The sequence below is a fragment of the Rhizobium sp. IBUN genome, from assembly GCF_000510625.1.
Taxonomy (GTDB): domain Bacteria; phylum Pseudomonadota; class Alphaproteobacteria; order Rhizobiales; family Rhizobiaceae; genus Rhizobium; species Rhizobium altiplani.
In genome coordinates this window covers 168,893-212,371 of the sequence record NZ_AZNV01000005.1, presented here as the reverse complement: position 1 = coordinate 212,371, position 43,479 = coordinate 168,893, and the positions used below count along the sequence as shown (strand labels likewise).

Here is a 43,479-nt window from a genome sequence, read left to right as displayed (position 1 = left end):
GGCTCAGGCAGCCATGGCCGCCTGAGCCGGAAACAGACAACCGGACAGGTTTCGGGCGGGCACTGCCATCAGCCCCCCGGAGCAAGGTCCCTTCGCCGGGACGATGGATGGGTTAGGCCGCTGAAAGCCAAGCAGCACTCAGGTGACTGCGCGTTCCTAGATTGGCCAGCCGGTCCTCAGCAGACCCCATAAAGCAGCGGCCAAGCCCCGACTGCGAACAGAAGCAAGCACTCGGCGAGGGACTAAGCTCACAAGGGATTGACTCAAGGCCCGTTACAGAAGGCTTTCACTGGCTACCGCGATGTAAAAAGCGGATCACAACGTCGTGACGTTGCCCGGACGAGCAGCCAAAGGCTGTGCCTGTCCAGTAGGCCGCACCTGGACTCGCCAAGGACACCGGGGCGTCAGCAGCCTGTTGTCTACGGCGTGTGTACATTTAGGATTTACCGGCGTCCGGAATGACAATGGTTGTATTCCTCATTCAGGAAGCTCAGGCCGTGCTCAAAGGTGGCGCATCAACGGATGACCTATGTTAGAAGGTGAGATAGGACATCCGGGAACAGTTCTCACGTTTCGTCCGGAGGACCAATGGACGCTGCTATACTCATGACCGTAGATCATTGTTATCAATCGATCGCCGGGCGCCTGCCGGTTTAATCCACACCCTCAGGCCATGTGCAGCGCCCTACATAAAGTTCGTCCACTCCGGGCGGATTTCTGGATATATTTGAGATAGCGATTTCGATTTGGTGCGAGCGACGGGGATCGAACCCGTATACCTTGCGGTGAGGGATTTTAAGTCCCTTGCGTCTACCAGTTTCGCCACGCTCGCGCAGGCATTCTCCTTCAACGACTGAGGCGATTCAGTCAAGAGCGAGACGGCTCCTCATGTTTGCGCTGGACGCGCTGCAATACGGACCGGATTCAAAAGGCAACCGGCAACCACGCCGACGGATGCGCCGACAATCTTGACCGCGGCGTCGTGGAAGCGCGCATGGCGCGTCGGCGACAGGCATTGCAGATACTCAACTGCCAAGGCGCCGGCGGCCAGGAGAAGCGCGACCGCGATCCAATGCCGCGGATAGGCGAGCGCGAACATGAAGCCGGCCAACGAATAAGCCAGAGCGCGGTCGAGATTGACTGACGTGACCGTATGCGGGCGCAACCCGATCGGCGACAGGGTGACGAAAATAATGGCCGCGAAAAGCAGCCAGGCAATCGGTCTTGCAAATTTGCTTGAGATCATCCGGGCGATGTAGCCGCATTGCGAGCGAATTGATAGCGCACAATCGCGTTATTGCGCGAACGGCGGCAGCCGATACAAAAGATGACTTCGCAAGTGGACAATATTGGCGGATATGGGCTTTTTCCCGTTGCGCGCTTATGCCATAGCGGTGGTCGGTAACAGCAATGGACGAACGATTGTGACCAGGCAGGATGTCGAGAGCGCCGAAGCGGCCATGCGCAGCCTATTTCCAGCAACGCCACTGCAGCTGAACGAGCACCTGTCGGCGCGCTATGGCGCCGACATCTGGCTGAAGCGCGAAGACCTTTCACCCGTGCGTTCCTACAAGATTCGCGGCGCCTTCAATTTCTTCCGCAAGGCGATCGCCGAGGGTGCTGGCGGCAAGACCTTCGTCTGCGCCTCGGCCGGCAATCATGCCCAGGGCTTTGCCTTCGTCTGCCGCTATTTCGGCGTGCATGGCGTTGTCTTCATGCCGGTGACAACGCCGCAGCAGAAGATCGACAAGACGCGCATCTTTGGCGCGGAGTTCATCACCATCAAGCTGACGGGCGACTTCTTCGATCAATGCTACAAGGCCGCCCGCGATCACGTCGAGGCGATCGACGGCGTCATGGTGCCGCCGTTCGACCATCCGGATATCATCGAAGGCCAGGCGACGGTTGCCGCGGAAATCCTGCAGCAACTGCCCGAAGGGACCACACCTGATATGGTCGTCATGCCGGTCGGTGGCGGCGGACTGGCGGCTGGCATCACTAGTTATCTCGATGATTTTGTGCCAAAATCCGGCTTCATCTTCACGGAGCCGGCCGGCGCGCCGAGCCTGAAGCGAAGCATCGAAGCAAGGCAGGTGGTGACGCTCGCCAAGGTTGACAATTTCGTCGACGGTGCGGCCGTTGCGCGGATCGGGGATCTGAACTTCGCCGCCCTGGAAGGCTTTCCCACCGAGCAGGTCATGCTGATGCCGGAAAACGCCATTTGCGTGACCATCGGCGAGATGCTGAACGTCGAGGGAGTCGTCCTCGAACCGGCGGGAGCACTATCGCTGACCGCAATTGCCGCGATGGATCCGGAAGTGCTGAGAGGCAAGACCGTCATCGCCGTTGTCTCCGGGGGCAACTTCGATTTCGAACGCCTTCCCGATGTCAAGGAGCGCGCAATGCGCTATGCCGGATTGAAGAAGTACTTCATCCTGCGGATGCCTCAGCGACCCGGCGCCTTGCGCGACTTTCTGAACCTGCTTGGCCCCGACGACGACATCGCCCGTTTCGAGTATCTCAAGAAGACGGCTCGCAATTTCGGCTCGGTGTTGATCGGTATTGAGACCAAGGCGCCCGAGAATTTCGCGCAGCTCATCGCGAACTTCGAGAATGCGGCCATCGGCTTCGAGGACATCACCGAAAACGAGATCCTCGCAAACCTCATCATTTAACTTTTCCGGCACGCGCTGCCATGATAAGGCGAAATATGGCTTCGATCTTCTCCAGTATTTTCTCAATGTTTTCAGGCGGCGGCAAATCGCCTGAAGCGCCGGCTGGCGTCTCTTCCGAGCCGCAGCTCTATGGGGACTGCTCGATCTATGCCGAGCCGCAAAAGGAAGGCGGCCAGTACCGCCTTGCCGGCCGGATCGAGAAAACTGTCGGGGGCGAGGTCCTCGTACGCAATTTCATTCGCGCCGACATGTTCGGATCTTGGGATGATGCGATCGAGTGCACGGTGCGCAAGGCGCAGCAGATCATCGACCAGAACGGGCCGTCATTGTTCAACGACGGCGCGAAAGTTCGCCAGGTCTGATCCGCTTTCCTCGGAATCGGTAGGACGATACTGATACTCACGCAATCTTAAAGCATTACGAGGAATCTTGGTGTCCGCAGCCTTGCAGGACAGCCACGTGCCTTACGACAAACACAGACCATCGCTCATGTTCGCCGCCATTAAGGTGTGGTGGACTGCCTCTGGATGCGCGCTGGCTGGTGAGAGGGGCAGCTGATGGAAGCCTTTAACCTGCTGCTGTTTGCCATTGCCGCCGTTGGCTATTTCACGCTCATGGTGACGTTACTGCACTTCCGCCAGCGCCTCGGCCTGGGCATGTTTCTCACTGCCCTCGGTGTCATGCACTTCATGGAAACCTACCTGGCGGCAGTCTTTTATGTCGCGCTACCGTTCGGCATTGCGTCGCCTGGTTCGTCGGTATTCTTCACTGGCAAGCTGATGATGATTCTCATGCTTTATCGGCAAGAGGACGCTGCTACCGTTCGCCAACCGATCTACGGCCTGTTTGTCGGCAATATCCTGACGGTCGCCGTAGCATGGCTGCTGCAACTGCATACGCCGATCGAGCTCCCTCGGGGCGATGGCGCGAACTTCGATTTCCTCAAGGAAATGGGATGGCTCATGGTTTGGGGGACGACGCTCCTCTATCTCGATTCCATCGGCATTATCCTGCTGTACGAGCGCCTCGGCCGCTTCCTGAAGCACTGGATCATTGTGCGCTTTATGATCTGCGGCTTCGTCATCCTCACATTCGATCAGATCGGGTTCTTCGGTGCGCTCCACTACTTCCTCGAGATTCCTGCCTCTGCCTTCTGGGACGGATGGAAGGCCAAGATGTTTGCCGTCTGCATCTATGCGTTGCTCTTCGCCGTCTACGAAGTTTGGATACGGCGCGAAGGCATTCCCGCGAGCGTGCGGCCGATCAGTGATGTCTTCAGTGACCTGACCTTCCGGGAGCGTTACAACGATCTGCTTGATCGTACCGGCAGGGACGTGCTGACGGGGGTCTACGATCGCGCGCGAATGGAGATGGAAGCGCCGGTCATGGTTCGCGAAGCACTGCGGCAGGGACACTCCGCCACGGTCATCATTCTGGACGCGGACCATTTCAAGGAGGTCAACGACCGCTTCGGGCATCTGCAGGGAGATGAGGTGTTGAAGGCGATCACGCTTCGCCTCGGCAGCATTTTGCGATCGGCCGACCGTGTCTTCCGTTTTGGCGGCGAGGAATTCGTCGCGGTCTGCCCGGCAACCGACCATGCCGAGGGAATGGGGCTGGCCGAACGCTTGCGCTGGACGATCGCGAATAGCGTCAAGACGCCGGATGGCGAGCCCGTGACCATCAGTATCGGCGTGGCGACAGCCGATACCGACGGCGTGAGCTTCACAACGGTTCTTTCGGCCGCCGACCAGAGGCTCTACCAGGCGAAGAAAAGCGGTCGCAATTGCGTGGTCGGCAAGCCCGGACTCGAGAAGATCGATTAGCCGATCACGATGCGCGGAATATTTTGGCGCCGGACGGGGCGCTCGTCGCGCCGCCATCGACCACAATTTCAATCCCTGTGACGTTGGTCGAATCGCTTGACGCGAAATAGAGCGCGGCCTTGGCAATTTCCTCCGCTTCGCTCATTCGGCCGAGCGGGCTCATTGCGCCCAGCCGGGCTTCAAGCGCCGACATTGCATCCGCCGTCGACGCCACCGGTTGCCAGATCGGTGTCTTGGTGCCGCCTGGCGTGACCTGGTTGACGCGGATGCCGCGCGGCGCAAGCTCGGAAGCCATATTGCGGGTCATGGCACGTACCGCACCCTTCGTCGCTGCATAGGCTGAATAGCCGGGCGCACCAAGCACCGCATGAACCGAGCCGTTTAGGATGACCGAGCTGCCGTCGTTCAGATGCGGCAATGCCGACTGGACCGTAAAGAAGACGGAGGTCAGGTTCGTGCTGATGATCGTGTTAAATTGCTCCAGCGACGTTCCACCAAGGGGAGTCGCACCGCCAATCCCGGCATTTGCAAAGAGCACGTCAAATTTGCCGAACTTGGCGGCGGCTTCCGCAAAGGCCCGCTCCGTGGCCGCGACGTCCGTTACATCAAGTCTCAGCGCAAGCACGTTGCTGCCGAACGCCTTCTCGGCGGCGGCGAGGGTCTCGGTATTCCGGCCGGTGATGATCACCTTCGCCCCTTCGTCGAGGAAGACCTTGGCAGTTGCAAGACCGATGCCGCTATTTCCGCCCGTGATGAGGGCGACCTTGTTCTGCAGACGCATTGCATGACTCCTCTTGGAAAATTGCGCCATCTGGATTACGATATACATCCAGAAGGATTATGATCGTAATCTAAATCTGTCAACCGGTGTGGGGAGAGATTTTTATGGGCCACTCACAGCAGGACAAGCGCAAGACACACGAGCGGATCGTCGAAATTGCATCGAAGCGTCTGCGTGAGAAGGGGCTGGATGGCGTCGGCGTCGCGGATCTGATGAAGGAGGCGGGGCTGACCGTCGGTGGCTTCTACAAGCATTTTGCGTCCCGAGACGAACTGGTGGCAGAGGCAATGCAATCGGCCTTCGGCGCCTGGTCGGCGAAGGTTCGGTCGGAGGGGCGGACTCCAGAGGACATTCCGTTGCAGGAGTATGCGGCGATCTACCTGAGCGGAAAACACCGGGACGATACAGCCGGCGGGTGTCCGTTTGCGGCCCTGACGGCCGATCTGGCCCGCAGTGGCGAGAGGTGCCGATCGCTTGCGACTGATCAGCTGAAGACGAGCGTAAACAGCATGCAGGCGCGCATTGACGCCACCGATGAGGCAGAGGCTCGCCGCAAGGCGATCATCATGTCCTGTCTCATGAGTGGAGCGCTTGGCCTTGCACGGATATCCAACGATGAAGCCTTTGGCGGCGAGATCCTCGACACTGTGAAGGCCTTCGTGAACGAGTTCGGCACAAAATGAAAACGGCCGGTGAGAACCGGCCGTTTCAACATCGATTTCGACACCGATTAGGCGGCGAGGGCGATTTCCTCAGCGCGGGCCTTGGCAGCGCCAATTGCCTTCTCGGCAGCTTCCGGGCCAAAGGCGAGGCCTTCGACGTAGATCGTTTCGACGTCGGTGATACCGAGGAAGCCGAGGACCGACTTCAGGTACGGTACAGCGTGGTTCATGCCTGCTGCCGGGCCCTGCGAATAGACGCCACCGGAAGCAAGAACGACGTAGACCTTCTTGCCGGTGGCAAGGCCAACCGGGCCGCTTTCGGTGTACTTGAAGGTAAGGCCGGCGCGGGCGACGTTGTCGATCCAAGTCTTCAGCGACGAGTAGATGTTGAAGTTGATGAGACCCGTACCGATGACAACCGTATCGGCTGCGAGCAGTTCGGCGACGAGTTCGTCCGACGTCTTCACGGCGGCGGCTTCCTCAACGGTGCGATCATCGGCAGGCTTGCGGATGGCTGCGGTGAAGAGATCATCGATGTGCGGCAGCGGATTTACACCTAGGTCGCGACGAACGACGGCGCTGCCCGGCTGCTGAGCCTTGATCTTTTCGGCAAGGTCAGCGGCGATCGTGGTCGAAAGAGAGTCTACACGCGGGCTGGAAGTCAAAAGCAGAATGGAAGACATGATTGAATTTCCTCTCGAATTTGCGTTCGCGGCCGTTCTTGGGAGCTTCGAGCCGCTGTTTCGAAGCAGAAAATAGGACTGGCCGACTATCGAAAAAACTGTGATAATGTCGATCAAAATCATCGATAGATTGGATGGAAGATGCTTCCGAACCCCACACTCGACCAGTTGCAAGTGTTCCTTACCGTTGCGGAAATGGGCAGCTTTTCGGCTGCTTCGCGCACGCTAAATCGCGCTCAATCGGTCATAAGCTACACGATCGCCAACCTCGAGGCGCAGCTGGAGGTGCCCCTTTTCGAGCGTTCGGGTGCGAGGCAACCGAAGCTGACGGAGGCGGGCAGGGCACTCCTCGAAGACGCACGGCGACTCGTCTCGGATCTCGAGGTGATGCGCGCCCGCGTAAAGGGGCTGAAGGAAGGGTTGGAGGCCGAGGTCTCCGTCGCGATCAGTGTCATGGTGCCGTCAAAGGCGATGGTTGAGGTCCTGCGCGAGTTTCGCAACGAGTTCCCGTCCGTCGGGCTCAATCTGGCGGTCGGTGAACTCGGCGTGGTGATGGATCTCGTCTCAAACGGCAAGGCGACGATCGGGATCGGCGGTGCCATCCTGCAGCAGCATGATTCGCTTGTGACCGAGCGCATCGGCCATTCCTTCATGGTGCCGGTTGCGTCGAGCGCTCATCCTTTGGCGCGGTTGGGCCGGCCGTTGACGCTGGCCGATGTCCGCGACGAGACGCAGCTTGTTGTCACCGACCCTTCCGGATTGACCAAAGGTCGCGACTTCAATGTGCTTTCCTACAAGACGTGGCGCGTTAGCGATATCGCGACGAAGCACTCTCTTATTCGCGGGGGTCTCGGCTGGGGTGGTCTTCCGGCGTCGCTTATTCGAGACGAGTTGAGAAGCGGAGCGCTTGTACACCTGGATCTCCAGGCCTACGAGCAAGGCGAGTATCCAATTTATGCGATGCGACGAATCTCAACCCCGCCCGGACCGGCTGCCACCTGGATGGTTGACGCCTTTCGATCCAGGCTTTCGCAATGCCCAAGCCATGCCGACTTCACCGCCGAGGTGGCGGAGTATGCAGCGCGCGACCTTTCCCTAGCGGCGGAATAGGCGAGGCGCAAGGGCCTCCCCGGGAGCTGAACGCCTAGAGAACCAGACGGAATTTGGCGAATCCATCGGTGCCTTCACCTGCGTCCTCGATCTTCACGCTTTTCACGTCCGCGAGGAACTGCTTGGCCTTCGGACCGCTCTGGAAGACGGCCGTCGTTCCCGGCAACGGTTTGAAGGTCCAGTTGCCGTCGGCCGACGGATTGATCGTGCGCTCTTCGTGGACGAAGCGGACGATAACGTCACGATTGGTGTCCGGCGCCTGGAAGACGACCTTGTCGGCGGCGATTTCCGGGAACTTGCCGCCGCCGCCGGCGCGGTAGTTGTTGGTGACGACGACAAATTTCTGCTTGAGATCAATAGGCTTGCCGTCGAACTGCAGATTCTGGATGCGGTTCGCATCGGCATTGATCAACTTGCCGTCATCATCGAACCTGCGCGGTTGCGACAGGTCTATCTGGTAGGTGACGCCATCGATCACATCGAAGTTGTAGGATGGGAAGGCACTGTTCAGCAGGTCCGTGTCCTTCGATCCCGGTTTCACCTCGTTGAACATGGCGGCTGACATTTCCAGCCAGTTCTTCACCTGTTCGCCAGTGATGGCGACCGCCTGAACCGTGTTGGGGTACAGGTAGAGATCAGCGACGTTCTTGATCGCGATATCGCCGGCGGGCACGTCGGTATAGTAGTCCGCGCCGCCGCGACCGCCGGCCTTGAACGGCGCTGCGGCCGACAGCACGGGCAGGTCCTTGTATTCGGTGTCGGCAAGCATCTGCTTGATGTACCAGGTCTGTGCCTGGCTAACGATCTGGACGGATGGGTCGTCGGCAACGAGCGCGAAATAGGAATAGAGCGGGGCCGATGTCCTGCCGACCGGAGTGCGCACGTAGGCAAGGGTGGCCTCATGCTCAGCCTTCGCAGCTTCGATGACGTCCTTTTTGTCGGCGACGTCGGCGATGACTTTCTTCTTATCGTCGCGGTGGTAGATCGGCCGCGCTTCCGAGGTGAAGTCGACAATTCTCCAACCTTTGCCGTCCTTTTCCAGCAGGAGGTCAATGAGGCCGAGATGGGAGCCCCAGAAGCCCGCCATCACAGCAGGCTTGCCATGCAACGTGCCTTTCACCGGATCGGCATTCTGGATGCCATCCCAGGTCTTGGGACCGGGGAAGACGAGGTGCTGATGCCCGGTAAAGATCGCGTCGATTCCATCGACCGCGGCAAGATGCAGCGATGCGTTCTCCATCTTCTCGGAGGGGGCCGCGCCGTCGATGCCGGAATGAGAGAGCGCGATCACGATATCCGCGCCTTCCTGCTTCATGACCGGCACCCAGGCCTTGGCCGCCTCGACGATGTCGCGCGTCTGCGCCTTGCCTTCGAGGTTCTTGATATCCCACAGCATGATTTGCGGCGGCACAAAACCGATGAAGCCGATCTTGATAGGGGTCTCGCTGCCGGCGCCGTCCTTGATTGTCTTCTCGACGATGAGATAGGGCTTGAAAAACAGCTCGTCCTTGGTCGGATCGGACACGAGCTGGCCTTTGGTCAGGTTTGCGCAGACGAACGGGAAATTTGCCCCGTTCAGCACCTTGAACATGAAATCGAGGCCGTAGTTGAATTCATGGTTCCCGAGCGTGCCGACCGTGTAGCCGAGCGTGTTCATCGCCTTGATGACGGGATGTAGGTCACCGTCCTTCATCCCGCGTTGGTAGGCCATGTAGTCGCCCATCGGGTTGCCCTGCAGCACGTCGCCATTGTCGATCAGCAGCGAGTTGGCAGCTTCGGCCCGGATGTTATCGATGATCGTCGCGGTGCGCGCCAGGCCCATCGTGTCGTTCGGCTTGTCGGAATAGTAGTCGTAGGGAAAGACGTTGACGTGAATGTCGGTCGTTTCCATCAGGCGAAGATGCGCCTGATTGGCGGCTGCGTGCGCGCTGAAGGGATGAAGAAGGATGAGCGCTGACGTGGCGGCCAGGCCGCCAAGCAACGAGCGGCGGGTCACTGGTGGCAGATCCAGAATGGAAGACATGAAAACTCCTTCGAAAATCACGCGTCGCCCGGCCCATGGCGAGACTAGGGTGATTTGCGAAGGAGTAAACCCTGAAAATGACAGGGAATTATCGCGAGAGGACTGGCTTTACTTCCTTGTGGAAGAACCGGAAGTATGAGGCCACCTGCGCACGGGCATTGGAGTTCGGGTCGAACTGAATTCCGAGGCGGCCATTATGGCTCCAGCGGATGATGCCGTGAAGCGTGCCGAGGTCTTCGGCGATGATTTGCACGCGGCTGCCGGCCGCGGCGTGGATCGGCGACCGGATCTCGACGGCAACGCCGGTAACCGACATATCGAGGATGCGAGCATCAACTTCTTTGGTGAGATAGCGGACCTTGCCGAATACACGGCAGGACCGCCGCTCGGCCTTTCGGGCAATGATATTCAGATTACGCTGCATGTTACGCTCCACCAGAACATGTAGGTGAAATCTACTGGAGGAACATTAAGAATGCTCTAATTGATCGATCTAGAATTGCGGAGAGCCCCGCTGCAAACGTGTTCTGCGCGCAACGACGTGTTCGCGCCACACGGTGAAAATGCCTGCCGCCACGACGATGGCGGAGCCAACGATCATCGTGAGGCTCAGCTTCTCGCTGTAGATCACCACGCCGATGATCGATGCATAGACGAGTTGCAGATATGTCAGCGGCTGCACGGCGGCAGCATCCAGCATATCGTAGGCCCGGATGAGAAAATAATGACTCGAGATGCTGGTCAGACAGACAAGCGTCATCCAGCCCCAGTCCCACCCCGACATCCAGGTCCAATAGAAAGGTCCGACAAGCGTCATGGCGATGCCGCCGACGACACCCGTGTAGAAGAAGCTCGTCATCGCCGAGTCGTCCCGACTGACAAGCCGCGTAGCGATGACGTAAAATGCAAACAGGAAGCATGAGAAGACAGCAAGCAGCAGCTTGACGTCGAAAAACTCGCCTTCCGGCTTCAGGATCAACAGCACCCCGACCAGACCCGCACCAATTGCCGTCCAGCGGCGCCAGCCCACCCGTTCGCCAAGGATCGGCATCGAGAGCAGCGCAATCAGAATCGGGGTTGCGGAAAAGATTGCCTGCGAGTGGGCTAGGCCGATCAGGGCGAAGCAATTGATGACAAGGACAACCTGAGAGGCCAGCAAAACGCCCCTGAAGACCTGCAGGAGCGGCCTCTTTGTCTTAGCCGTCTGCTTGAGGCCACCCCTCATCTTGCAAGCAAGCGCAATGGTGAATGCGGCAAAGGCCCAGTAGCGGATCATGGTGATGAAGACGGGCGGATAGGCGGAGGCCAGGTGCTTCGAGATGCCGTCCTGCAGCGAGAAGATGGTGATCGCCAGCAGGACGAAAATATATCCTTGGGTTTTGGATTTCATGCGTACGGGGTCTTATTGTGGGGGGATCAGGCAGAGGACGACGAAGCCGCTGCTCCGATTCTGCGACATTCTGCCGATTTCAGCTCTCTGTCAAAGCCCGACATTTGGCCTGTCGATGACTTCACGCAGGGCGAAGCTGGAGTTGATCTTTACGACATGCGGGAGTGCTGAGAGCCAGTCGCGATGGATGCGCTCGTAGTCCTCGAGGTCGCGCGCGGCGACACGGAGAATGTAATCGTATTCGCCCGACATCAGATAACAAACCAAGACGTTCGGACAGCGTTTCACCGCGGCTTCGAATTCGGAGAGCGTCTTCGCAAATTGGCCCGACAGGGAGATGTGCACGATCGCGATCATCTTGTAGTCGAGCGCCTTGTGAGAGACGTGGGCGTGGTAGCCGCGGATGACGCCTCGCTTCTCCAGTATATCAAGCCGCCGAGAGCAAGCCGATGGCGACAGTCCAACCTTGGCTGCAAGGTCGGCATTGGTAATGCGGGCGTCGGACTGAAGCGTCTTCAGAATCGCAAGATCGATGGCGTCGGGTTCTGACATTCGAAGAACTTTCGATTGTTTGCTCTAATTCGCAATATTCTTCGAAAATCACCCGCTGCGCAAACCTTCTTTGCAAGGACATTTCGCGGGTGTGGTGATTGGATTTCCCGGTCAAAAACACTCCGCGAAGCGGACATAATGAGAGAGGAACGCTCAATGCGTGTCGGTTGCCCGAAGGAAATCAAGAATCATGAATATCGTGTCGGACTGACACCTGCATCCGTTCGTGAATATGTCGCCCATGGCCACGAGGTCTGGGTTGAGACCAAGGCGGGCGCCGGCATCGGTGCTGATGACGCGGCCTATGCGGCCGCTGGCGCAAAGATTGCCGCCTCGGCCAAGGAAATCTTCGAGAAGTGCGATATGATCGTCAAGGTCAAGGAGCCGCAACCCTCCGAGTGGGCGCAGCTTCGCGATGGCCAGATTCTCTACACCTATCTTCACCTCGCGCCCGACCCGGAACAGACCAAGGGTCTCCTTGCGTCCGGCGTCACCGCTGTTGCCTATGAGACGGTAACGGACGATCGGGGCGGTCTGCCCCTCCTTGCGCCGATGTCCGAGGTGGCCGGACGCCTGTCTATACAGGCTGGTGCGACCGCCCTGCAGAAGGCCAATGGCGGGCTGGGTATCTTGCTCGGCGGCGTTCCCGGCGTGCTGCCGGCGAAGGTCGCTATTATTGGTGGCGGCGTCGTCGGCCTGCATGCCGCCAGGATGGCCGCGGGCCTCGGCGCCGATGTCAGCATCCTCGACAAGTCACTGCCCCGTCTCCGCCAGCTTGACGATATCTTCGGCGGTCGCGTCCATACGCGCTATTCCAGCATTCAGGCTCTGGAAGAAGAAGTTTTCGCGGCGGACCTCGTCATTGGGGCCGTGCTCATTCCGGGCGCCGCCGCGCCGAAGCTTGTGACCCGCGAAATGCTGTCGGGGATGAAGCGAGGCTCTGTCATCGTCGACGTTGCCATCGACCAGGGCGGCTGCTTCGAGACGTCGCATGCAACGACCCATTCCGAACCGACCTACGTTGTCGATGACGTGGTGCACTACTGCGTCGCCAACATGCCAGGCGCCGTGCCGGTCACCTCGGCACATGCCTTGAACAATGCAACGCTGGTTTACGGTCTGGCGCTGGCCGATCGCGGCCTGCGTGCGATTGCGGAAGATCGTCACCTCAGGAACGGTCTCAATATCCACAAGGGACGCGTCACCAATAAGCCGGTGGCCGAAGCGCTGGGCTACGAAGCCTATGCTCCGGAAAGCGTACTAAACGTAGCGTAATTCCCATCACGTTACGTGAGGCAGGCTGGTCGCATTCTCCTGCGACCAGCCTTTTTCCATCATCTGTCTATACGGCATTGATAGCAGTTGTTGCGTGCCGACCGCACATGCACGTAGGCAATCTCCGGCCGCTCGAGGAGCTGGGTGGCATAGGAGCGGATATCGGGTGTCAGAGTTACCGCGCCTGTGCCGTACACGATCCGGTTATCGGCATTGTAACCGCGCACGATGAAATCCGGGCTGGTCAGAACCGGCGGCAGGACCTCTTCTGCGGCATAGCGCTCGCAGGGCTCCTTGTGAAGAAAGACCGGACCGGTCTCCGCATAGGGCTGAAGCTCCGGAAACGGCCGGTAGGCGAAGACCAGCAATTCCTCGCCGGCATCGATATTCTTCAGGCAATGACGGCAGGGATGGCCAGGCCCGTCGGAAACCATCGTCTCGGGCAAGAAACCGTAGGCGTCTGTACCGCCGTTCCAGAGATTCTCGGCGTCGGCGGTGGGCATGGCGGAAAAGCGGATGTCGGTCATGGCGGATCTCCTTGCTGATTGCCAAGAGATGCGCCTTTATCGGGGTCGAAACCACCCGATTCCTGCCAGAGCCCTCGAGGGCTCCAGCTCCTGGCCGACTCACCAGTCCTTCTTGCTCAACTCCAGAAGTTCCTTGTCGCTGAGCGGCCGGACGATGCCCGAACCGGTGGAGACCGGTGAAAAGCCGAACATCTGGTAGAGCTGCAAAGCGCGCGGGTGATCAAGATCGTTGGTCGTCGTCGTCACCCGCTTCGGATTGAGCGTCCAGATTGCGTAGAGCGCCTGCAGCAGGAACCACTTTCCGATCCCCAGGCCAAGCGCATGCTCGAACAGCCCGAAGTGGCTGAGCTCGATCGTGTCCTCATCCTCGACGAAGTACTCGTAGAAGCCAGCAGGCGCGCCGTTGACGTAGAGCACGCTGATATTGTTGCGTTTGTCGTGCAGCGACCTGGCCAAATCCTCGTCAAGCATCCGCAGCCGGTCCACCCACTGCCACCTAGCACCGACCTGACGGTAGAGATAGCGATAGAATGGCAGCGGAATGTCGGGAGCTCGCATGATCGCCGTCTGGATGTTGATCGGCACCGGAAGGCTTGCCTTCGGCGGTGCCGTCATTTCCAGGCGCGTAATATGGGCTTTTAGGGAAGAGGGGGGCTTCACCATCGTGTCAGGCTTTGACCGGTTCCGGCGGACCGGTGACAACAGGCGTGTCGTCCCGGCCACCCCATTCGCTCCAGGAACCGTCGTAGAGCTTGTTGTCGGTATGGCCGAGGGATTCCAGCGCCAGCGTGATGATGGCCGCGGTGATGCCCGAACCGCAGGACGTGACCACGGGCTTCGACAGGTCTACGCCCGCCTCCTCGATCGTCTGCTTGAGTTCCGGCAGGGATTTGAAGCGGCCCTGGGTGGCGAAGACACCCGATGGCAGGTTTCGCGCGCCCGGCATGTGACCGGAGCGCATGCCAGCGCGCGGCTCAGGCTCGACCGCTGCAAAGCGGCCCGCGCTCCTGGCATCCGCTATCTGCAGCGCGCCGCTTGCAACGATATCCCGCATGGCGTCGAGATTGACGACCCGCGAGGCGTCATAGGTGGGCTTGAAAACCTTTGGCTCGTGGCGCGGAACGGTGGCCTCAAGCGGCCGACCCTCCGCTTTCCATCCGTCCAGTCCACCATCGAGTACGTACACATTCCGTGCGCCCATCACGCGAAACAGCCACCACACACGCGGCGATGCGAACATCCCGATGCCATCATAGACGACAATATGATCGTTTTCCCCGATGCCGAGCTTGCCGACTTCGGTTGCGAAAAACTCTGGCGAGGGGATCGTGTGCGGCAGCAGTACGGAATGATCCGCGATCTTGTCCTGATCGAAGCGGATGGCGCCCGGGATATGGCCGGCGGCGTATTCGGCGTCGGCATCGCGCTTCTGCGCCGGCAGATAGAAGGACGCATCCAGGACGCGTAAATCCGGCTTGCCCAATTCCGCCTGCAGCAAATCGGCCGAAACGACGAAACGGCTCTTTTCTTCGCTCATTCTACTCTCCCTGGGGCTTCAGGCTTCGTCGCCGGGAGCGCCGAAGCGAATACGGAAGCGACGGTTTTCCTTGCCCTTCTTTTCGATCTTGGCAATATGAATCTGACCGACTTCCTGAGTTTCGGACACATGTGTGCCGCCGCAGGGCTGGCTGTCAATCGCAGAGTTTTCGCCGATGCAGACAAGGCTGACCCGACCGAGCCCGATCGGCGGACGGACGTTCTTAGATTTGACGATACCAGGGTTGGCAGCAAGCTCCTCGTCGGTGATCCACTGCAGGTAGACCGGATAGTTCTGCCGCACCAGTTCCATGAGTTTTTCGGTGACGTCGTCCTTGTCGATCGTCTCGGTCATATCGAAGTCGACACGGCTCTCATCCTCGCCGACAGCTGCACCCGTGATCGGATAGGAGCAGACGACGGAGAGCAGGTGACAGGCGGTGTGCATCCGCATAAGCTTGTAGCGGCGCGGCCAGTCGACATGCAGTACCAGCTTCTCGCCGACGGCCGGCTGTTCCTGGCCCTCGAGCGGCACATGCACGACGATGTCCTTGGTCGCTCCATGCTTCGTCTGCCCAAGCGTGATCTTGCTGCCATCGGCGCGCTCGAGGAATCCCGTATCGCCCGGCTGGCCTCCCGATGTCGCATAGAAGCAGGTTTGATCCAGCTCAATGCCCCTGTCGTCGTGAACGGCGGTTACCACCGCCTCGCATGTCGAAAGATAGAAATCGTCACGATAGAGGGCATTGACGGGCATGGGGTCTCACGCTGCTGGTTCGTATGGGATCTGTATGTCTTGCGTCTTGGCGAGCCACGCCGGAACCGGCAGGCCCTTCGACGTCAGGAAATCGGGGTTGAAAAGCTTGGACTGGTAGCGGTTGCCGTAGTCGGCGAGGATTGTCACGATGGTATGGCCGGGACCGAGCTCCTTGGCAAGGCGTACTGCGCCGGCGATGTTGATTGCCGTCGATCCGCCCAGGCACAAGCCTTCATGCTCGACGAGATCGAAGACGTAGGGTAGGGCTTCCGCATCCGAAATGCTACAGGCGAAATCGGGCGTGAAGCCTTCCAGGTTCGCTGTGATCCGTCCCTGACCGATCCCTTCAGTGATCGAGGAACCCGACGCTTTCAATTCGCGGTTCTTGTAGAATTCGTAGAGCGCGGCTCCGTCGGGGTCGGCCAGGCCGATCTTGATGTCCTTGTTGAATGCCTTGAGGCCGGCGGCCACACCCGCAAGCGTCCCGCCAGAGCCGACGGAGCAGATAAAGCCGTCGACTTTGCCGTTGGTATCGTTCCAGATCTCGCTGGCCGTCGTTTCGATGTGCGCCTGCCGGTTGGCGACGTTGTCGAACTGGTTCGCCCAGATCGCGCCGTTGGGATCCGTCTTCGCCAGCTGTTCGGCAAGCCTTCCTGAGACCTTCACATAATTGTTCGGGTTCTTGTAGGGAACGGCGGGCACCTCGACGAGTTCGGCGCCGAGCAACTTCAGCGCATCCTTCTTTTCCTGGCTCTGCGTCTCCGGGATGACGATTACGGTCCGGTAGCCGAGCGCCTTTGCAACGACCGTCAGGCCGATGCCGGTATTGCCGGCGGTCCCCTCGACAATGACGCCGCCCGGCCGCAGCAGGCCCTTCTTCTCTGCGTCGCGAATGATGTAGAGCGCCGCGCGATCCTTGACCGACTGGCCGGGATTGAGGAATTCCGCCTTGCCGAGAATAGTGCAGCCGGTCGCTTCCGACGCACCCTTGAGCTTGATCAACGGGGTGTTGCCGATTGCCTCTAGAACGGAGGGATGGACGGTCATGGACTCTGCCTCTTTTGAACGCTTAGTTTAGGAACGGTCTTTTCCCTTCACAAGGCTAGGTTGGCAAGAAATGCTATTCCATCCCTTTGAGCGCAGCGACAAAATTAGACTTCGCCGCCGTCCAGGCACTCGAGCCAGAGCGGTTCGCCGGCCTTGTGATCCGGAGATTGACTTTCAGCGTAGGGATGACGACAAAGCAGTCTCCAGAAGCAAAAACAACCGAAACCGTCATGGTTCATGAGCATATCGACACGGTCGATGCGTTGATGGCGCATTACGTCGCCGGATCCCTTCCTGAGCCGGCACGCGTGCTGGTCGAATCGCATCTTGAAATGAAGCCCGATCATCGCTTGCTGGTGAGAGATCTGGAATCCCTTGCTGGGGAGGCCCTCGAGGAGACACCCGAAGCTGCAATGGGCGATCGCGACGTGCGCCTCGCCGCGGTCTTCGCCTCTGCGCTGCCAGCTGAAAGGCCAGCCGATCTGCCGACAAAACAGGGGTTCTTCCCGAAGGCGATTCGCAACCTGGTCGGCTATGATGTGGATACGGTCCCCTGGAAGACGAAGCTTCCCGGCTTCAAGGAGTACTCGACCGATATCGATGGATGCGAAGTCAGCCTGATGTGGATCAAGGCTGGCCGGGCTTTGCCTGCACACACCCACAAGGGCATGGAGCTCACCTTGATCCTGGACGGCGCGTTCAACGACCGTCGCGGCCATTTCGGGCCTGGCGACATCTCAGTAGCGGACGAGAGCGTCGACCACCGACCTGTTGCCGAAAAAGATCGTCCCTGCATCGCGTTTTCGGTTTTTGACGCGCCGATCAAGCTCACCGGCTCCTTCCCCCAGTTCATCCGAGACCTGATCGGCTGAAAGCAGCCACAATGGCGTGATATTCCCTTGAAACCGGGAGATGGCGAGGAACTCCCGGACCTGTTTTGACGTTTGGAAAACAGCCCGGAGGAGATGTGCCATGCCAGATTTCGTCGCCCGTCCCGAACATGGAATAGCCTGGATATCGGGCGCGAGTTCCGGAATCGGGCGAGCGTTGGCATTGAAGCTCGCCGGAGACGGATACAAGGTCGCCGTCACCGCTCGCGACCACGAGAAGCTTGCGGAATTGCAGGCCGAAGCTTCGGACCTACCCGGCAGCATCATCGTGCTCGACGGCGATGTCACCAACGCCGAAGACATGGAGCACGTGCTTGCGTCAATCGAATATGAACATGGCGCACTTGCGCTGGCGGTTTTCAATGCGGGGGTCTATTTCCCGGTCCACGCGGAAGAACTGAATCTCAGCGATTTCGAGCAGAGCTTCGCGGTCAATCTGCAGGGTGTCGTGAATTGCCTCATCCCGGCCGTGCGGCACATGAAGGCCAAAGGGCAGGGGCAGATCGCCGTCGTTTCATCGGTATCAGGCTATGGCGGCCTGCCGACAAGCGCGGCCTACGGTGCGACCAAAGCCGCCTTGATCAACATGGCCGAGAGCTTGAAATTCGATCTCGACAAGATGGGCATCCGCATTCAGCTCATCAATCCGGGCTTCGTCGATACGCCTGCGATTAAGAAGAACAAATTCTCGATGCCCTCGCTGGTCTCGGTCGAGGAGGCCGCCGAACAGATTTCGGCAGGACTCAAGTCTCAACGCTTCGAGATTACCTTCCCGAAGCGCTTCACCTACATGATGAAGCTCGTCAATCTTCTTCCCTACGGGCTCTATTTCTGGCTGGTCAATCGCTCGACGGGATGGCGGGAGCGACCGCTTGAAAAGCACGCCCGTCCGGCGATGCCGCATCCTGCGGAGTGATGTTCAGTTTCCAGGCAAGGACGAGGCGGATGACGGCCAGACAGGAGGTCATCTGCCTAAAAGGGCCGCCATCCGCTCTCGTCAGCTCCGCGAATAGACGTCCTGGCGAACGTCTATGTTCTAGTGCGGAAGTCTGCTCACAATCGAAATAACTCGAACTCCCAACGGCCGTTTGAAGCGCTCATCAAAACCAAATAGGCGAATGCGCTCCAATGTCGACCAAAAACGCTCGCGCCTTTCCGCAGGAGGCGCAGTCTAACCAGAAACAAAAGTCTCTGACCAGTGACAATTCAGCTTCTGGGAGCGGTATTGCCACCGTGGCTTCCTCCGCCGAGCGGGTCGGCTACGGCGCAGGCATTGGTTGCAACGCTCGTGAGAGCCCATGGCGAGGGACGCCTGGAAGAGCGGCTCGCGTTTCTTGCCAAGCCCAAGCTGCTTATCATCGACGAGCTTGGCTATCTTCCGTTCGACCCCAACGCCGCCCATCTGTTCTTCCAGCTCGTGTCCAGGCGCTACGAGCGGGGTGCAATGCTCATCACGTCCAACCGCAGTGTCGGAGAATGGGGAACAGTGTTCGGCGATCCCGTGGTGGCAACCGCTATCCTCGATCGATTGCTGCACCATAGCCACGTGATAACAATCCGTGGTGACAGCTATAGACTGCGAGAGAAACGTCGTAGTGGACTCCTACAGAAGCCCGCAACGACACTCGGCATGGAGAGCAACTAGCAATCCTTGGCGGACCAGATTTGTGTGTCGCCAGAGGACCAGTTCACGATGACGCTTGATACGTGGGGCATCGCAGCTTTTACAGTTCTGCTCGAGACGGTCTCCCTGAACCCGGTCGGCAGCGAAAGTTTCATTAGAAAGTTTCCGGCTCCTTCATCCGACTCCAGGGGGCCATCATGCTCCACGCCCCACGATCCCACCCAAATATTTGGGCGGTCCGTTGGGATCGATGCAAATGTATTCCCGACATAAGCGAATCCGATTGAATACGGGCGACCGGTTTCCGACCAATCGTCAATATCCATCGTTGGGATGTGGAAATCCTGCAATATGTTCATTGCACGGTGGTCATCGCCTGCGGAAACACGAAATCAAAACTCCCCTCCACCAACGCTGGATGGGTCGCCATCATTGAGAATGCGCATCTGGGAGAATTGCACCGTCACCCTCCGCCCGAGCGTCGCGAAATTGCTTCGTCAGCACGTCCCAGTTTCCGCCGGGATCGACGACCATGATCGTGAAATGAAAGGCGTTTCCGGGCACCAATGACTCCAATGTGACGTGATGCGTTCTGCCAGAACTGGGAGTGATTTTTATCCTACCGACCGGGTCTGGGAGGACTGGGATTCCGCTGTCAAAACTTGGCGGCTCCATGGTTGCTCCAAACGGTTGTCTCGATGTGTGTACATGGAAGGTGCCCCCTGATCCGTTCTCACCGTCGGTTATGAGATCGGTTGTTTTCGGCGCGCCTGGCACCGCTGACCTCCCAGGGGAATGCATCTGTCCGCTTCGCTACTACGACGCCAGTTCCGAAGTCTATTGCTGATTCCATGCTGCAGATCCCCCAGTTTCAATACACCGATCTCGCAACGCCGTTTGAGGGCGCGCATTGGATTCAAGAATGCGGAAATTGAAGAGGGCCGGGCCTGGCGGTCACGATAATCGAGACAAGCGCAAATGCTATTATAGCGCGCATTTGGGTGGGAGAATTGTGAAAGATCGGACCGGACACACAAGCACTAGCCCGGCGGTTAGGGAGCCGGCGCCGGGCCTAACGCGGACCTGGATGTTGGGCGATGCATAGTCCCACAGCGTGTTGGAAGCGCTGCGTGAGGGAAACCGCTAGGCGAGGAAAAATTCCCGGCCTATGGTCGAACGCTGAGCAGCGGACGCAAATTTTCTGATTCCACCACAGCGTGGCGTGGACGTCGTAGAAGATTATCCACAGGAACCAATCGGCCAAACGCGATTTCAAAAGTGGGGAGGGAAAGTGGGAAAAAAACGCCTGCTTTTGGAATATCAACAAAAGCAGGCGTTTATCTCTGAAACTGGCTCCCCGGGCCGGATTCGAACCGGCGACCTGTCGATTAACAGTCGAATGCTCTACCGCTGAGCTACCAGGGATCACCGCTCGCCGCGGTGTGAGTGGCCTAATACAAATGCTTGCCCGATTTGCCAAGCGGTTTTTTCAAAAAAATGACATCCGCTTGTATTCGTTCTGTATAACCCCATCTCCTGTGGATGACTGAAGCACATGATACCACTGGAAAACCGGCCGCCAAGCGATTTGGCATCGACCACACCACGGGCCGTCTCATTCTGGGGTCCGTAAGTTTCCCATTTCCGCGGTCGCGCCTTGCCCGGATGTCGATCGGCGTTGTGCTGATCCTGGGCGGCTTTTTGGGATTCCTGCCCGTGCTCGGCTTCTGGATGCTTCCGCTGGGGTTCCTTATTCTATCGCACGACCTGCCTCTCGTCCGGCGGATGCGGCGGCGATTGTCCGTCTGGTGGAAGAAGGGGAGGAAACCCGCCCCTTGATCAGCTGAACAGGCCTGCAGCCCAGTAGAAGAATGCGGAAATGAGTGCCGCTGCCGGAAGCGTAATGACCCAGGCGACGACGATGTTGCCCGCCAGGCCCCAGCGGACGGCTGAAAGGCGCCGTGCCGCGCCAACGCCGATGATGGCGCCGGTGATCGTGTGCGTCGTGGAAACAGGGATGCCGAGCCACGTGGCCGCAAAGAGCGTCAGCGCGCCGCCGGTCTCCGCGCAGAATCCCTGCATCGGGTTAAGGCGGGTTATCTTCGATCCCATCGTGTGAACGATTCGCCAGCCGCCGAAGAGCGTTCCCATAGCCATGGCTGTCTGACAGGACAGGACCACCCAGAGCGGTACGTGGAAGGTTCCGCCGAGATAACCCTGCGAATAGAGGAGCACCGCTATGATGCCCATTGTCTTCTGCGCATCATTGCCGCCATGGCCCAGCGAGTAGAGAGAGGCGGAAACGAACTGCATGAGGCGGAACGTCCGATCGACGGCGAACGGCGTTTGCCGAACGAAGATCCAGGAAACGGCAAGAACGAGGAAGAGCGCCAGGATGAAGCCGATCAGCGGCGACATGACGATCGCGCCGGCTGTTTTTAGCAATCCGCCCCATACGATCGAGCTGAAGCCGACCTTTGCGAGGCCAGCGCCTACCAGCCCGCCGACCAGCGCATGGGAGGAACTGGAAGGGATACCGAAGATCCAGGTGACGATATTCCAGATGATTGCGCCCATCAGCGCCGAGAAGATCACCAGCGGCGTCACGATGTTGGGATCGATGATGCCCGTCCCCAAGGTCTCAGCCACGTGCAGGCCGAAGAACAGGAACGCGATGAAATTGAAGAAAGCGGCCCAGACGACCGCGTGGTGCGGCCTGAGCACACGCGTCGAAACGATCGTCGCGATCGAGTTCGCGGTATCGTGCAGGCCGTTCAGAAAGTCGAAGAAGAGAGCGACCGCGATGAGAGCCGCCAGCAATGGAAAGGCGAGGGTGGCGTCCATCTAGACGTTCTCGATCACGATGCCGCTGATTTCATTGGCAACGTCCTCGAAGCGATCGACGACCTTCTCGAGTTCGCCGTAGATTTCGCTGCCAATGATATAGGCCATCGCATTCGACGCGCCATGCCGTACGAAGAGTCCCTTCAAACCATTGTCGTGCAGTTCGTCGGAGCGTCCCTCGACGCGGGTGACTTCCTCGGTGATCGCCATCAGGCGCGGGGCATTGGCGTTGATGCGGCTGAGCAGGGGGACCGCCTCGGCTATGAGGTGTGCTGCCTGGACGATCGCCGCTCCCATTTCCTGCATGCGCGGATCGAATTCGGTTTGCTCGAAGAGACGGATCGTCTTGACTGTCTTATGCATCATGTCGATCGCATCATCCATCGACTGGATCAGATCCTTGATATCAACACGGTCGAAAGGCGTGATGAAGCTCCGGCGGACCGCAAGCAGCACCTCGCGCGTGATGTTGTCGGCATCGTTTTCGAGCGCGACGATCCGGTCGCAATGGTGTTCGATATCCTTGCCTGCAAGCAATTCGTTGAGCGCTTCCGCCGCGCCGACGATTGTTCGGGAGTGCTGTGCAAAGAGATCAAAGAACTGATCCTCGCGAGGAAGAAGTTTACGAAACCAGCTGAGCATTCCATCCATCCATAGCTATTTTTGAAGGTCGTCATAAAATAGCGGGACTTGCAATAAAAGTGTCACAATTGCACCAGCCGCGATTCTTTTCGCCCGGAGATGGAAGGCGTAAGGCGGAACTTGGAAGCTTTTTGGACGTTATTATCCTGAGCGTTCTTCACGCGAAGTGCGTACGAAATTAGAAGGTGCCGGAATGAAAAAACTTGCGGTATTGATGTTGGCAATTGCGACGAGCCTCGCTGGCGTCGGTCCGTCTTTTGCCGAAAACTCAGGCGATGAGCATTCGGCTCAGAGTCGCGGTGGGTTTGGAGATTCCGGCGTCAGAAACAGCCGCGGCTTCGACCGCTGCAACATCTATCGTTGTGGCGGCTACCGCCATGGCCATTACGGGAATCGCGACTACGGAAATCGGTACTACGGAAATCGCTATTATCGCGACGGCTACTACCGCAACGATTACAACGATGCTGGCGCGCTGATCGGCGGTCTTGCTGCCGGCGCACTCATCGGCGGTCTGATCGCTTCGCAGCCGCAGGCCAGACCGGTGGGCAATTCACACGTCGACTGGTGTTACAGCCGCTACCGGTCCTATCGGGCCTATGACAACACCTATCAGCCTTATTACGGTCCGCGGCGGCAGTGCTATTCGCCGTACTAGTGGTTGACTACGGAACCGGCGGCATGACGATCCAAAATACCGCCGGTTTTTCAACTACCCCCTTGCACTCGATTTCTATTCATTCTAAATGCCCGCCAACGCTTCGGTCATGAAGCGTCGTGAGGCCTCGTGGCGGAGTGGTGACGCAGAGGACTGCAAATCCTTGTACCCCGGTTCAATTCCGGGCGAGGCCTCCAAACCTTCCCATACATTCTGCAGTCATTGATTTTGCGGCTGTGTTTCCCACAGTGCCGCGGTGTTGTGGTCGCGTCTTCAGGCCGCCATTCGGTCGACAACAGCGGCGAATTCAACGTGCTGGTTCCATCCGACGAAACTTCGAGCCTAACCTCGGCAACCGCCTACTCCAATCGGATTAGGACCTAGGTCCGTCTAGGATAGCCCCTGCTACGGGGCTATTGTGTCTCTTGCAAGTCTGCGGAGGACGGTGGGGCTTTGAGGCACCGGACCCACTTGCTGAACAGGTCCATTGCCCGTGGCAGACTCGGCGGGGGTATGTTCACTGTCCCGAAATGCTGGAGGGGCTAGCCAAGTAGGCTGGCCCTCCCGGCTTCTGGGTTGCCGCCTCGACGTAAGAGCCTTCAGTGTCGACAGCACTCTCTTTGTTGCGTCCGTTCCCGCGCCGCCAAGTTCACCTGCTTTGGCAATTGCTCCATCGGCATAGTGAGAATCCACACAACACTAGCGCTGGCGCATGTCTTCCATACCCAAATCGTCGGATTGCCGAATTTTCGATAGGCCCTAAGCTTTGTGTTGAGTTGTTAGGAGCGCCTCCCATGCCGGCGACCCAAATGCCGCAATTGATCTTTGCCCTGAGCGTGGCGCGGGAAATGGCGAAGCGCGAGCGGCACGCCGACGTGCTGGTGATACTGATCGACGAGGCCCTGAAGGAGGCAAAGGAAGAAGCGCTGCGCTACGGCATTCTCGTCGACATAGAAGAGGAAACGGAACTGCAATAGGCCCGCCGGGGCGGCCCCGGCCGCGGCTATCAAGGGCCCCGGCCGGGTTGTCGACCGGGGAGGGGCTGGGGAGGCTCCGAGGTCGGCGCCGATACGCTACAGCTCCCGTTTGACGACCGCTATTGGTGCTTAGAGCTATGTTTCGTCGTTTGTTCTTGCCTAAAAAGAACTTTGCAGTGGCGGTCCATTTGTCACCCAGCGAAAACGCCGCCGTTGGCGTTCAGTTCACTCGCTGCAGTGACGGCACTGGCGACACGCCCGACGTCGCGACATTCGGAGCGCCGACACGCACAAAGGGAATCAGGAGAATGATCGCGAGCAGCACGCAGATGAAAAGGCTGCCCAGCAAGATTGGTTTGATTGCCATGTCCCGTCCGTCGAATCCCAAGGAAACGACACTATTGGGGCAGAACCTGACAACGGCCTGAAGGCAGGCAGTCAGCTCGTTTCACGATCGAAAAGACCGCAGCAAAAGATGCCGACCAGTGTTGCGATGATGAAGAAGTCGAACAACGAGAGATATTCGATGATATTAGGCATGGCCTACTCCTCCTCTGTTCCTCCGGTTGCAATAATATCACGGCGCCCGCGTTTGTTCCATGAAGGATTGCGGTCGGGTCACTTCCGCGACACTCGTACTGGAATTCTTGGCGCAGGCATTCGCGAAGCCTTGAAAGGCCGGTGTGCTGAGATTAAGAGACGTGCAGACAAAGCCGCTTCTACGGGCGAGAGGACATGATGAATTTCGAATCAGCACGCGCAAACATGGTCGACAACCAGCTTCGCACGACGGACGTCACCTCGCATTCAGTGCTGACGGCCTTCCTCACGGTGCCGCGCGAGGCTTTCGTTCCTGAGAAGGCCAAGCCGCTCGCCTATATCGATCGTGATGTTGAAATCTGTCCTGCAGCGGCCGGCAAGCCGGCGCGCTACCTCATGCAGCCGTCGCCGCTTGCAAAGCTGCTCCAGCTTGCGGCTGTCACGAAGGATGACGTCGTCCTCGAGATCGGCGCTGGCAGTGGCTATGTATCGGCTCTTTTCTCGCAGCTTGCCGGTACGGTGATCGCCGTTGAAGAGGAGGAAACGCTGGCGGCGGAAGCCAAGACCAACCTTGCCGCCTACACAAATGTGTCGGTCGTCACGGGGCCGCTCAATGCGGGCAACGCGTCAGGCGCTCCCTATGATCTCATTTTCGTCAGCGGCTCGGTCGAGGAGGTTCCTTCCTCCTTGCTGTCGCAGCTTCGTGATGGTGGCCGTCTGGTCACCGTACAGGGCTACGGCGGTTCGGCGCGTGCGAAGGTTTTCGTGAGCGAGCGCGGCACAATTTCCGAAAACGTCTATTTCAACGCCTCCGTGAAGCCGCTTCCCGGCTTTGCCAAGGCGCGTGAATTCGTATTCTGAGCCAAAGCTCCGATGACCGATTCTCGACGGGCGCCTCTGGCGCCCGTTTTCTTTCCCGCCATGGAATCGGAGCGCCAGGCAGCGTGGCAGAAAAGCTGTGCATGGCATCATTCATTTGATTCGCGATGATTTTTTTAGATCCTCGGCTATCCTAAGGTATGGGTGATTCGGATGCCCACTCCACGCAATCCGGTCGTTTTTCGGAGTAACGGGGATAGATATGGCTCAGCCAAGCGTAGCGCGTGAACCGTCCATGGAAGAGATTCTGGCGTCGATCCGCCAGATCATCGAGAGCAATGACCCCGGTGCGGGCAGGGCACTCTCCGCGTCACTGCCGGCGGTTTATGGTGCTGACGAGGACGATCGCGACTCGGACATTCATTTGACGGTGGACGAGACCTACGCTGGCGTGGAATTCCCTGAAACGGTCGCTGAGCCCGATCCGCGTTTTGTCGCTGCCAACTCGGCAGGCTCGGCTCCCGTGCCGGAGGCACAGCCGCGCGCCATGTCTCTTGCCGATGTCGCTGCGCGCGTCCGTGCCGCCTCGGAGAGGAACGCTGCGCAGTTGCAGCGCGAAGTGCCGCCGGCATTTCGGCCGCCGGAAGCAAGAGCCACCGAGATGAGGACCGAAACGCCGGACGCTGTCGGCGAGGCACCGCTGTCCCCGCGCCCTACGGAAGCCGTTACCGCACCCCTTTCAGTTCCCGCGGCGAAAATTGTTGCTGTTCGCCCGCCGGTAGAGGTTCCATTCGAGCTACCTCCGGTCGTTGCCATGGAGCCGCGACCAGCTGTCGTTCCCGCGGCCGAGGTAGCAGTTGCCGCTGTCGCCGAGGCTGCGAAAGAAACAATGCCAAGCGTTGTTGAGCACGAGCAGCAGCCAGCGCTGCTCTCGCACGACGCCGGACTGCAGATCGCCCGTTCCTTTGAGGAGCTTGCCGCCGCAATCGATGGTGCCGAGCGCCGGTCGCTTGATGAGATCGCCGAAGACATGCTGCGCCCCATGCTGCGCGAATGGCTGGACGACAATCTGCCGACGCTGGTCGAACGTCTCGTGCGCGAAGAGATCGAACGCGTGGCGCGTGGCCCGCGCCGCTGATCGGAAACGCCTTTGCTCAAAAGCCGCTCCCGTCTCCGGGGCGGCTTTTTTATTGACTTGCCCGTAGCCATCCTATTTACAACCCGCATCTAAGAACCTCCAGATTTTGGTCCCCAAATGCTCGACAAGACCTACGATTCCGCTGCCGTTGAACCGAAAATCGCTGCGAAATGGGATGAGGCGGACGCCTTCCGCGCGGGCGCCAACGCCAAGCCGGGCGCCGAGACTTTTACCATCGTCATCCCGCCGCCGAACGTGACCGGCTCGCTGCACATGGGGCACGCGCTGAACAACACGCTGCAGGACATCATGGTCCGCTTCGAGCGCATGCGTGGCAAGGATGTGCTCTGGCAGCCGGGCATGGACCATGCTGGTATCGCCACCCAGATGGTTGTCGAGCGCAAGCTGATGGAACAGCAGCTGCCAGGTCGCCGCGACATGGGGCGCGAAGCCTTCATCGATAAGGTCTGGGAGTGGAAGGCGGAATCGGGCGGCCTTATCTTCAACCAGTTGAAGCGCCTCGGCGCCTCCTGCGATTGGTCGCGTGAGCGCTTCACGATGGACGAGGGGCTTTCGGCCGCCGTTCTTGAAGTCTTTGTAACGCTTTACAAGGAAGGCCTAATCTATCGGGACAAGCGCCTTGTCAACTGGGATCCGAAACTCCTGACGGCGATCTCCGACATCGAGGTGGAGCAGCACGAGGTCAACGGAAATCTCTGGTACTTCCGCTATCCGTTGGAGCCCGGCGTCACCTATCAGCATCCCATCGCCTTCGATGACGACGGCAAGGCAACGGAATGGGAAACGCGTGACTATATCGTCGTCGCGACCACTCGCCCGGAAACGATGCTTGGCGACACGGGCGTCGCGGTGAACCCGAAGGATGAGCGCTACAAGCCGCTCGTCGGCAAGCATGTCATCCTGCCGATCGTTGGTCGGCGAATTCCGATTGTCGCCGATGATTATCCGGACCCGACGGCCGGAACCGGCGCTGTCAAGATGACGCCGGCACATGATTTCAACGACTTCGATGTTGGCAAGCGTGCCGGTCTGCGCGTCGTCAACGTGCTCACTGCCGACGCGCGGATCACGCTCAAGGATAATGAGGATTTCCTGGAGGGGATTCCGGATGCCGCCGCATTGCACGGCGCCTGGGACGAACTTGAGGGCAAGGATCGTTTCGAGGCCCGCAAGATCATCGTTCGTATCTTTGAAGAAGGCGGCCTGCTCGACAAGGTCGAGCCGCACAAACACATGGTTCCCCACGGTGACCGTGGTGGCGTCCCGATCGAGCCGCGCCTGACGGAGCAATGGTACGTCGACGCCAAGACGCTCGCGGCACCGGCGATCGCCTCGGTCCGTGAAGGCCGGACCAAGCTCGTTCCGCGCAGTTGGGACAAGACGTATTACGAGTGGATGGAGAACATCCAGCCGTGGTGCGTTTCCCGTCAGCTCTGGTGGGGCCATCAGATCCCGGCCTGGTACGGTCCGGATGGTCAGGTCTTCGTTGAAAAGACCGAAGAAGAAGCGCTGCAGGCGGCGATCCAGCACTATCTCTCGCACGAAGGCCCGATGAAGGCCTACGTCGAAGACCTGCTCGAGAACTTCAAGCCCGGCGAAATCCTGACGCGCGATGAAGACGTTCTCGACACCTGGTTCTCCTCCGCGCTGTGGCCGTTCTCGACGCTCGGCTGGCCGGAACAGACGCCGGAGCTGGACCGCTACTATCCGACCAACGTTCTGGTCACCGGCTTCGACATCATCTTCTTCTGGGTTGCCCGCATGATGATGATGGGCCTGCATTTCATGAAGGATGATGATGGCGTTCCGGTCGAACCGTTCCACACGGTTTATGTCCACGCGCTGGTCCGCGACAAGAACGGCCAGAAGATGTCGAAGTCCAAGGGCAACGTCATCGATCCGCTGGAACTGATCGATGAATACGGCGCCGACGCGCTACGCTTCACGCTGGCGATCATGGCAGCCCAGGGTCGTGACGTGAAGCTCGATCCAGCCCGCATTGCCGGCTACCGCAACTTCGGCACAAAGCTTTGGAATGCAACGCGGTTTGCCGAGATGAATGGCGCCAAGAGCGATCCGCATTTCGTGCCAGAAGCAGCTGAACTGACGATCAACCGCTGGATCCTGACGGAGCTTGCCCGTACGGAACGTGACGTAACGGAAGCCCTGGAATCCTACCGCTTCAACGATGCAGCAGGGGCGCTCTATCGCTTCGTCTGGAATCAGGTCTGCGACTGGTATCTCGAGCTGCTGAAGCCAGTCTTCAACGGCACGGACGAGGGTGCTAAGAAGGAAGCGCAGGCCTGCGCGGCCTACATCCTGGAAGAAATTCACAAGCTCCTGCATCCCTTCATGCCGTTCATGACGGAAGAACTCTGGGCGCATACCGCAGGCGAGGGCATCGAACGCGACACGCTGGTTTGCCATGCCGAATGGCCGGCGCCGTCCTACGCCGACGATGCCGCGGCCGATGAGATCAACTGGCTGATCGATCTGGTTTCCGGCATTCGCTCGGTTCGCGCCGAAATGAACGTTCCGCCGTCTGCCGTTGCTCCGTTGGTCGTTGTCGACGCCAACAGCCTGACGCGCGAGCGGCTCGTTCGGCACGACGCCGCGATCAAGCGCCTTGCCCGGGTCGACGCCATCTCGCTGGGCAGCGAGGCGCCGAAGGGAGCCGCGCAGATCATCGTTGCCGGGGCAACTGTCTGCCTGCCGCTCGGCACCCTGATCGACCTTGCCGCGGAGAAAGCTCGCCTCGAGAAGGCGATCGCCAAGGCCGACGGTGAGATCGCCCGCATCAACGGCAAACTCTCGAACGAGAAGTTCGTCGCGAATGCCAATCCTGAGGTGGTCGCCGCTGAACGTGATCGCCTCGAGGAATTGCAAGGCCAGATCGCCAGCCTGCGGGTTGCACTATCGCGTGTGTCTGAGGCGGCATAAAATCAACGCTTGGTAGTAATATATTCTAAGGCGTCCGATTGCGAATCGGGCGCCTTTTTTCAGGCTCGGTCGAGATTGATGGATTTCAAGGCCAGGCTTGCCGGGATCGCTGACGGGAATCCTTGATTTCACACGTTTTCTTGAGCCGTTTGGCGAAAAATATGACTGTTGTTTCTCTGTTACAGGGCGGCGTTATCGTGGAATGGTCGACCTCAATTGCGTGGGTAGTTTTACCTTTCGTGGAATTTTCTTCTAAATTGTTGGAATATTGACGTGCCCGTCAAATTTTTACGTAAAGCATCTGTTGGTGCAGTTTCTAATCACGCCCGATCACAAAGTTGCCATTTATCGGCATCGTCGGCACAGTCCCGCCATTGCAATTGCCCGAGTGGGGGAGACACCTTGGCATCTCGTATGATTTCGGCCAGCATTGTGTCGCTGGTTCTATTTTCAACGCTGGCGCAGCCGTCCTTCGCGGGCGGTCTTGACCGCAGCGGCTATAATATCGATCTGCTGTTTGATCAGTCGCGGTTTTCAGCGCAGTCGGCCGTGATCTACGTCATGCCGCAGCGCGAATTGAAGAATGTGAGGGACACTGATCCTTCCATTCGGCCCGGCGGCGGAAACCTGAACAATCGGTCCCACTCGGCGGACGACACAGAGAATTATGCAGTCCCCTACATCGGTTTCAAGGCCGGGTATGAAGATGTGGACTGCCTCTTCGACTACTCCGAGCCATTTGGCGCACACACGAATCCCGGCATCAATTGGGCAGGTGCCAACAACAACATCGAAACGAAGATCAAGACGCATAACTATGCCACGACGTGCTCGTACAAGTTTGATGTGGGCCCTGGCCAGCTTCGCTTGATTGGCGGCGCCTTCTATCAGGAAGTGGAAGGCTTCAAGGAGCGCCTAGTTAGCACGGTTCCAATCGCATTCGGCACCGGAACGGGCGTAGGTCGGTTGGACCTTGAAGACAATGCTTGGGGATGGCGGACTGGCATCGCATATGAAATTCCAGAATACGCGATGCGCGCGAGCTTGGTCTATAACAGCCGTGTGAAGTATGACAGCCTGAGTGGTACGGTTGACCTGACGCAGGTCCGGGCGCCAGTCGCACCGCTGAATGCCGCGCCCTATGGCGCAGTCACGAATGTCTTCGGCGAGGCGGAAGCTCCCGACTCACTGGAGCTAAAGCTTCAGAGTGGTATTGCGCCAGATTGGCTGGCATTTGGTTCTGTGAAATGGACCAACTGGAGTGTCCTCCAGTCGATCTCACTCTGCCCTACATACACGAAGGGCAGGGCTTGCACCGCCACGAGCGGAACTCAGCTCACGTCTCTTGATCTGCTCTATCAAGATGGCTGGACCATTACCGGCGGCATTGGTCACAAGTTCAATGAGCAGTGGACCGGCGCTGTCAGCCTGACTTGGGACCGCGGTACGAGCCACGGCTATGGCTCTCAGACGGACAGCTGGACGGTTGGGGTCGGCGCTGCTTATAACCCGACCGACAACATTGAATGGCGCCTTGCCGGTGCCCTCGGCGTTCTGACGAGCGGTTCCTCCGGAGTGCTGGTGGAGAATGGTGTTCCCTACGGAACCGACGTCTCTTACGACTTCGGCAATGATCTCGTGGCCGCTGTCTCGACCAGCATCAAGGTGAAATTCTAGGTTTCAAAGATGAACCGCAGATCAGCCCGGCAAAACTGCCGGGCTTTTCTTTGTGTACGGGTCGTTAAGCATGCCGATTCCGTGTCTCGTTTTGTGACGATTCAGCAACAGTTTTTTACCAGCATTTGCGTAAGATGATGCCAAGCTGAAATTGTCCATTTCCCGCCACAAACTAGGCGCAGCGCTATATGCGGGCGAGGGAATGACAGGCGTAAGGTGCGCGTAAAAGAGTACGATGAGCGAATTCCTAGCGGATACAGTCAGGGTGGGTGAGGCCCACGGCAACGATGCCGCGGCTAGCGCCATTTCCCTTTTCCCGCAAGGCTATTCCGTCTCAGAACTTCGCTCTGACGTTGCGCTTCCGAACCTCTCTTTCTCCTCGCATTCAGACCGATCGGTGTCGTCGGAATCGGCTTCCGGTAACAACGACACAGGTTTGGTCACAATTGGTGATTACCTTTTTCTCGACAGCGGAAAGGCGCAGAGCCGGGCCGCGGGAGTGAGGCGAATGGCATCGCGGGGGAGCCGCGCCGGGCAGCGGGTGGACAGTGTCGATGCACTTGGAATTGAAGCTCTCGCAGGAGGGCGGAAGGCTGGATGCGACGCGGGCAAAGGGGCCTTTGAGCCCACCGCGGGATCGCTCGCCGGGAGGAATGCATCCGCGGATCGAAAGTCCGCATGGGTGGAAGCGAAAGAAACCGAGTGAAATGCTGACGTCCGAGTTCAGACCTTTCAGAATGATGCTCATGGGGATTTCCATTGCCTGTTGCGCGGCAATTGTCTCCCCAGCGGGTGCATTCGACATAAAGTCGGGTGTATCGAAGGAGTCTGGCCCGTTCGACCTCTTCAAGTTCGGTTTCAAAGCCTACAAGAACGGCCAGAAGGAAGAGGCGGTCGAAGCCTATAAATACGCGGCGGAAAAGGGACACACGGGCTCACGCTGGGCGCTCGCCAACATGTATGCCGACGGCGATGGCGTCGCGCAGGATGATTTCGAAGCTTTCAAGATCTACAGCGAGATTGCGCAGCAGGGCGTCGAGCCTGGCTCTGAAGATACAGGCTTCTTCGTCAACGCCCTTCTGTCGCTTGCCAACTATTACAAGCACGGAATTCCCGGTAGCCCTGTAAAGACCGATCTCAACCAGGCGCGTCAACTCTACTTCCAGGTCGCGTCTACCTTCGGGGTGCCCGAGGCGCAGTTCCAGCTGGCACAGATGATGCTGGCGGGCGAAGGCGGCAGCACCAGCTCGCAGCAGGCAAAGAAGTGGCTCAACCAGGCCCGCAAGAGCGGCCATCCCGGTGCCATGGCCGTCTTCGGCAATATCCTCTTCCAGGAAGGGCAGGCAGCCAACGGGCTCGCGCTAATGACCGCGGCGCTCGACCGCTGCAAGCCCACGGACTGCGGTTGGATGGAGACCCTGCAGGAGCAGGCTTTCTCCGTCGCAACGGAAAGCGATCGCCGCTCGGCCGTGGCGCTTTCTCACAAGATCGCTGTCAACGGCGCCGATTAAAGCGCGCTGAGCGCTGTCGCCAATCTGAACGAAAAAGCTCAGGCCGCGAAATCGAAGTATGCTACGACTGGCACGTGGTCTGACGGCTTCTCCCAGGCACGAACGTGCTTTTCGATCGCTGATGATGTCATGCGATCGGCAGCCTCAGGCGAAAGCAACAGGTGGTCGATGCGAATGCCGTTGTTCTTCTGCCAGGCACCCGCCTGATAATCCCAGAACGAGTAGAGTTGAACGGCATCGGTCGTCGCGCGCACGGCATCCGTCAGTCCAAGGCCTCCTAGTTTGCGGAATGCCTGGCGCGTCTGCGGCAGGAACAACGCGTCGTTCTCCCAGGCGTTCGGGTCGAAGCAGTCATGCGGCTCCGGGATGACGTTGTAGTCCCCTGCGAGGATCAGGATTTCCTCGTAGGCCAGACGGTCGGCCGCGAATGAGCGCAGCCGTTCCATCCAGGCGAGCTTGTAGCTGTATTTCTCGGTTTCAACAGGATTGCCGTTCGGCAGGTACAGGCAGCACACGCGGGCGACGCGGTTGCCCGGCAGCGAAAAGACGGCTTCCAGGAAGCGAGCCTGCTCATCGAGCGGATCGCCCGGCAGCCCGCGGCTCACTTCGTCAGGTTTGGTCTTGGAAAGGATCGCGACGCCATTGAAGCCCTTCTGGCCGTGTGTCTCGACATGATAGCCCATCGCTTCGATTTCGAGCCTCGGGAAGCCCTCGTCGATCGTCTTGATTTCCTGCAGGCAGACGATATCGGGGTCGGAGTCCTTCAGCCATTGCGTAAGATTGTCGATGCGCGCCTTGACGCCATTGATGTTCCAGGTCGCGATCTTCATGGGGTGTCCTATTCCGCTTCGTCGGCTTCTTGTATCGCGCTCTTTCGATCGCGGACAAGACGATAAAACCGGCCGCAAGGGAATCTTTCGGCCGGTTCGATGTGGATACCAGGGAAAGGGATTAGATCGAGAAGCTTGTGCCGCAGCCGCAACTTGCAACTGCGTTCGGGTTCTTGATCTGGAAGGATTGGCCAAGGAGATTGTCGACGAAGTCAATCTCGGATCCGGCCATGTAGACCAACGAGAGGCTGTCGATCAGCACCTTGGCGTCGTTCTTTTCGACGATCGTGTCGTCGTCCTGCGGGTCATCTGCAAGGTCGAACTTGTAGGAAAAGCCTGAGCAGCCGCCGCCTTCTACGGAAACGCGCAGGGCGCTCTTCCCGGGTTCGGTGCCGACGATCGCCGCGATTCGTTTTGCCGCGGCATCGGAAAGGGTTACACTTGTGTCCGTCATGTTTGCTCCTGCCGGGGTCAAGATCCGGAGAGAATATCTGTTAGCCGCTCGTTTCAAGCGGCTGATTTCATAGCCACTTGCGCTCTATACCACGAAAGCGCCAGTTCGAGCAAAGTGACTGCCAAAGCATCACTTTGCCGTTTATGCTCTTATAGGTATGAAGAGTGCAGGGCGGCGTCAATGGGCGGGCTGCCGCATATAAGTAATGGTGACGAATGACGATCGACAGGCATGCTTTGGGTTATGGCGACAGCGAGAGGGCCGTCTATGCAGCGGACCCTTGGAAGACTCGCGGCAGGCTTTATCCCGAGGATTTCAGCCCGACACGGTCGGATTTTCAGCGTGACCGGGATCGTATTGTTCACACGACCGCATTTCGCCGGCTGAAGCACAAGACGCAGGTCTTCATCGCCCAGGACGGCGATCATTATCGCACCCGTTTGACGCACACGATCGAGGTCGCGCAAGTTGCCCGCGCGCTGGCCCGGGCATTGAAGCTGGACGAAGATCTCGCTGAGGGCGTGGCGCTCGTCCATGATTTCGGCCACACGCCCTTCGGTCACACCGGCGAAGATGCGCTGCACGAGGTTCTGCTGCCCTACGGCGGGTTCGATCACAACGCCCAATCGCTGCGCATCGTAACTAAGCTGGAGCGCCGCTATGCCGATTTCGATGGCATCAATCTGACATGGGAAAGCCTTGAAGGGCTGGTCAAGCACAACGGCCCGCTTCTGACGAAGGACGGTGCCGGCACGCGCGGGCCAGTTCCACAGCCGATCCTGGATTATTGCGAAATCCACGACCTGGAACTGGATACCTATGCCAGCCTTGAGGCACAGGTGGCCGCCATCGCTGACGATATTGCCTACAACACGCATGACATCGACGACGGGCTTCGCTCCGGCTACCTGAGCTTTGAGATGCTGGAGGAGATCCCGTTTCTGGCCGGTCTGATGGCCGAGGTACGGGAACGCTATCCGAACCTTGAGCCCAGCCGCTTTACCCACGAGATCATGCGCCGCCAGATCACGCGGATGGTCGAAGACGTCATTTCCGTTGCCCAACGGGGTCTTGCGGAGATCAAGCCGAAAAGCGCAACGGATGTTCGCCTGGCCAATCGGGTAATCGCGACATTCTCCGACGAGATGTCCGAGACTGACCGGCAGATCAAGGCGATGCTGTTCAAGCGCATCTACCGGCACCCCGAGATCATGCGTATTCGTGCCGGTGCTGCGCAGATCGTGACCGATCTCTTCGCGGCCTATATGGCCAATCCAAAGGAGATGCAGAGCCACTATTGGGTGGATCACATCGCAGGGCTTGCCGAAGCGGCGAGGGCGCGCCATGTCGGCGACTATCTGGCGGGGATGACCGACACCTACGCGATCAGTGCCCACAGGCGATTGTTTGACCACACTCCAGATTTGCGATAGGCAGCGGTCGCCCGGCTAGGACCGGACAAATGCCTTGTGGCAAAGCCTATGCATGGAAGAGTGCGATGAACCTTTTTACCGATTTCGACGCCCGGATTAAAACCGCCCTTGAACAGATCGATCTTGTCAAGGAGAAGCGATCCGAGGTGGATTTCGGCCGCATCGCGATCGAACCGCCACGCGACCCGAGCCACGGCGATGTTGCAACCAACGCCGCGATGGTGCTCGCAAAGCCGCTCGGCACCAATCCGCGCGCCTTGGCTGAGATCATCACGGAGAAGTTGAAGGAAGACGCCGACGTCGCTGACGTCTCGGTAGCTGGACCCGGCTTCATCAACCTCAGGCTCTCCGTCGGTTACTGGCAGCGCCTGCTTGCCTCGATGATTGAGGCCGGTACAGACTACGGCCGCTCGACGATTGGCGCTGGCAAGCGGGTCAACGTCGAGTATGTGTCGGCAAACCCGACTGGTCCTATGCATGTCGGCCATTGCCGCGGCGCCGTTGTCGGCGACGCCCTAGCCAACCTGCTTTCTTTTGCCGGCTTTGATGTCGTCAAGGAGTACTACATCAACGATGCCGGCTCGCAGATCGACGTGCTGGCGCGCTCCGTGTTCCTGCGTTACCGCGAAGCGCTCGGCGAGAAGATCGGAGAGATTCCGCCCGGCCTTTATCCTGGCGACTATCTCATCCCGGTCGGTCAGTCGCTCGCGAATGATTACGGCGTCAAGCTGCACAACATGCCGGAAGAGCAGTGGATGCCGCTCGTCAAGGATCGCACCATTGATGCGATGATGGCGATGATCCGCGATGATCTGGATGCTCTGAACGTGCATCACGACGTCTTCTTCTCGGAGCGCACGCTGCATGCCAATGGCGCCGCCGCGATCCGCACGGCGATCAACGACCTGACTTTCAAGGGACACGTCTACAAGGGCACACTGCCGCCGCCGAAGGGCCAGTTGCCCGAGGATTGGGAAGATCGCGAGCAGACGCTGTTTCGCTCGACGGAAGTCGGCGACGACATGGATCGCCCGCTGATCAAGTCGGACGGTTCCTACACCTATTTTGCTGCCGACGTTGCTTACTTCAAGAACAAATTCGACCGCGATTTCAACGAGATGATCTATGTTCTCGGTGCTGATCACGGCGGCTACGTCAAGCGCCTGGAAGCGGTCGCTCGCGGCGTTTCCGAAGGTAAGGCAAAGCTGACCGTCCTTCTTTGCCAGCTCGTGAAGCTGTTCCGCAATGGCGAGCCGGTCAAGATGTCGAAGCGCTCGGGCGACTTCGTCACGCTCCGCGACGTCGTCGAGGAGGTCGGTCGCGATTCGGTTCGTTTCATGATGCTCTACCGGAAGAGTTCGGAACCGCTGGACTTCGATTTCGCCAAAGTAACGGAGCAATCGAAGGATAATCCGGTGTTCTACGTGCAGTATGCACATGCGCGCTGCATGTCTGTTTTCCGGCAGGCGAAGGAGGCGTTTCCTGACCTCGACGTGACCCCGGCCAACCTTGCTAATGCTGTTGCGGGCATCTCGGATCCCGCGGAATTGCAGCTGGTTGCGAAGGCCGCGGAGTTTCCACGCTTGGTCGAGTCTGCGGCGCAGTCACAGGAGCCTCACCGCGTCGTATTTTACCTCTATGATCTGGCGAGTTCTTTCCATGCGCACTGGAATAAAGGTAAGGATCAAGTAGACTTACGATTTATTAACGATAAGAACCGAGAATCGAGTATAGCCAGATTAGGGCTGGTGTACGCCGTTGCGTCGGTTTTGAAGTCGGGACTTGCCATTGCGGGTACCGCTGCGCCGGATGAGATGCGGTAGCGTCACCATTTACCCACAATGCTCTGGCATAAACCTTAGCAGTTGCGAGTGGGATGAGTATGGCAGACAAACAGCGGGCGTATGACACGCGTAAGAATACGGACCTCTTTGCTGACGATGATCCTTTGGCGGAACTTGCCCGCATCGTCGGCTTCGAGCCGCGGGTAGCAGCAAATACCGTCGAAGATGCCCCCCGACAGGAGCCGGCCTTCAATCTCGAGGATGAATTGTTGCGCGAATTCGAGCGCTACGATGCGCCTCAGTCTGAGGCTTCCTTCGATCTGCCCGAACCCCCTTTCGAGCAACCAGCTGCCTTTGAGGCTCTTGTCGAAGCCGATCTTTCGCCGGTCGCCCAGGCCGAGCCGGAATTTGCTGTCGAGCCTGAAGTCGCGAGCGAGCCGGTGGCCCATCAGTCTTTGGACGCGGCTTCCAACCTCACCCCTGCCGCTTGGGCGTCGAATGCCGTCCGTGAGGGCGAGCAGATTTCAGGTGGCGCACGGGATCTGATCGAAGAACTCGAGATGTCAATCGGCGCGTCGCCGGCTCCCGCTCCTTCGGTGGCCCCCGCCAAGGCGCCCCAGTGGTCTGCGGCCAGCATTCGGTTGCCGATCGCCAACTTTCATCCGGCACGTCGCGATGAGCCTTCACCCGCGCCGATTATTCCTGTTGTAGCGCCGGAGCCAGTCGCCGCTGCGTCGGAGAGCGCTGCTGTTTTCGAAGTGCCCGTTGCCGCAGGCTTTCCTGCTGAAATCGACCGGCACGAAGAAGCCGAGGCGGTTTACGATGCGTCTGAGGTGCCTCAAGGGGCGCCGTTCGCTGAACCTATCATCGATCACAGCGCCTTCGATCTGGCTGCTGCAGCGAAGGATGACGGTGCCCTTCAGGCCGATGCCGCGCTGACCGAAGCCGCGCCGACGGAGAGCGACGATATTGCCTTCGATATCGACGAACTCCTCGCCGACGTATCGCATTACCCTGTTCCTGAGCGTCAGAACACGCCTGCGGCCGATGTCGCAGAGATTCCGCACTCGCCGGAGCCCCCCCGCGTAGTGGCGTCGTTGCCGAAGCCGGTCGAGCCGCCTCTGGCCGCTCCCACGGCCAAGGCCGAACCGGAAGGTGACGATCCTTTCGCTGGACATGACTTTGAACTCGATCTTGAAGGTATCGAGCTGGAGCTTGCCGACTTTGACTTTGCTGAGCCCGTGAAGGTGCAACCGCAAGCGGTCGAGCCGGCGCGAGTTCAGGCACAGCATGTCGAGGTGGTCAGACCTCAGCCGGTTGCCCCGGTGCCCGCTTTCCAGCCGGCGCCCGCTCCGGTCGTTGCTGCCGCCCCGATCCACCAGGCCACGGCCGAGGCAGCGTTCGTCGTGAAGGCGCCTGTTACACCCGCATTCACGGCCGATGCCGGAGACGATCTCCCGTTCGATCCCTCGATGATCTCGGATGCGGAATATCATCCGGAAGCCGTCGAAGAGATGCACGTGCCCGTGCTGCCGCCTATTGAGCAGCCGGAGCCGGTCGTAGCGACCTCCGATTTCGATTTCGACGTCGACGCCGAGATCGCCAACCTTCTTGCACCCGCAAATCCGGTGGAAATGCCCGCGAAACCGGTCGTCGAGGAATGGCGGACCCTTGCGCCCGTCTCAGTCGCGCCGACTGCAACACCGGCAGCGTCCGTCGCCAAGCAGGCACCATTGCAGGGCTTGGACGAGTTCGAGCGCGCTTTGGAAGAAGACTTCCGCCGGAGCGTCAACGAGCCGGTACAGCGCCGCGAGAACGTTTCTCAGGTACAGATCCAGTCGGCGAGTGAAGCCGAGGACATGAGCCGCGCACGCTCGATGAAGCGTATGCTGGCTGCCGCTGCGGCAATCGTCGTGTTCGGCGGTGTCGCCTATGCAGGTTACACGTTCCTGGCCCGCGATGGTGGCCTCGGCATCGCCTCCGGCGAGCCGCGCGTGATCACGGCGGACAACGAGCCGGTTAAGGTCGTACCGGAAAACCCCGGTGGCAAGACCGTGCCGAACCAGGACAAGGCTGTTTACGACAGCGTTGGTGGGGCCGCTGCTGAGGCGCCGAAGCAGAAGGCGCTTGTATCCAGTGACGAGCAGCCGGTGGACGTCGTGCAGCGCACGCTGACACCGGAAACGCTGCCTGAGGACAACGACAGCGATATCGCGACGCCGCCCATGGCGACACCTGTCGGAGACACCGAGGATCCGCGCCTGCTGCCGAGCGAGGATACGGCCGCTGCCGACGAGGCAGACAATGCCAATCAGGCTCCATCGGTTTCCGCCCGCAAGGTCCGCACCATGATCGTCCGACCGGACGGCACTCTGGTTGCCCGCGACGAGCCGGCCCCTCAAGCGGCCCCGACGCTGCCGAAGGCAACGGCGGTTCAGACGCAGAAGATCACGGCTGGCTCAAAGCCGGCTGGCGGCACAGCTGCTAATTTCCCGGCGTCGGGACAGGTTGCTGCCGCTGACATCCGTTCGACTCCGGTTGAAGCAACCAAGCCGACGGCGGCTCAGGCTCCCTCTGAAAACGCGCTGGCCAAGGCGGCTGCCGCCACTCCGGCGAATGTCGATCCGCCGGTTCGCGCCGTGAAGAGCTCGACGGTGAGCGACACTGCACCGGCTCCCGCAGCGCGCCCCGTGACCGATGCGGCGAAGGCACCGGTTGAAGCGCCGGCAGCCCAGAAGCCGAAGGACGTTGCCGCTGTTTCGCCGGCTGCGACCCAGGCTCAGCCGACTGCATCAGCTAGCGGTTATGGCGTCCAGATCGCATCGCTTCCCTCCGAGGAAGAGGCGAAGAAGACCTTCGCTAGCCTTTCGAAGAAGTTCGCGAGCGTGCTTGCCGGTCGCAGCTACGAGATCCGCAAGGCGGATATTGCGGGCAAGGGCACGTTCTACCGCCTTCGTATCCCGGCAGGCTCCAAGGACGAAGCCGCGGCCATTTGCGAAAAGTACCGTGCTGCAGGCGGTAGCTGCCTTATCTCGAAGTAAGTTTCTGCAAGCATTCAATGAAAGCGGCGGGCCTCTGGTCCGCGGCGGGCCTCTGGTCCGCCGCTTTTTTTGTGAATGCCGATTGACGCGGCTCGTAATTCCGCAAGGCACCTCTATGATTCGGGTATGACCGAATCAAAAGCAATGATCCTTGGCTGTAGCGGCCTATCCCTCACTTCCGATGAAAAGGCGTTTTTCAACGCCGAGCGCCCCTGGGGCTTCATTCTGTTCGGGCGCAATATTTCCGAGCCGCAACAGATCAGTGACCTCGTCGCGGAAATGCGAGTCGCCGTCGGTTGGCACGCGCCGGTCCTGATCGACCAGGAAGGTGGACGCGTCCAGCGTATCCGGCCGCCAATCTTCCAGCATTATCCGTCGGGGCAACAGCTTGGTGATATCTATCGGCAGGACAGTGAAAAGGGCCTGCGAGCCGCATGGCTGATGTCGCGGCTGCACGCCTTCGATCTTTCGGGCCTCGGGATCAACGTTGATTGCCTGCCGGTTCTGGATGTGCCGGTGGAAGGCAGCAGCAACGTGATCGGCAATCGCGCCTATGGCGGTGATCCAGCAACTGTGACGGCCATGGGGCGTGCCGCTGCCGATGGTTTGAAGGCGGGTGGCCTTCTACCTGTGATGAAGCACATGCCTGGCCACGGGCGCGGCTTTGGGGATTCACATCACGAACTGCCGGTTGTCACCGTCTCGCGCACGGAACTCGAGGCGCACGATTTCCCGCCGTTCATTGCCATGAAGAACGAATTGATGGCGATGACGTGTCATGTTGTCTTTGCGGCCATCGACTCGGAGCGTCCGGCAACGACCTCACGCAAGGTCATTGACGGCGTCATCCGCGACCATATCGGCTTCAAAGGACTGTTGCTTTCCGATGATACGTCGATGAACGCGCTTGCTGGTACGATCGGTGAGCGCGCCGCCAACATCATCGGCGGTGGATGTGATATCGTGTTGCATTGCAATGGCCACATGGACGAAATGCAGCAGGTGGTCGCAAACGTACCGGTCTTGCAAGGCCAGTCGCTTTTGCGGGCAGAAGCGGTGCTGAATGGCTTCCCGACAGCTGACAAGGCCGACGAGGCCTCGCTTCGGGCCGAATTCGATGCGATGTTTGCAACGGTCTGATTGCGAAAGGAACAGGGCAGGGTGACGACGACCAAGGGCACGGAACGGCCACAGACGGCGGCTACGCCGATGGACAAGCTGTGGCAGGAGAGCGGTGCTGAGCGCGCGAGCTCCGATCCGGCCCTGCTGATCGACGTTGCCGGCTTCGAAGGTCCCCTCGACCTCTTGCTCTATCTCGCCCGCAATCAGAAGGTCGATCTGTCCCGCATCTCCGTTCTTGCGCTGGCGGAGCAATATCTGCAGTTCATCGAAAGCGCGCGGCGGATACGGATAGAGCTTGCTGCCGACTATCTCGTGATGGCCGCTTGGCTTGCCTACCTGAAATCGCGTCTGCTGATCCCGCAGCAGGCCAAGGACGACGGGCCCTCCGGCGAGGAGATGGCGGCGACGCTCGCCTTCCGCCTGAAACGCCTCGAAGCGATGCGCGAGGCCGCGAGCGGTCTTGTCAATCGCAACCGCCTCGGACGGGATATCTTCGCTCGCGGCGCCCCAGAGCACATCCCGGACAGGCATCAGTCCGCATATGATGCAAGCCTCTATGATCTGCTGACGGCCTACGCGTCGCTCAGGCAGCGTCAGGCCGTGACGCAGGTCACCATCGCGCGCCGCAACGTCTGGTCGCTGACGGACGCCCGCGAGCTTCTGACCCGCATTTTCGGCGAGGTCAGCGAGTGGACTGCACTCGAATCCTATCTGTTGCGTTACATGTCGTCTCCGGAAGACAGGGTCACGGCGATTGCCAGTGCGTTCGCGGCTTCGCTGGAGCTGGTCCGCGAAGGCAAACTCGAAATCCGGCAGGATGGAGCCTTCCGGCCCCTCTACATGCGGCGGGGCCCCAAGCATGCGACGCTGCAGGTCGTCGAACAGGAGCGACCGGCGTGACCGATCTGGAAGACGAACACATCGATAGCGCAATGGTGGAAGATTCAGACGACGAGGTTCGTGCGGAGACCGAGGCAGAGCGCATCGCCGAGGCACTGGTCTTTGCGTCCGCCCAGCCCGTTTCCGAAAGCTTCATCGCAGATCGCTTGCCTCGCACGTTCAACGTCCGCGCCATCATGTTGCGCCTGAAGGAGCAATATGCCCATCGCGGCGTCAACCTCGTCCAGGTAGACGATGCGTGGGCGTTTCGAACGGCCGCTGATCTCTCTTTCGTCATCCGGCGCGACGAGAACGAAACGAAGAAGCTCTCGCGCGCGGCCCTGGAAGTATTGGCGATCATTGCCTATCATCAGCCGGTGACACGCGCCGAAATCGAGGACATCAGGGGCGTGCAGACCTCTCGCGGCACAATCGACGTGCTGATGGAGGCGGGTTGGGTTCGGTTTCGCGGCCGCAGGCGCACGCCGGGCCGGCCTGTCACCCTCGGCACCACCCGCGATTTCCTCGATCACTTCGGCCTGGAAGAACTCCGCGACCTGCCGGGGCTTGAAGAGTTGAAGGGGGCAGGGCTGCTCTCCGGTCGCATACCGGCCAATTTCAATGTACCATCGCCTATGATGAGCGACGAGTTGACCGAGGACGAAGATCCAATAACGCAACTCGATCTTGAGGAACTCGGCCTGCTTGCACCGGGCGGCGGGTCCGAAGACTAATCGGATTTGTCTTGGTTCCGCCACGCATCGCGAAAACAATGCCGATCATAGTTTTTCGGATGTGTATTCTCTTGTCA

General features: G+C 59.3%; 39 protein-coding genes, 3 tRNA genes and 3 pseudogenes. 24 read left to right on the top strand and 21 right to left on the bottom strand.

The annotated features are described in order from the left end of the window. Positions 1-747 precede the first annotated feature (747 nt). Together RHIBUN_RS0107825 and RHIBUN_RS0107820 are read right to left on the bottom strand one after the other, a co-directional pair. Positions 748-832 (bottom strand) — tRNA-Leu (locus tag RHIBUN_RS0107825). A gap of 54 nt (positions 833-886) precedes the next feature. Then, complete coding sequence (locus RHIBUN_RS0107820; RefSeq protein ID WP_025659121.1) at positions 887-1,246, bottom strand: hypothetical protein; 360 nt, start codon at positions 1,244-1,246, stop codon at positions 887-889. A 178-nt stretch (positions 1,247-1,424) separates the two neighbouring features. On the opposite strand from RHIBUN_RS0107820, the gene ilvA reads away from it, so the two are divergent. From ilvA to RHIBUN_RS0107805, 3 genes are all read left to right on the top strand, one after another. Then, positions 1,425-2,675, top strand: a complete 1,251-nt coding sequence (gene ilvA, locus RHIBUN_RS0107815; RefSeq protein ID WP_025659120.1) for a threonine ammonia-lyase — start codon at positions 1,425-1,427, stop codon at positions 2,673-2,675. A 35-nt stretch (positions 2,676-2,710) separates the two neighbouring features. Next, entirely contained in the window at positions 2,711-3,037 is a 327-nt protein-coding gene (locus RHIBUN_RS0107810) for an HlyU family transcriptional regulator (RefSeq protein WP_025659119.1), read from the top strand. A 192-nt stretch (positions 3,038-3,229) separates the two neighbouring features. Then, positions 3,230-4,501 (top strand): GGDEF domain-containing protein, encoded by a 1,272-nt coding sequence (locus RHIBUN_RS0107805; protein ID WP_025659118.1) that lies wholly within the window; start codon positions 3,230-3,232, stop codon positions 4,499-4,501. Positions 4,502-4,505: 4 nt separating this feature from the next. Here the strand turns inward: RHIBUN_RS0107805 and RHIBUN_RS0107800 are convergent, their stop codons facing one another. Then, positions 4,506-5,282, bottom strand: a complete 777-nt coding sequence (locus RHIBUN_RS0107800; protein ID WP_025659117.1) for an SDR family oxidoreductase — start codon at positions 5,280-5,282, stop codon at positions 4,506-4,508. A 104-nt stretch (positions 5,283-5,386) separates the two neighbouring features. Between RHIBUN_RS0107800 and RHIBUN_RS0107795 the strand changes: the two genes are divergently transcribed. Further along, a complete protein-coding gene (locus RHIBUN_RS0107795; RefSeq protein ID WP_025659116.1) occupies positions 5,387-5,965 on the top strand; it encodes a TetR/AcrR family transcriptional regulator in 579 nt (192 codons plus the stop codon). A gap of 47 nt (positions 5,966-6,012) precedes the next feature. Here the strand turns inward: RHIBUN_RS0107795 and RHIBUN_RS0107790 are convergent, their stop codons facing one another. Further along, the gene (locus tag RHIBUN_RS0107790) at positions 6,013-6,627 is read right to left on the bottom strand and encodes an FMN-dependent NADH-azoreductase (protein WP_025659115.1); all 615 of its coding nucleotides are present in this window, start codon (positions 6,625-6,627) and stop codon (positions 6,013-6,015) included. Positions 6,628-6,768: 141 nt separating this feature from the next. Here RHIBUN_RS0107790 and RHIBUN_RS0107785 point away from each other — a divergent pair, with 141 nt between their 5' ends. Beyond that, positions 6,769-7,737 carry a LysR family transcriptional regulator gene (locus tag RHIBUN_RS0107785; protein WP_018856962.1) on the top strand — a complete coding sequence of 323 codons (969 nt, stop codon included), beginning with the start codon at positions 6,769-6,771 and terminating at the stop codon, positions 7,735-7,737. Between the two features lie 34 nt (positions 7,738-7,771). On the opposite strand, the gene RHIBUN_RS0107780 is transcribed toward RHIBUN_RS0107785, so the two are convergent. The 4 genes and pseudogenes from RHIBUN_RS0107780 to RHIBUN_RS0107765 form a co-directional block, all read right to left on the bottom strand. Further along, a complete protein-coding gene (locus tag RHIBUN_RS0107780; RefSeq protein ID WP_025659114.1) occupies positions 7,772-9,760 on the bottom strand; it encodes a bifunctional 2',3'-cyclic-nucleotide 2'-phosphodiesterase/3'-nucleotidase in 1,989 nt (662 codons plus the stop codon). Positions 9,761-9,854: 94 nt separating this feature from the next. Then, positions 9,855-10,184: pseudogene (locus RHIBUN_RS0107775) on the bottom strand (PilZ domain-containing protein); the annotation flags it as partial. 69 nt (positions 10,185-10,253) lie between these two features. Next, a complete protein-coding gene (locus RHIBUN_RS0107770; protein WP_025659113.1) occupies positions 10,254-11,150 on the bottom strand; it encodes a DMT family transporter in 897 nt (298 codons plus the stop codon). 90 nt (positions 11,151-11,240) lie between these two features. Next, on the bottom strand, positions 11,241-11,702 hold the full coding sequence (locus tag RHIBUN_RS0107765; protein WP_018856958.1) for an Lrp/AsnC family transcriptional regulator: 462 nt from the start codon (positions 11,700-11,702) through the stop codon (positions 11,241-11,243). A 156-nt stretch (positions 11,703-11,858) separates the two neighbouring features. Between RHIBUN_RS0107765 and ald the strand changes: the two genes are divergently transcribed. Beyond that, positions 11,859-12,977, top strand: a complete 1,119-nt coding sequence (gene ald / locus RHIBUN_RS0107760) for an alanine dehydrogenase (RefSeq protein WP_025659112.1) — start codon at positions 11,859-11,861, stop codon at positions 12,975-12,977. Positions 12,978-13,036: 59 nt separating this feature from the next. Here ald and RHIBUN_RS0107755 read toward each other — a convergent pair whose 3' ends face one another. The 5 genes from RHIBUN_RS0107755 to RHIBUN_RS0107735 all read right to left on the bottom strand — a co-directional run bounded on the left by RHIBUN_RS0107755 (position 13,037) and on the right by RHIBUN_RS0107735 (position 16,844). Continuing rightward, entirely contained in the window at positions 13,037-13,504 is a 468-nt protein-coding gene (locus tag RHIBUN_RS0107755; protein ID WP_025659111.1) for a DUF1203 domain-containing protein, read from the bottom strand. 99 nt (positions 13,505-13,603) lie between these two features. After that, complete coding sequence (locus RHIBUN_RS0107750) at positions 13,604-14,167, bottom strand: GNAT family N-acetyltransferase (protein ID WP_025659110.1); 564 nt, start codon at positions 14,165-14,167, stop codon at positions 13,604-13,606. Positions 14,168-14,171: 4 nt separating this feature from the next. Then, on the bottom strand, positions 14,172-15,041 hold the full coding sequence (sseA, locus tag RHIBUN_RS0107745; protein WP_025659109.1) for a 3-mercaptopyruvate sulfurtransferase: 870 nt from the start codon (positions 15,039-15,041) through the stop codon (positions 14,172-14,174). Positions 15,042-15,059: 18 nt separating this feature from the next. Next, positions 15,060-15,797, bottom strand: a complete 738-nt coding sequence (locus tag RHIBUN_RS0107740; RefSeq protein ID WP_025659108.1) for an alanyl-tRNA editing protein — start codon at positions 15,795-15,797, stop codon at positions 15,060-15,062. Between the two features lie 6 nt (positions 15,798-15,803). Beyond that, positions 15,804-16,844 (bottom strand): cysteine synthase A, encoded by a 1,041-nt coding sequence (locus tag RHIBUN_RS0107735; RefSeq protein ID WP_025659107.1) that lies wholly within the window; start codon positions 16,842-16,844, stop codon positions 15,804-15,806. 185 nt (positions 16,845-17,029) lie between these two features. Between RHIBUN_RS0107735 and RHIBUN_RS0107730 the strand changes: the two genes are divergently transcribed. Then, a complete protein-coding gene (locus tag RHIBUN_RS0107730) occupies positions 17,030-17,716 on the top strand; it encodes a ChrR family anti-sigma-E factor (RefSeq protein WP_025659106.1) in 687 nt (228 codons plus the stop codon). A gap of 100 nt (positions 17,717-17,816) precedes the next feature. Then, on the top strand, positions 17,817-18,650 hold the full coding sequence (locus RHIBUN_RS0107725; RefSeq protein ID WP_025659105.1) for an SDR family NAD(P)-dependent oxidoreductase: 834 nt from the start codon (positions 17,817-17,819) through the stop codon (positions 18,648-18,650). 168 nt (positions 18,651-18,818) lie between these two features. Here the strand turns inward: RHIBUN_RS0107725 and RHIBUN_RS37220 are convergent. Next, a pseudogene (locus RHIBUN_RS37220) lies at positions 18,819-18,948 on the bottom strand (SAM-dependent methyltransferase); the annotation flags it as partial. A gap of 50 nt (positions 18,949-18,998) precedes the next feature. Here RHIBUN_RS37220 and RHIBUN_RS0107720 point away from each other — a divergent pair. Further along, positions 18,999-19,379, top strand: a pseudogene (locus RHIBUN_RS0107720) (ATP-binding protein); the annotation flags it as partial. A 408-nt stretch (positions 19,380-19,787) separates the two neighbouring features. Here the strand turns inward: RHIBUN_RS0107720 and RHIBUN_RS37900 are convergent. Continuing rightward, a complete protein-coding gene (locus tag RHIBUN_RS37900) occupies positions 19,788-19,922 on the bottom strand; it encodes a hypothetical protein (RefSeq protein WP_280949575.1) in 135 nt (44 codons plus the stop codon). A 786-nt stretch (positions 19,923-20,708) separates the two neighbouring features. Beyond that, a tRNA-Asn gene (locus tag RHIBUN_RS0107705) sits at positions 20,709-20,783 on the bottom strand. Positions 20,784-20,900: 117 nt separating this feature from the next. On the opposite strand from RHIBUN_RS0107705, the gene RHIBUN_RS37215 reads away from it, so the two are divergent. Beyond that, complete coding sequence (locus tag RHIBUN_RS37215) at positions 20,901-21,197, top strand: hypothetical protein (protein WP_025659101.1); 297 nt, start codon at positions 20,901-20,903, stop codon at positions 21,195-21,197. Here RHIBUN_RS37215 and RHIBUN_RS0107695 read toward each other — a convergent pair whose 3' ends face one another. Together RHIBUN_RS0107695 and RHIBUN_RS0107690 are read right to left on the bottom strand one after the other, a co-directional pair. Then, positions 21,198-22,202, bottom strand: a complete 1,005-nt coding sequence (locus tag RHIBUN_RS0107695; RefSeq protein WP_025659100.1) for an inorganic phosphate transporter — start codon at positions 22,200-22,202, stop codon at positions 21,198-21,200. After that, positions 22,203-22,844 (bottom strand): DUF47 family protein, encoded by a 642-nt coding sequence (locus RHIBUN_RS0107690; protein WP_025659099.1) that lies wholly within the window; start codon positions 22,842-22,844, stop codon positions 22,203-22,205. 193 nt (positions 22,845-23,037) lie between these two features. Here RHIBUN_RS0107690 and RHIBUN_RS0107685 point away from each other — a divergent pair, with 193 nt between their 5' ends. The 3 genes from RHIBUN_RS0107685 to RHIBUN_RS0107675 all read left to right on the top strand — a co-directional run bounded on the left by RHIBUN_RS0107685 (position 23,038) and on the right by RHIBUN_RS0107675 (position 24,479). Further along, on the top strand, positions 23,038-23,502 hold the full coding sequence (locus RHIBUN_RS0107685) for a BA14K family protein (RefSeq protein WP_025659098.1): 465 nt from the start codon (positions 23,038-23,040) through the stop codon (positions 23,500-23,502). Between the two features lie 123 nt (positions 23,503-23,625). Continuing rightward, positions 23,626-23,699: transfer RNA gene (locus RHIBUN_RS0107680), tRNA-Cys, on the top strand. 597 nt (positions 23,700-24,296) lie between these two features. Then, positions 24,297-24,479: a hypothetical protein gene (locus RHIBUN_RS0107675; RefSeq protein WP_018859401.1), complete on the top strand. Its 183-nt coding sequence runs from the start codon at positions 24,297-24,299 to the stop codon at positions 24,477-24,479. Between the two features lie 220 nt (positions 24,480-24,699). Here the strand turns inward: RHIBUN_RS0107675 and RHIBUN_RS36770 are convergent, their stop codons facing one another. Beyond that, entirely contained in the window at positions 24,700-24,846 is a 147-nt protein-coding gene (locus tag RHIBUN_RS36770) for a hypothetical protein (RefSeq protein ID WP_018859400.1), read from the bottom strand. A 368-nt stretch (positions 24,847-25,214) separates the two neighbouring features. On the opposite strand from RHIBUN_RS36770, the gene RHIBUN_RS0107660 reads away from it, so the two are divergent. The 5 genes from RHIBUN_RS0107660 (at position 25,215) to exoR (ending at position 33,125) form a co-directional block, all read left to right on the top strand. Beyond that, complete coding sequence (locus RHIBUN_RS0107660) at positions 25,215-25,880, top strand: protein-L-isoaspartate O-methyltransferase (RefSeq protein WP_018859399.1); 666 nt, start codon at positions 25,215-25,217, stop codon at positions 25,878-25,880. A gap of 220 nt (positions 25,881-26,100) precedes the next feature. After that, a complete protein-coding gene (locus tag RHIBUN_RS0107655; RefSeq protein WP_025659097.1) occupies positions 26,101-26,976 on the top strand; it encodes a DUF2497 domain-containing protein in 876 nt (291 codons plus the stop codon). Between the two features lie 117 nt (positions 26,977-27,093). After that, on the top strand, positions 27,094-29,937 hold the full coding sequence (locus RHIBUN_RS0107650) for a valine--tRNA ligase (RefSeq protein WP_025659096.1): 2,844 nt from the start codon (positions 27,094-27,096) through the stop codon (positions 29,935-29,937). 402 nt (positions 29,938-30,339) lie between these two features. Beyond that, positions 30,340-31,614 (top strand): OmpP1/FadL family transporter, encoded by a 1,275-nt coding sequence (locus RHIBUN_RS0107645; protein ID WP_025659095.1) that lies wholly within the window; start codon positions 30,340-30,342, stop codon positions 31,612-31,614. Positions 31,615-32,321: 707 nt separating this feature from the next. After that, positions 32,322-33,125, top strand: coding sequence for an exopolysaccharide production regulator ExoR (exoR, locus tag RHIBUN_RS0107635; RefSeq protein WP_025659093.1), 804 nt, complete (start codon positions 32,322-32,324; stop codon positions 33,123-33,125). 38 nt (positions 33,126-33,163) lie between these two features. Here exoR and xth read toward each other — a convergent pair whose 3' ends face one another. Next, positions 33,164-33,955, bottom strand: coding sequence for an exodeoxyribonuclease III (gene xth / locus RHIBUN_RS0107630; RefSeq protein ID WP_025659092.1), 792 nt, complete (start codon positions 33,953-33,955; stop codon positions 33,164-33,166). Positions 33,956-34,076: 121 nt separating this feature from the next. Continuing rightward, on the bottom strand, positions 34,077-34,409 hold the full coding sequence (gene erpA, locus RHIBUN_RS0107625; protein ID WP_018859392.1) for an iron-sulfur cluster insertion protein ErpA: 333 nt from the start codon (positions 34,407-34,409) through the stop codon (positions 34,077-34,079). A gap of 215 nt (positions 34,410-34,624) precedes the next feature. Between erpA and RHIBUN_RS0107620 the strand changes: the two genes are divergently transcribed. The 6 genes from RHIBUN_RS0107620 (at position 34,625) to scpB (ending at position 43,402) form a co-directional block, all read left to right on the top strand. Beyond that, entirely contained in the window at positions 34,625-35,842 is a 1,218-nt protein-coding gene (locus tag RHIBUN_RS0107620; protein WP_025659091.1) for a deoxyguanosinetriphosphate triphosphohydrolase, read from the top strand. A gap of 65 nt (positions 35,843-35,907) precedes the next feature. After that, positions 35,908-37,665: an arginine--tRNA ligase gene (gene argS, locus RHIBUN_RS0107615; protein WP_025659090.1), complete on the top strand. Its 1,758-nt coding sequence runs from the start codon at positions 35,908-35,910 to the stop codon at positions 37,663-37,665. Between the two features lie 59 nt (positions 37,666-37,724). Beyond that, positions 37,725-40,667 (top strand): SPOR domain-containing protein, encoded by a 2,943-nt coding sequence (locus RHIBUN_RS0107610; protein ID WP_025659089.1) that lies wholly within the window; start codon positions 37,725-37,727, stop codon positions 40,665-40,667. 126 nt (positions 40,668-40,793) lie between these two features. Continuing rightward, positions 40,794-41,807 carry a beta-N-acetylhexosaminidase gene (nagZ, locus tag RHIBUN_RS0107605; protein WP_025659088.1) on the top strand — a complete coding sequence of 338 codons (1,014 nt, stop codon included), beginning with the start codon at positions 40,794-40,796 and terminating at the stop codon, positions 41,805-41,807. A 21-nt stretch (positions 41,808-41,828) separates the two neighbouring features. Continuing rightward, positions 41,829-42,689, top strand: coding sequence for a ScpA family protein (locus RHIBUN_RS0107600; RefSeq protein ID WP_025659087.1), 861 nt, complete (start codon positions 41,829-41,831; stop codon positions 42,687-42,689). Between the two features lie 32 nt (positions 42,690-42,721). After that, positions 42,722-43,402 carry an SMC-Scp complex subunit ScpB gene (scpB, locus tag RHIBUN_RS0107595; protein WP_051420040.1) on the top strand — a complete coding sequence of 227 codons (681 nt, stop codon included), beginning with the start codon at positions 42,722-42,724 and terminating at the stop codon, positions 43,400-43,402. Positions 43,403-43,479: the final 77 nt, after the last annotated feature.

Coding starts and splice junctions, on each gene's coding strand:
- RHIBUN_RS0107820 (WP_025659121.1), bottom strand. CDS start 1,246: ATGATCTCAAGCAAATTTGCAAGACCGATTGCCTGGCTGCTTTTCGCG.
- RHIBUN_RS0107810 (WP_025659119.1), top strand. CDS start 2,711: ATGGCTTCGATCTTCTCCAGTATTTTCTCAATGTTTTCAGGCGGCGGC.
- RHIBUN_RS0107800 (WP_025659117.1), bottom strand. CDS start 5,282: ATGCGTCTGCAGAACAAGGTCGCCCTCATCACGGGCGGAAATAGCGGC.
- RHIBUN_RS0107795 (WP_025659116.1), top strand. CDS start 5,387: ATGGGCCACTCACAGCAGGACAAGCGCAAGACACACGAGCGGATCGTC.
- RHIBUN_RS0107790 (WP_025659115.1), bottom strand. CDS start 6,627: ATGTCTTCCATTCTGCTTTTGACTTCCAGCCCGCGTGTAGACTCTCTT.
- RHIBUN_RS0107785 (WP_018856962.1), top strand. CDS start 6,769: ATGCTTCCGAACCCCACACTCGACCAGTTGCAAGTGTTCCTTACCGTT.
- RHIBUN_RS0107780 (WP_025659114.1), bottom strand. CDS start 9,760: ATGTCTTCCATTCTGGATCTGCCACCAGTGACCCGCCGCTCGTTGCTT.
- RHIBUN_RS0107770 (WP_025659113.1), bottom strand. CDS start 11,150: ATGAAATCCAAAACCCAAGGATATATTTTCGTCCTGCTGGCGATCACC.
- RHIBUN_RS0107765 (WP_018856958.1), bottom strand. CDS start 11,702: ATGTCAGAACCCGACGCCATCGATCTTGCGATTCTGAAGACGCTTCAG.
- ald (WP_025659112.1), top strand. CDS start 11,859: ATGCGTGTCGGTTGCCCGAAGGAAATCAAGAATCATGAATATCGTGTC.
- RHIBUN_RS0107755 (WP_025659111.1), bottom strand. CDS start 13,504: ATGACCGACATCCGCTTTTCCGCCATGCCCACCGCCGACGCCGAGAAT.
- RHIBUN_RS0107750 (WP_025659110.1), bottom strand. CDS start 14,167: ATGGTGAAGCCCCCCTCTTCCCTAAAAGCCCATATTACGCGCCTGGAA.
- sseA (WP_025659109.1), bottom strand. CDS start 15,041: ATGAGCGAAGAAAAGAGCCGTTTCGTCGTTTCGGCCGATTTGCTGCAG.
- RHIBUN_RS0107740 (WP_025659108.1), bottom strand. CDS start 15,797: ATGCCCGTCAATGCCCTCTATCGTGACGATTTCTATCTTTCGACATGC.
- RHIBUN_RS0107735 (WP_025659107.1), bottom strand. CDS start 16,844: ATGACCGTCCATCCCTCCGTTCTAGAGGCAATCGGCAACACCCCGTTG.
- RHIBUN_RS0107730 (WP_025659106.1), top strand. CDS start 17,030: ATGACGACAAAGCAGTCTCCAGAAGCAAAAACAACCGAAACCGTCATG.
- RHIBUN_RS0107725 (WP_025659105.1), top strand. CDS start 17,817: ATGCCAGATTTCGTCGCCCGTCCCGAACATGGAATAGCCTGGATATCG.
- RHIBUN_RS37215 (WP_025659101.1), top strand. CDS start 20,901: ATGACTGAAGCACATGATACCACTGGAAAACCGGCCGCCAAGCGATTT.
- RHIBUN_RS0107695 (WP_025659100.1), bottom strand. CDS start 22,202: ATGGACGCCACCCTCGCCTTTCCATTGCTGGCGGCTCTCATCGCGGTC.
- RHIBUN_RS0107690 (WP_025659099.1), bottom strand. CDS start 22,844: ATGCTCAGCTGGTTTCGTAAACTTCTTCCTCGCGAGGATCAGTTCTTT.
- RHIBUN_RS0107685 (WP_025659098.1), top strand. CDS start 23,038: ATGAAAAAACTTGCGGTATTGATGTTGGCAATTGCGACGAGCCTCGCT.
- RHIBUN_RS0107675 (WP_018859401.1), top strand. CDS start 24,297: ATGCCGGCGACCCAAATGCCGCAATTGATCTTTGCCCTGAGCGTGGCG.
- RHIBUN_RS36770 (WP_018859400.1), bottom strand. CDS start 24,846: ATGGCAATCAAACCAATCTTGCTGGGCAGCCTTTTCATCTGCGTGCTG.
- RHIBUN_RS0107660 (WP_018859399.1), top strand. CDS start 25,215: ATGATGAATTTCGAATCAGCACGCGCAAACATGGTCGACAACCAGCTT.
- RHIBUN_RS0107655 (WP_025659097.1), top strand. CDS start 26,101: ATGGCTCAGCCAAGCGTAGCGCGTGAACCGTCCATGGAAGAGATTCTG.
- RHIBUN_RS0107650 (WP_025659096.1), top strand. CDS start 27,094: ATGCTCGACAAGACCTACGATTCCGCTGCCGTTGAACCGAAAATCGCT.
- exoR (WP_025659093.1), top strand. CDS start 32,322: ATGCTGACGTCCGAGTTCAGACCTTTCAGAATGATGCTCATGGGGATT.
- xth (WP_025659092.1), bottom strand. CDS start 33,955: ATGAAGATCGCGACCTGGAACATCAATGGCGTCAAGGCGCGCATCGAC.
- erpA (WP_018859392.1), bottom strand. CDS start 34,409: ATGACGGACACAAGTGTAACCCTTTCCGATGCCGCGGCAAAACGAATC.
- RHIBUN_RS0107620 (WP_025659091.1), top strand. CDS start 34,625: ATGACGATCGACAGGCATGCTTTGGGTTATGGCGACAGCGAGAGGGCC.
- argS (WP_025659090.1), top strand. CDS start 35,908: ATGAACCTTTTTACCGATTTCGACGCCCGGATTAAAACCGCCCTTGAA.
- RHIBUN_RS0107610 (WP_025659089.1), top strand. CDS start 37,725: ATGGCAGACAAACAGCGGGCGTATGACACGCGTAAGAATACGGACCTC.
- nagZ (WP_025659088.1), top strand. CDS start 40,794: ATGACCGAATCAAAAGCAATGATCCTTGGCTGTAGCGGCCTATCCCTC.
- scpB (WP_051420040.1), top strand. CDS start 42,722: ATGGTGGAAGATTCAGACGACGAGGTTCGTGCGGAGACCGAGGCAGAG.